The organism is Phreatobacter sp. (assembly GCF_016793595.1).
In the GTDB taxonomy this organism is placed as follows: domain Bacteria; phylum Pseudomonadota; class Alphaproteobacteria; order Rhizobiales; family Phreatobacteraceae; genus Phreatobacter.
Map to the genome: position 1 here is coordinate 167,287 of NZ_JAEULY010000003.1, position 54,679 is coordinate 221,965.

Here is a 54,679-nt window from a genome sequence, read left to right on the forward strand (position 1 = left end):
CGATCCGACGCTCTACCCGCTCTGGGGCGTGCCCTGCGCGGTGAAGGACAATATCGACGTCGCGGGCATGCCGACCACCGCGGCTTGCCCGGCTTTCGCCTACACGCCGGCCCGCTCCGCCTTCGCCGTCGAGAAACTCATCGCGGCCGGCGCGCTGGTCATCGGCAAGACCAATCTCGACCAGTTCGCCACCGGCCTCGTCGGCGTGCGCACGCCGCATCCCGTGCCGCGCAACGCCTTCGACGCCGCGCGGGTGCCGGGCGGCTCCTCGTCCGGTTCGGCCATCGCGGTGGCGCAGGGCATCGTCGCCTTCGCGCTCGGCACGGATACGGCAGGGTCCGGGCGAGTGCCGGCTGGCCTCAACGATCTCGTCGGGCTGAAGCCCTCGGTCGGCGCCATCTCCGCGCGCGGCATGGTGCCGGCCTGCCGCACGCTCGACTGCATCTCGGTCTTCGCCCGTACGGTCGATGACGCCTTCGCCGCCTATGCGGTCATGCGCGGTTTCGACGCCGCCGACGACTATTCGCGGCCCGTGCCTGCCGAGGCCGCCCTGCCCCGCCGTATCGGCGTGCCGGATGCCGCGAGCCTGATGTTCTTCGGCGATCACGCCATGCAGGCCGCCTACGGCGCCGCGATTGCGCTGCTGCGCGATCAGGCCGACGAGATCATCGAGATTGACCTGACGCCGTTCCTCGCCGTGGCGAAACTGCTCTACGACGGCCCATGGGTCGCCGAGCGCCATGCCGCGATGCGCGCCTTTCTCGCGACCAATGCGAACGATGTCCACCCGGTGACGCGCGCCATCGTCGGCAATGCCGGCAAGTTTTCGGCGACCGACGCCTTCGAGGGCCTCTATGAGCTCGCCGCCCTGCGCCGCGCGACCGAGCCGACATGGTCGCGCGTCGATGCGCTGGCTGTTCCGACCGCCCCGATCTTCCCGACGCTGGCCGAGCTCGCAGCCGATCCGATCGGTCCCAACAGCCGGCTCGGCACCTACACCAATTTCGTCAACCTCCTGGATCTCGCGGCCCTCGCCGTGCCCGGCCCGTTCCGTCCCGACGGCTTGCCGGCCGGCGTGACGTTCATCGGGCCGCGCGGCAGCGATGCCGCCCTCGCGCGCCTCGGCGCCGCTTTCGAAATGCCCGCCGCCAAGCGGCGCGGCGCAACCCGCCCGGCCGCCGCATGATGGAGACCCCTTTGACCGACCTCCAAGCAAGCGACCTGATCGAGATCGTCGTCGTCGGCGCGCACCTGTCGGGCATGCCGCTGAATGGCGAACTGACCAGCCTTGGCGCCAGCTTCCGCCGCGCGGTCACGACCACCGCCGACTACAGGCTCTATGCGCTTGCCGGCGGCCCGCCGAAGCGGCCGGGCCTGATCCGCGTCGCGGACGGCGCCGGCGCGCCGATCGCCTGCGAGGTCTGGGCTCTGCCGCCGGCCGGCTTTGGCACATTCGTCAACACCATTCCGAGCCCTTTGGGCATCGGCACGCTGCGCCTTGCCGACGGCACCACGCCAAAGGGCTTCCTCGTCGAGCCGCAGGGCCTTGCCGGCGCGGAAGAGATCACCGCCCACGGCGGCTGGCGCGCCTTCATCGCGCATCTCGCGGGCAAGGCCGCATGAGCGAGATCGCAGAAGCACAGACCGCAGAAGACAACGAGTGCCGGGGCCAGTCCGGCCGAAAGCAGAAACAGGCGGGCGCGTTCCGTTCCGCCGCTTCCACAGGAGCCACGCCATGATCCGCCGTCGTCACTTCCTCATCGGTGCGGGCCTTGCCGCCGGCACGCTCTCCGCCCCGCAAGTGCCGCGCGCGCAGGAGCGCGTGATCAAGATGGGCGCGCTACGCCTCATCCATTCCATGCCGCCGCACTTCTACGAGCGCTTCGCGCCCGCCGGCACCAGGATCGAGATCATCACCTTCGATTCACCGACCGACGGCAAGAACGCCGTCGTCACCAAATCGGTTGATTTCGGCACGTTCGGCATCGCCGCCGCCATCCTGGGCGGCGCGGCGGGCGAACCGGTCACGGTGGTCGGCGCGCTCTCCAACAAGGGCATGGGCGTCATCTCCAAGGCCGGCTCGGACGTGCGCACGGTCAAGGACCTCAAGGGCAAGCGCGTCGGCATCTGGCCGGGCTCGACGCAGGAGGTGTTCATCATGGAACGCCTGCGCATGGAGGGTCTCTCCATCCGCGACGTCACCGCCGTTCGCGTGCCCTTCGGCGAGATGCACGCCATGCTCTCGCGCGGCGACATCGACGCCTATGTCGGCGCCGAGCCGGGCCCGGCCCTGTCGATCACCTCGGGCGTTGGCCAGCTCGTGGAATACCCCTACGGCACCGCCATGGGCGGCCTGAACATGATCTTCGGCACCCATGAGGAGACGGTCGCGAAAAATCCCGACCTGATCGTCACCATGCTGAAAGTCCACCGCCAGGCGGTGGAATTCATGAATGCCAACAAGCCTGTCGTCGCCGAGACCACCGTGCAGCGCCTCGGCGCGAACCGTGCGGCGGTGGAGCAGGCGCTTGGCGCCAACAACATCGAATATGTCTGGAAGCTCGATGAGACCGTGCAGAAGCAGGCGAAGACCTATGCCGAGCAGATGCTGTCGCTGCGCCAGATCCGTGCCCTGCCGGACTTCGCCAAGTTCCTGAACCCGAAATTCTCCGACCAGATCGCCACGGCCTGATCCGGTCCCGACCCGCGCCGTCCACGACATCGGCGGGCGGCGCTCGCCTCATTGACAGGAACGACGGGAGAATTGGCCATGGCCATGGTGGAGACAGGCGCGCCGCCCGCCTCCGTGCCGGTTGCCCGGCCGGCCGGCAAAAGCCTGTGGGAGCGGCTGAAGCCAACGGCACTGGCGCTGATCGTGCCCGCTCTGCTGCTCGCTTTCTGGCAGGTCGCGACCAGCCAGCGCTGGACCCGCCTGATCCCGACCCCCTACGAGGTCGGCGAGTACATGATCGATTTCGCCTGGGGCGGCGTCTACGACGACGCCTTTTCCGGCACGCTGGTCACACATCTCCTCGCCTCGATGGGCCGCGTCTATGGCGGCTTCGCGCTGGCCGCGCTCTTCGCCCTGCCGCTCGGCCTGATGATCGGCCGCATCCCGACCGCGCGCATGGTGCTGGACCCGTTCCTGCAGGTGATGCGGCCCATTCCCGTCACCGCTTGGCTGCCGCTATCGATGATCCTGTTCGGCCTCGGCCCGCGCTCCGCCTTCGCCCTCGTATGCCTCGGCGCCTTCTATCCGATCCTGCTCAACACGATCTTCGGCGTGCGCTCGGTGGACCCGAAGCTGTTCGAGGCCGCCTCCATGCTCGGCTGTCAGGGCAATGCCCAGTTCTACAAGGTGGTGCTGCCCGCGGCCCTCCCCTCGATCTTCACCGGCCTCAGGCTCGGCCTCGGCCTCGCCTGGTTCGTCATCGTCGTCGGCGAGATGACCGGCGTCCCGCAGGGCCTCGGCGCGGTCATCATGGACGGCCGCACCCTGTCGCGCACCGAACTCGTCATCTGCGGCATGATCATCATCGGCATAGCCGGTTACATCTCCGACCGGATCGTCGTGATGATCGGCAACCGCCTGCTTGCCTGGAGTCCGACCCATCATGGCTGAATCCAAGACGCCGATCATCGAGATCAGGCAGGTCTCCAAGGTCTTCAAGCTGCAGGACCAGACGATCAACGCCCTCCACGACGCCAATATCACGATCCGCAAGGGCGAGTTCGTCTGCCTGATCGGCGCGTCCGGCTGCGGCAAGTCCACGCTGCTCAGGATCATCGCCGGATTCGAGCAGCCGACGTCCGGCGAGGCGCTGATGTGGGGCACGCCCATCGCCGGACCCGATCCGACGCGCGGCATGGTGTTCCAGGACTATGCGCTGTTCCCCTGGCTGTCGGTGCGCGACAATATCGGCTTCGGCCCCGCATCGCGCGGCCTCGCGCGGTCGGTGGTGAAGGAGACGGTCGACAAGTTCGTCGAACTGGTCGGCCTCTCCAAATTCGCCAATGCCTATCCGCACCAGCTCTCCGGCGGCATGAAACAGCGCGTGGCGATCGCCCGCGTGCTCGCCAACGACGCCGAGATCGTGCTGATGGATGAGCCCTTCGGCGCGCTCGACGCCATGACCCGCGAGCGCCTGCAGGACGAGCTCCTCGACATCTGGCAGCGCACGGGCCTGACCGTGGTCTTCGTCACCCATTCCATCGAGGAGGCGATCTTCCTCGCCGACCGCGTGGTGGTGATGACGCCGGGTCCCGGCCGCATCGAGAGCGACAATCCGCTGATCCTGCCGCGTCCGCGCGACGTCGCGAGCCCCGAGTTCAACGACATCCGCCGCGAGCTTGGCGCGAAGCTCCACAGTCACCATGCCAAGAGGGCGGCCTGAGACGCTCCTTCGCTTTTCATGGACGTGCATCGCATGACCGAGCCCCTCCGCCCCGAACAGCGCCTCGCCTACACGGCCTCCATCGACCGGCCGCGCATCGCATTGCCGGACGGCAAGCTGCTGGCGATCTGGCCGGTGGTGAATGTCGAGAACTGGCGGATCGACAACCCGATGCCCCGGCAGGTGCTGGTGGCGCCGACCGGCGCCAGCCTCCAGCCGGACATCGCCAACTGGGCCTGGCACGAATACGGCATGCGCGTCGGCTTCTGGCGTTTCGCGGAAGCCTTCGCCAAACACGGCATCCGCCCGACCCTGTCGATCAACGGCTCCGTCGCCGTCGATTATCCACGCATCGCGGGTGCGGCGCGCGATGCCGGTTGGGAATTCATGGGCCATGGCTGGCATCAGGTGCCAACCCATCGCATCGAGGATCAGGCGGCGATGATCCGCCGGACGGTGGAGACGCTCTCCGCCTTCTCCGGCGAGCCGGTGGTCGGCTGGCTGGGGCCGGGCCTCACAGAAACTCTGGAGACCGCCGACCACCTCGCTGCCGCCGGCATCCGCTACATCGCGGACTGGGTGGTCGATGACCTGCCGGCGCGGCTGAAGACGACAGCGGGCGAGGTGCTGACCATGCCCTACTCGGTCGAGCTCAACGACATCCCTGTCATCATGATCCAGCACCACGGGGCCGACGAATTCCTGAACCGGACTCTGGCGCAGGCCGACCGGCTGATCGCCGAGGCGCGGAGTGAAGGCCCGCTCGGCGGCGCGAAGGTGCTGTCCTTCGCCATCCACCCCTACATCATGGGCGTGCCGCACCGGATCGCGGTTCTCGAGACGTTGCTTGCCGAACTGGCCTCACGCCCGGAGATCGCCTTCATGCAGGGCCGCGAGATCATGGACTGGTATCTTGGCTCAGGCGATCCGACCTGATCAGGTGGCCGCCAGCGGCTGGGCCAGCACCAGCGCCCAGAATACCCGGTAGCGCGAACCCGGCCGATAGCCGGTGGCGATGCCGATGCGGGTGACGTCCGGATTCAGCATGTTGGCGCGGTGCGGCGGCGAATCCCGCCAGCCGGAAAAGGCTTCGGCGAGAGTCATATAACCGGCCGAATTGTTCTCCACCGCCGCGCCATGGCGGAAGCCGGCGCCGGCGAGCCGCGTCGCCAGCGGCCCCGACCGGACACCAACCTGATCGGCCCCGCTCATGGCATTGGCCTGCGCCTCCGCCACCCGCATCAGCACGGGATCGACCGCGACGAGGCCGCGGCCGTTGTTGCGGCGATAACCGGAGATCATCTCGGCGGCCATGGGGGCGTCGACGCGCGCGCCGGCCTGCGCGAGATTGCGGTAGAAGCTCGGCTGCGACGGCTGCACCGGCGGCGAGGAACAGCCCGCCAGCAGAAGCCACGACCCGCCACCGACGAGCAGCGCCCGTCGCGGCGGAAACATGGCGAAATCCTTCAGCGCGCGTTCAGCCATCGAACCGTTACCTCGTCCCGGGACACTCACCCACCAGACGCACAGATGCGCGTCAATGGTTAAGCAAAGCTGTCAACGTTCTTTCAACTCTATGGTGATTGAACCGGCGGCAAAGGATTGGGACTGGACGGGATCATGCCCTGGTATCGTTGTGAAGCGCGCGGTGAACCGGCTCTTGCCGCCGGCTCGGAATTTGCCGCCACGAGGTTCGTCGAGGCCGACGCGGCCGAGACGGCGGCGCTCACCGTCCGCAAGAGCCTCGGCCGCGAACTCGTCCGCCAGGGTATCTGCCCGCTGAAGGCCGAAGGTCTCGTCTCGGTCGCCGCCGTCCGCCGCATCGATGAAGAGGACGTGCCGGGCATCGTGGCGCCGGACATCGTCTGGATGGCGCGCGCCTGACCCATTGGCCAGGCGAAGCAGTTCCAACCTGCGCGGAAGATGCGAGAGCCGAAAAGCGGGACGCCTACTGCGCCTGCGCCATCGCGGCGCCGATGATCGCGCCGGGCCGGCGCATCGTTCCCGCCTGGATCAGCACGACCACGCGTTCGCATTCCGCACCGACGAGGTCGCGCTTGGAGACCGTGAAGGTCCGGGCCGCGCCGCTCCACTCGCCGAGGCTGGCATGGGCGCGCACGACATTGCGATAAGTCACCGTCTGGCCGCGATTCTCGCCGCGGCTGATATCCACCGGCTGACGCGATGAAACGCCCAGCAAGGTGACGGTCGCGGGATTGTCGGGACCGACGAAGGGATTGGTCTGCTCGGGCAGCCGGACCGTGACGCTGTCGCCGTTGACCGAAACATTGACCGGCACCGCCAGCACGCCGACATGGCCCGTCGTCTGGGTGACCGACCGCTCGACCGCGACGCGGTCGGAGCCGATGGCATGGCCCATGCCGTTGACGATCATCTGCGGCGTGTAGACCTGACGGTCGCCGCGGACATAGGCATAGGCTTTCTGCCGCTTGGCGTGGAACGGGTTGGCGAGCGTGTCGCGCCAGCCGAGATAGTCCCAGTAGTCGACCGCGAAGGTCAGCGCGATCACGTCGGGCCGGTCGGCAAGGTCGGCAAGATAGCGGTCGGCGGGCGGACAGGACGAGCAGCCCTGGCTGGTGAACAGTTCCAGCACGGCGCGCGGACGCTCCGTCGCGACCGCAGCCCCCGACGCGAGGGAGACGATCGCCAGAAGCAGACCGCCGCATGCCTTGCCGAAGACCATCGGATTCCGCCCCGATCTCAATTCCACCCAAGCTTATCTGCGGTCGTTCTAGTCTCGCGGCAACCGCCAAGGCTACTCACGGTTGGGTGAAAATCACGCAAGTCGGCGTGAAACTCAATCGATTGCAGAATGCGGTCCCGCATGTGCCTGCCCGCTGGCCGGGCGACTTCCGCGCGGCGAATGCAACGCCGCGCGGCAAGACCGGAACAGGGCCTCAGGCCGCGAGATCGCGCAGCACGTACTGCAGGATGCCGCCATTCTTGAAGTACTCGATCTCGTCCAGCGTATCGATGCGGCAGAGGATCGGCACCCTCTTGACGGTACCGTCGGCGAAGGTCACCTCGGCCTCCATCTTCTGGCGCGGCTTCACCGTCTCCAGACCCTGGATGACGACGGTCTCGTCACCCTTCAGGCCGAGCGAAGCCCAGGTCGTGCCTTCCTCCAGCGTGAAGGGAACGACGCCCATGCCGACCAGGTTCGAGCGATGGATGCGCTCGAAGGACTGGGCGATCACCGCGCGCACGCCGAGAAGGTTGGTGCCCTTGGCGGCCCAGTCGCGCGACGAGCCATTGCCGTATTCGACGCCGGCGAAGATCACCAGCGGCACCTTCTCGGCGCGGTACTTCATGGCGGCATCGTAGATCGGCATCTCCTCCTTGGAGGGATAGTGGATCGTGAAGCCGCCTTCCTTGCCGTTCGGGCCCATCATGTGGTTGCGGATGCGGATATTGGCGAAGGTGCCGCGCATCATCACCTCATGATTGCCGCGACGCGTGCCGTACTGGTTGAAGTCGGCGACCTCGACGTGGTTGTCGATGAGGTACTTGCCCGCCGGGCTCGCGGCCTTGATCGAACCGGCCGGCGAGATGTGGTCGGTGGTGATCTTGTCGCCGAGGAGGGCGAGGACACGCGCACCCTTGATGTCGGTGATCGCGCCCGGCTTCATGCCCATGCCGACGAAATAGGGCGGGTTCTGCACATAGGTCGAACCATCGTCCCAGGCATAGGTCTGGCCCGAGGGAGCCTGCACCGCGCCCCAGTTCTCGTCGCCCTTGAACACGTCGGCGTATTTGGACTGGAACAGCTTGTTGGTGACATGCTTGGCGATGAAGGCGTTGATCTCCTGCGACGACGGCCAGATGTCGCGCAGATAGACCGGCTTGCCGTCCGAGCCCGTGCCGAGCGGCTCCTTGGTGAGGTCGGTATTGACCGTGCCGGCCAGCGCATGGGCGACGACCAGCGGCGGCGAAGCGAGGTAGTTCGCCTGCACGTCGGGGGAAACGCGGCCCTCGAAATTGCGGTTGCCGGAGAGCACGGCGGCGGCGATCAGGCCGGAATCGTTGATCGCCTTGGAGATCTCCGCCGGCAGCGGACCGGAATTGCCGATGCAGGTGGTGCAGCCGAAGCCGACGAGATTGAAGCCGAGCTTGTCGAGATCGGACTGCAGGCCGGACTCGGCCAGATATTCGGCGACGACCTGCGAGCCGGGAGCGAGCGAGGTCTTCACCCAGGGCTTGGACTTCAGGCCCTTGGCCACCGCGTTGCGCGCCAGCAGGCCAGCGGCGAAGAGCACGGCCGGGTTCGACGTGTTGGTGCAGGAGGTGATGGCGGCGATGACGACGTCGCCATGACCGATGGTGAAGTCACGGCCCTCGACCGCGACGCGGCGCGAGATCTCGGCGGACTTCTTGTAGTCGGTCTCCATGGCGGAGACGAAGCCGGCGCCGACGGCCTCCAGCGCGACGCGGCCCTCGGGACGCTTCGGGCCGGCCATGGACGGCACGACCTGACCGAGGTCGAGCTCCAGCGTGTCGGTGAAGACCGGGTCGGCCATGCCTTCCAGGCGGAACATGCCCTGCGCCTTGGCATAGGCCTCCACCAGCGCGATGCGCTCGGGCTTGCGGCCGGACGTCGTCAGGTAGTTCAGCGTCTCGCCGTCGACGGGGAAGAAGCCGCAGGTGGCGCCGTATTCCGGGCCCATATTGGCGATGGTCGCGCGGTCGGCCAGCGTCATGTTGCCGAGACCCTCGCCGAAGAACTCGACGAACTTGCCGACGACGCCCTTCTTGCGGAGCATCTGGGTGACGGTCAGCACGAGGTCGGTAGCGGTGACGCCTTCCTTCAGCTTGCCGGTCAGGCGGAAGCCGATGACTTCGGGCAGCAGCATGGACTGCGGCTGGCCGAGCATGGCGGCCTCGGCCTCGATGCCGCCGACGCCCCAGCCAAGCACCGCGAGGCCGTTGACCATGGTCGTGTGGCTGTCGGTGCCGACCAGCGTGTCAGGATAGGCGATGGTCTCGCCGTCCTCTTCCTTGGTCCAGACCGTCTGGGAGAGATATTCGAGGTTCACCTGGTGGCAGATGCCGGTGCCGGGCGGCACCACCGAGAAGTTCTTGAACGCCTGCTGGCCCCACTTGAGGAAGCGGTAGCGCTCGCCGTTGCGGGCATATTCGAGGTCGACATTCTGCTTGAAGGCCTTCGGCGTGCCGAACTCGTCGACGATGACCGAGTGATCGATGACGAGATCGACCGGCACCAGCGGGTTGATCTTCTGGGGATCGCCGCCGAGCGCCTTCATCGCGTCGCGCATGGCCGCGAGGTCGACGACGGCGGGAACGCCGGTGAAGTCCTGCATCAGCACGCGGGCCGGACGGAAGGCGATTTCCTTGCCGGCCTTGCCCTTGTCGTTCAGCCAGGCGGCGACGCCCTCGATGTCGGCCTTGGTCACCGAGCGGCCGTCCTCGGCGCGCAGGAGGTTCTCAAGCAACACCTTCATGGAGAAGGGAAGCGCCGAAATGCCCTTCAGGCCGTTCTTTTCAGCCTCGATCAGGCTGAAATAGACGTAGGACTTGTCCCCGACCTGCAGTGTCTTCCGGGCTTTGAAACTGTCGACCGACATGTGGCGATGATCCCCTCGAAAAGCGGAGGCCGACATCGCGCCCAAGGCGGGCGAAGTCAAATGACGCAGAAGGCGCGGCGGCCGATCGCGCGCGTTATAGAGGGATTCCAATCAACCCGCCATATGGCTGAAACCCGTTATGGCCCCTTCGCAGATCACCCTTTCGTCGCGTAAGAAGCTCGCATGCTGCGCCTCGTCGCCACCGACCTGACCTGCCGGCGCGGTGGCCGCACCGTGTTCCATGGGCTGTCCTTCGCCGCCTCCGGGGGCGAGGCTGTTCAGGTCACGGGGCCGAACGGCTCGGGCAAATCGAGCCTTCTGCGTCTCGTCGCAGGGCTGGTGCCCGCCGATGAGGGGACTGTCGCGCTGGAGGGCGGCGATCCCGAAGCGACAATCGGCGAGCAGGCGCATTATTGCGGCCATCAGGACGCGTTCAAGCCGTCCCTGACGCTCGCCGAGAACCTCGATTTCTGGACCGCCTTCCTCGGCGGGGACGGCGAAGCGCGACCCGCGCTCGCCCGCCTCGGCCTCGACCATCTCGCCGACCTGCCGGCGGGCTATCTCTCCGCCGGCCAGCGGCGGCGGCTGGCTCTCGCGCGGCTGCTCACGGTGAAGCGCCCGCTCTGGCTGCTGGACGAGCCGACCGCGGCGCTCGACGCGGCAAGCCAGAAGCTGCTGGCCGTCATCATGGCGGAGCATGTCGGCGGCGGCGGCGTGCTGCTGGCCGCCACCCACATGCCCCTCGGCATTGCCGCGCGCGAGCTCGCGCTCGGGGACACCCCGTGAGCAGCCCGCTCGCGGCCCTGTTCCTGCGCGACATCAGGCTCGCCGTCCGCGTCGGCGGCGGAGCGATGACCGGCATCGTCTTTTTCCTCGCCGTCGTCACCATCGTTCCCTTCGGCGTCGGGCCGGACATGAATCTGCTGGCGCGCATCGGCCCCGCGATCCTGTGGGTCGGCGCGCTGCTCGCCACCCTGCTTGGCCTCGACCGGTTGTTCCAGGCCGATGCCGATGACGGCTCGCTCGACCTCCTGATGATGGGCCAGACGCCCTTGCCGCTGGTCGTGCTCGCCAAGGCCACGGCGCACTGGATCGCCACCGGCCTGCCGCTGGTGATCGCCGCTCCCGTGCTCGGCCTCCTCGTCAATGTGCCGCCCGAGGCGCTCGGCGTCGTGGCGCTGACCCTCGCCGTCGGCACGCCGGCGCTCAGCCTCATCGGCGCGGTCGGCGCGGCGCTGGCGGTCAGCCTGCGGCGCGGCGGGCTGCTCATGGCGATCCTGGTCTTGCCTCTGACCATTCCAGTGCTCATCTTCGGTGTCGCGGCGACGACCGCCGGCATGGTCGGGCCGCTGCCCTTCGGCCAGCCCTTCGTGGTCCTGCTCGCCCTGTCGCTGTTCGCCTGCGTGCTCGGGCCCATCGCCGCTGCGGCAGCCTTGCGCTTCGGTCTCGAATAGCGCCGCAGCGACCGTTTCGTCTTGTCCCGTTAACCGCGGGCCCCCATAATTGCCGACTCCATTCGAACCCGACCGATGAAGCCCCATTCGCCCTATTTCGATCGCATCCGCGTCAAGCCCGAGGACGACCGCCGCGCCGCCGCGCGCCCGGGCGTGCGCGTGTGCTCGCATGCGGGCTGCAAATGCGAGGCGACCCATCGCGCGCCGCTCGGCCGCGATCGGGAGGGCCAGTTCGTCTGGTTCTGCCTCGACCACGTGCGCGAATACAATGCGGGCTACAATTACTTCGCCGGCATGAACGACGCGGCGGTCGCGGCCTATCAGAAAGATGCGATCACCGGCCACCGTCCCACCTGGAACATGGGCGTCAACGCCTGGAACAAAGACGGCCGGCGCGAAGGCGCCGACTCCCACGCCGAAACCCGTTTCGACCCGCGCAAGGCGCGCGATCCCTTCGGCATGTTCGAGGGCGCCGAGTGGCGGCACGCGAGCGAGCGCGCGGCCGAGCCCGAGGGCCGGATGATCCGCAATGCCGAGCGCAAGGCGCTCGACACGCTGAATCTCGACATCCATGCAACCGCCGTCGAGATCAAGGCGCGGTTCAAGGAGCTCGCCAAGCGGCATCATCCCGACGCCAACGGCGGCGACCGCTCGCGCGAGGACAAGCTGCGCGAGATCATTCAGGCCTATAACTACCTGAAATCCGTCGGCTTCTGCTGAGACAACACGACCGTATCGCTGATCGCGCCCATCAGAAAAGCGAATGGCTTTCCCGCAAAGGGCACCCTTCCGGGCGCGCGCTGCGATCTGGTAAGGTTGCTTCGATCACATCAAGACGTGGCTCGCCGCGCCCGTCGCGGCATCGGAGGTTTCTTTCGTGACAGTGCAGGCTGAAAAAGTGTCCGGCCTCCCGGATACCACCCTTTCCGTGCGCAAGGTGTTCGGAATCGATTCGGACATGACCGTCCCGGCCTATTCCCAAGGCGGCGACCATGTGCCCGACCTCGATTCGGACTACCTGTTCGACAAGGCGACGACGCTGGCGATCCTCGCCGGCTTCGCCTTCAACCGTCGCGTGATGGTCTCCGGCTATCACGGCACCGGCAAGTCGACCCATATCGAGCAGGTCGCCGCGCGCCTCAACTGGCCGTGCATCCGCGTCAACCTCGACAGCCACGTCTCGCGTATCGATCTCGTCGGCAAGGACGCGATCGTGCTGAAGGACGGCAAGCAGGTCACCGAGTTCCGCGACGGCATCCTGCCCTGGGCCTATCAGCACAATGTCGCGCTCTGCTTCGACGAATATGACGCCGGCCGCCCGGACGTGATGTTCGTCATCCAGCGCGTACTGGAATCCTCCGGCCGCCTCACGCTGCTCGACCAGAGCCGCGTGATCCGCCCGCATGCCGCCTTCCGCCTGTTCGCGACCGCCAACACGGTCGGCCTCGGCGACACGACCGGCCTCTATCACGGCACGCAGCAGATCAACCAGGCGCAGATGGACCGCTGGTCCATCGTCACCACGCTGAACTATCTGCCGCACGACAACGAGGTCGGCATCATCCTCGCCAAGGCGAAGAACTTCGCCAAGACGGCCGAGGGCCGCGACCAGGTCAACAAGATGGTGCGCGTGGCGGACCTCACCCGCAACGCCTTCATGAACGGCGACCTGTCGACCGTCATGTCGCCGCGCACGGTGCTGACCTGGGCCGAGAACGCCGACATCTTCAAGGATATCGGCTTCGCCTTCCGCCTCACCTTCCTGAACAAGTGCGACGAACTGGAGCGGACGCTGGTCGCCGAGTTCTACCAGCGCTGCTTCGGGCAGGAACTGCCGGAGAGCGCCGTCAACGTGGCGCTGAGCTGATCGGGGCGCCATGGTTGAGGTTCGCGTCGAGCCAACCTACGGCGCCGCGAAGAAGTTCATCGCGGCGGGGCTCGAGGATTTCAACCGCAGGCATATGAACGCGGGCACACCGAAGTCCTTCGCCGTCACGGCGTTGGACGAGGGCGCTGCCCGTGGCGGCGTGATGGTCGAGGGCGTGGGTGCCTGGATGTACCTGACCCTCCTCTGGGTCGAGGAGGGTTTTCGCCGCCGAGGATTTGGCACCTCGCTGCTTCAGAAGGCGGAGCTGGAAGCAAAGGAGCGTGGCGCCATGGGGCTTCTGGTGGACACTTTCTCCTTTCAGGCGCCCGATTTTTACAGGAAGCACGGCTACTCGGCTTACGGGCAGATCGCGGATTTCCCTCAGGCCGGAATGGTCTGGCATCGGTTCAAGAAGACGCTATGACGACGTCAAATTCCAAGGCCAAGCCGAATACCAAGGAAAGCCCGACCGAACCCTTCAAGCGGTCGGTCGCCTCCTGCATGCGCGCCATCGCCCGGCGCGATCTCGAAGTCACCTATGCCGCGGACAAGCCGGGCCTTGCCGGCGACAAGGCGCGCCTGCCCGAGCCGCCGCGCAAACTGGCGCCGCGCGACGCCGCCATCGTGCGCGGCCATGGCGACGCCATGGCGCTCAGGCTCGCGGTCCACAACGCCAAGATCCACCGCTCCGTTCTGCCGGACGGCCAGCAGGCCCGCGCCGTGTTCGAGGCGGTCGAGAATGCCCGCATCGAGGCCATCGGCTCGAACCGCATGGCCGGCGTCGCCAAGAACCTCACCGCCCGGCTGGAAGACCACTACCACCGCATGGGCAAATACGAGGACATCACCGACAAGGCCGATGCGCCGATCGAGGACGCCCTCGCGCTGATGGTGCGCGAGCGCCTGACCGGCCAGAAGGCGCCGGCCGAGGCCGCCAGGATCGTCGATCTCTGGCGCGACACGATCGAGGCCAAGGCGGGGAAGAATCTCGAGAATCTCGTCGGACTCGAAAACGATCAGCGCGCCTTCGGCAAGGCCGTGCGCGATCTCCTGACCTCGCTCGACATGGGCGACGAGCAGGGCCGCTCGGACGATGAGGACAATCAGGACGACGCCGACAGCCAGGAGCAGGAAAGCCCAGAATCCGGCGAGAGCCCGGACAGCCAGGACGAGGAATCCTCCGAAGGCATGCAGATGGAGGACGCCGAGGAGATGGCCGACGAGTCGCCCGACGGCGCTCAGGAAGCCTCCGACGCGGAAACCGCCGAACTGCCCGACGAGAACGATCTCGGCGATGCCGAGGACGCCTCCGAACCGTGGCGGCCGAAATCGCAGGGCAACGAGCGCAAGGGTCCGGACTACAAGCCCTTCACGCCGAAGTTCGACGAGATCATCGACGCGCCCGACCTCTGCGACGCCGAGGAACTGGACCGGCTGCGCGCCTATCTCGACAAGCAGCTCGCCCATCTCGGCCCGGTGGTCGCGCGCCTCGCCAACCGGCTCCAGCGCCGCCTGATGGCGCAGCAGAACCGCTCGTGGAACTTCGACCTCGAGGAGGGCATCCTCGACCCCGCCCGCCTGCCGCGCGTCATCATGGACCCGATGGCGGCGCTCTCCTTCAAGCAGGAAAGCGACACCAAGTTCCGCGATACCGTGGTGACGCTGCTGCTCGACAATTCCGGCTCCATGCGCGGCCGGCCGATCACGGTCGCCGCCACCTGCGCCGACATTCTCGCACGCACGCTGGAGCGCTGCGGCGTCAAGGTCGAAATCCTCGGCTTCACGACGCGCGCCTGGAAGGGCGGGCAGGCCCGCGAATTCTGGCTGCAGAACGGCAAGCCGGCCAATCCCGGCCGCCTCAATGACCTCCGCCACATCATCTACAAGGCGGCGGACGCGCCCTGGCGGCGCGCGCGCAAGAATCTCGGCCTGATGATGCGCGAGGGCCTGCTCAAGGAGAACATCGACGGCGAGGCGCTCGACTGGGCGCACAAGCGCCTGCTCGGCCGCTCCGAGCAGCGCAAGATCCTGATGATGATCTCGGACGGCGCGCCGGTCGACGATTCCACCCTGTCGGTGAACCCCGGCAATTATCTGGAACGGCACCTGCGCTGGGTCATCGAGGAGATCGAGACCCGCTCGCCGGTCGAACTCATCGCCATCGGCATCGGCCACGACGTGACGCGCTACTACCGCCGCGCCGTGACCATCGTGGATGCCGAGGAACTCGGCGGAGCCATGACCGAGAAGCTCGCGGAACTGTTCGACGAGAACGCGCCGGAGGGTGGCCACGCGCCGCAGCCGGTCCGCCGCAAGGTCGCCTGATGGACCGACGCAGGGTGCTGGGCCTCGCGGGCGGCCTCGCCGCTGCGGGCGCTATGCCTCATCTGGCTGTCGCGCAGCAGCGCGGCGTGCCGGCGGCGGCCGACATCGTCGTCCGCTCGTTCCCGATCAATGCCTTCATGCCGTCCGACAACGGCAAGACACGCTTCGGCCAGCTCGAATTCCGCGGCGGGCTCGAACTGCAGTCGGATCACGCCGCTTTTGGCGGCTTTTCCTCGATCCGCATGGACGCGGCGGGCCAAAGGCTCACCGCGATCAGCGACAAGGGCCAGTGGCTCACCGCGCATGTCGACACGGAAGGAGCGAAGCTGTCCGGCCTGTCGCAGGCGCGCATGGCGCCGATCCTCGGCCCCAACGGCCGGCCGCTCGCGTCCACCGGCAACTGGGATACGGAATCGCTCTGGATCGAGGGCGGCACGGCCTGGATCGGCGTCGAGCGCACCCACCGTATCTTCCGTTTCGACACGTTCGGCCGCGACGGGCTCAATGCACGCGGCGCGCCGATCCCCGTGCCGATGGGCAATAACCGCCTGCCGTCGAACCGGGGCATCGAGGCACTCGGCATCCTGCCCCGCCCCTCGCCGCTGGCCGGAACGCTGCTCGCCGTCTCGGAGCGCGGCCTCAATGCCTCAGGCGACATCCGCGCCTTCCTGATCGGCCGGGGCGATCCCGCCGAGGTCTTCGTCAAGCGCACCAACGATTTTGACGTCACCGACCTCGCCTTCCTCCCGAATGGCGACCTTTTGCTGCTGGAGCGCTGGTTCTCCGCCTGGCGCGGCGTCGCCTTCCGCATCCGCCGCATCGATCTCGCGGCGATCCGGGCGGGCGCGACGGTGGACGGCCCGATCGTCATGTCGGCGGACATGACCGGCCAGATCGACAATATGGAAGGGCTCGCCACCCACCGGAACGCCGAGGGCGAGACGATCCTGACCGTCGTCTCCGACAACAACTTCTCCTTCCTCCAGCGCACGCTGCTGCTGCAATTCGCCTGGAAGGGCTGAGAAACCCGACGCCAGATTGCCTCTGGCATGGCCCGCCAAAAGCGTGTATAGGCCCGCGTCTCAGAGATTTCGCCGCCGTGCGGACCCCAGTCCCCGGCCACGCCAGAAGAGAGTTCCATGGCCGTTCCGAGAAGAAAGACCTCGCCCTCGCGCCAGGGCATGCGCCGCTCGCATGACGGCCTCAAGGCCCCGACCTATGTCGAGGACAAGGACTCCGGCAACCTGCGCCGCCCGCACCATGTCGACCTGAAGACCGGCATGTATCGCGGCAAGCAGATTCTGAAGCCCAAGACGTCGACCAACGACTGACGTCGATCAACGCCTGATTCCGCCTGCCTGGCCTTCGCGCCGGGGCAGACGAACGAAAGCCGGTCTCGCGACCGGCTTTTTTGTTGTCTGTTGCAAGGCCCCGCTCCGGCAGCGGCGCAGGAAGTGATCAGACACACCACGTCATGCCCGGCCATAGGCGGCCGTTGGCCGCCGTTCTTCCAGTTGAACGCCAAGGCCTTGCCTTGGCCATGCCGGGTATCCACGAATTTCCTTCATCGCCGCGTTCACGGCCTGGATGGCCGGGACAAGCCCGGCCATGACGAGGAAAGTTACATCGCGCGGCGACCTGTCAGGCCCCGGTATCGGCCTTCAGTCCGGCAGCCTCGATGCCCGCGACGGCGGCAAGCTCGTCATTGTCGGACGTATCGCCGGAAATGCCGACCGCGCCGAGCAGCGTGCCTGCGGCATCGCGGATCAGGACGCCGCCCGGCACCGGGGTCAGGCGGTCGCGCGTCAGGCCGCCGAGGGCCGTGATGAAATGCGGCCGGTCGACCGCCATCTTCTGGAGCGTCCGCCCGCCAACCCCGACGGCGACGCAGCCATAGGCCTTGCCGTGGGCGATATCGGCACGCAGCAGCGCGTTGCCGTCCTCGATAGCCGTCATCTTCACCGCGCCGCGCGCATCGACGACGACCACCCCTATCGGCTTGAAACCGTTGGCGCGTCCATGGGCGAGGGCCGCATCGGCAATGGTGCGGGCCTGGGCAAGGGTCAGTGCGGTCATGAAAACTCCGGGAGGGTCACCTTCGGCGGGGTAGCGATCATGGACCATGGTCCGGTATGGACCAAGCCCTGCGTCCGGTGCACGGAACGCTGTCCCGCCGCGTCGTGGCGAAGCCCGGCATCTTTGTGTTAGGTCTGCCACAATCGAGAAGCATGGCTGCCGGCCGGGCTGGCGGGCCAAGGTCCGGGAGGACATTGAATTGACGTTCCAGATGCGCGACTTCCATCGCCCCGGCCGTTCCCCCGCCTATGCCACGGAAGCGATGGCGGCGACCTCTCACCCGCTGGCGACCGCCGCGGCCATCGACATCCTGAAGGCCGGCGGCACGGCGGCGGACGCCGCGATCGCGGCCGTCGGCGTGATGGCGGTGGTCGAGCCGCACATGACCGGCATCGGCGGCGACTGCTTCACGCTGATCTCGAAGCCCGGCAAGCCGATCTGGGGCTATAACGGCTCCGGTCGCGCGGCCAAGGCCGCCACCGCCGCCCGCCTGCGCGACCAGGGCCTCACGTCGGTCGCTCCGGACAGCGTTCATGCCGTCACCGTGCCCGGCGCCATCGAGGCATGGGAAACCATCCTCAAGACCCATGGCCGCTTCGATCTCGGCCGCGTGCTGCAGGCGGCGATCCGCTACGCCAAGGAAGGCTGGCCCGTGACGCCGCGCGTCGCCTTCGACTGGGCGCCCGACGCCGCGGCGCTGGCGAAGGATGCGGGCGCTGCCCGCCACTACCTGCTCGATGGCCGTGCGCCGGCCGCCGGCGAGCGCATGACCAGCGCGGCGCTGGGCGCGACGCTGGAGGAGATCGGCAGGCACGGCGCCAAGGGCTTCTACGAAGGCCGCGTCGCCGAGGACATCGTCAGGACGGTGCAGGCCAAGGGCGGCCTTCTGACGCTGGACGATCTCGCCGCCCATCGCGGCACGGTCGAGACGCCCGTCATCGGCGATTACAAGGGCACCGGCGTCGCCGAGCTGCCGCCGAACGGCCAGGGCATCACGGCGCTGATCATTCTCAACATCCTCGAGCAGTTCGACATCGCCAGTCTCGACCCGACCTCGCCAGAGCGTTTGCATCTGACCATCGAGGCGTCGCGGCTCGCCTATTCGCTGCGCGACACGCATATCGCCGACCCCGCGCACATGAAGGTCACCGTCGACCAGCTGGTGTCCAAGAGCTTCGCCAGGACACTCGCGGCGATGATCGATCCCGGCAAGCGCACCCCTCGCCTCATGCCGCCGCCGCCCGGCACCAACACGATCTACTGCACCATCGTCGATCGCGACCGCATGGCGGTGTCGTTCATCAACTCGATCTTCCACCATTTCGGCTCGAAGATCTGCACACCGGAAACCGGCATCCTGCTGCAGAATCGCGGCTCCAGCTTCAACCTCGACGACAGCCATCCGAACTGCATCGGGCCGGGCAAGCGGCCGATGCACACGATCATCCCCGCGATGATGCTGGAGAAGGGCGAGGTGACCTGCTCGTTCGGCGTGATGGGCGGCAGCTACCAGTCGACCGGCCATGCCCACGTCACCTTGAACACGGTCGATTACGGCATGGATCCGCAGGCGGCCATCGACTCGCCGCGCGCCTTCTTCGAGGGCGAAAAGACCACCATCGAGCCGACCTGGCCGGCCGCGACCATCGACAAGGTCCGCGCCATGGGCCACGACGTCGAGGTCACCACCAAACCGATCGGTGGCGGCCAGATGATCCGCATCGAGAAGTCCGGTTTCCTCGTCGGCGGCTCGGATGCGCGCAAGGACGGCCTGGCGCTGGGCTACTGAGCCACGGCGGGGCTGGGTTTCGCGGCAGCGTCCTCAGATGTCGCGGCGCAGGATGGCGCCGCGGCGCGTGCCGCGCGCCGCCGGATCGGAAGCCTGATAGCTCGCATCGGCCTCGTCAGCACCGGCCCGCCGGTTCGCACGCGACTGGGGCATGTCCAGGCGAGCGGCGAGAAGCTGGGCGACGAAAGCGGCCTGCGGCCGGCGCCCGCGATCCTGCCGCGCGGGCGGCTCCTCCGTCGCGACGGCATCGATCACGGCCACGCGGGCATCCGCCGCCGGCCCCTGCCAGTCGGTAGCGGCGCGGCTCCGGCGGCTGCCGAGATGGTCGGCGAAGCGGCGCCTCCAGCGAACCGACGACGCCCTGCCTGCTCCGTTGACGGTCACCATTGCGGCCTCCGATCGTCCGGGCGGTACACATGATCCGCCCCCGACCGGTGAATGGCAAGTTACGGACCGGTTAATTCCCGTATCGAAATGGCACAAGAAGGGCGCCTCTTGCCCGGTTTTGCCGTTCTTCGCGCCGCATTCGGCGTGTTGCCTGCACGAAGCTTACGTAACGATACGTTTCCTTCACCGTTTTGCCGTCTGATGAATGCGGCGATCGGGGTGGCAATGGCATTGGGCAGCAGCGAGGCTTCGACGGGCGGCACGGCGGTGTCAGGCGCGGCGCCAGCGACGGACGGCGCGGCCGACGCCATTCTCTCTTCCGTCGGCACGGCGACATACGAATGGGCGGTGCCCTCGGACCGCCTGAGCTGGAGCCCGAACGCGGCGGCGCTGTTCGGCGTTGAGGATCTCGCCCGCTTCGGCACCGGCCGCGCCTATGCGCAGCTTCTGGCTGCGGAGTCCCCTTCCGGGCGCTATGAGGCGGTGGTCAACTCGCCGCATGTCGATCGCGGCGACGGCGTCGCCTACGAGATCGAATATGCCGTCTCCCCACGGCCTGACATCATCCACTGGATCGAGGATACCGGCCGCTGGTTCGCGTCCTCCGACGGGCGGCCCCTGCGCGCCCACGGCGCCGTGCGCATCATCACCGACCGCTACGAGACCCGCCGCCGCCTGATCGAGGCGAGCGAGATCGACCCGCTCACCGGCCAGCTCTCGCGCCATCGCTTCTGCGAGGTGCTGGAAGAAGCGCTGGACGACGCCCACAAGGTGCGCGGCTCCATCGGCTTCATCGTCGCCGCAGTCGACAATCTCGCCCATGTCAACGATGCCTACGGCTTCGACATCGCCGACGCGATCATCGCGGCGATCGGCCGGCGCATCCGCACGCGCATGCGCGGCGGCGATCTGCTCGGCCGGCTCTCCGGCAACAAGTTCGGCCTCCTGATGCGCAATTGCCAGCCGGAGGACATGGCGGTGGCCGCCGACCGGATCCTGGCGGTGGTTCGCGACGACGTGTTCATGACCGGGGCGGGGCCGATCGCGGTCAGCGTCACCATGGGCGGCGTCATCGCGCCGCGCCATGCCTCCTCTCTCGCCGCCATGATGGGCCGCGCGCAGGAAGCGCTGGACGGGGTCAAGGCGCGCCGCCGCGGCGCCTTCCAGGCCTATGTGCCGAACCTCGAACGCGACCGGCAGCGCCGGGAGAACCTCAGGGTCACCGACGAGATCGTCGCCGCGCTCAACGACCGGCGCGTCGGCCTCGCCTTCCAGCCGATCGTCTCGGCGGGAGCGGACCGCCGCGTCTCGTCCTATGAATGCCTGCTGCGCATCCGCCGGTCCGACGGTTCGCTGCTGCCAGCCTCGACCATCGTGCCGCTGGCGGAAAAGCTCGGCCTCGTCAGGCTGATCGACGCGCGCGTCCTCGAACTCGCCATTGCCGAACTGGCCGGGTCTCCCGCTCTGAGCCTGTCGATCAACGTCTCGCCCGCGACGACCATGGACCATGCCTGGATCAGGGCGCTGGAGGCGCAGCTGCGCGCCAATCCCGGCGCCGCCGGGCGGCTGACCGTCGAGATCACCGAAACCTCCGCCATCGCCGATGTCGACGAGACCCGCCGCTTCGTCGCCAAGGTGCAGGGGCTCGGCTGCCGGGTCGCCATCGACGATTTCGGCGCCGGCTACACCTCGTTCCGCAACCTGCGCAGGCTTGGCGTGGACTGCGTGAAGATCGACGGCCCCTTCGTCGAGAACTATCACCGCAGCGAGGACGACCGGCATTTCGTCCGGACGCTGCTCGGGCTTGCCCAGCACATGGGCCTGTCGACCGTCGCGGAATGGGTGCCGACCGAGGAGGTCGCGCGCGAACTGGCGGCGCTCGGCTGCGACTATCTTCAGGGCGACCACACCGGAGCGGCCCTCGAAGACCGCCCGTGGCTCGCGGCCGCGAACCCCGTCGCGCTCAGGGCCTGACGGTCACTTCCGCGACAGGCCTTCGATCTTCTTCTGCATCGCGGCGAGCTGGTTCTTCAGCTCGTCCAGGTCACTGGCTTCGGACGCCGGAGCAGCCGCGGGCGGCTCGGGGGCGGCTTCACCGGCGGGCGCCTCGGCCGGACTGCCGTCCTCGCGCTTGCCGAACGGCGAGAACATCGAGAAGGCCCGCTCGAACATCTCCATGTTGCGGCGGATATGCTGCTCGAAGGGCGCGGTGAGCGGATTGACGCCAAGGGTGGAGGCGAGCTGCTGGCGCAGCTTGTCCTGCTCCTTGGACAGGGAATCGATGGACATTTCCAGATAGCGCGGCACCAGCAGCTGCATCGAGTCGCCGTAGAACCGGATGAGCTGGCGCAGGAACGAGACCGGCAGCATCTTCTGCCCGTCCTTGTTCTCCTGCTCGAAGATGATCTGGGTCAGCACGGACCGCGTGATGTCCTCGCCGGTCTTCGCATCGTAAACGAGGAAGTCCTCGCCGGCTTTCACCATCGAGGCGAGGTCCTCAAGCGTCACGTAAGTCGAGGTTCCCGTATTGTAGAGACGCCTGTTGGCGTATTTCTTGATGGTGACCGGACCGCTCTTCGCCATCTTTCCCCCTGGCATTCGTTCTGCGGTGCCATGCCCGCTGACGCCATGATTTCGTCACGATAGGTTTTTTTTGCACGCGCTGCCACGGTTTTGTGCAGCGCCGCTGCCGCCCTGCCGCATCCCGCACGGCTCCTTGGCAATTAGGCGCGGTTGACAGGCCCGCCATGCCGTAGACATGGTCATCGGGACCCCTCGCTGCCGGGCCCGGCGGCCACTTACTGGAGGAAACGCATGTCCGAGGACATCGTCATCGTTGGTGCCGCCCGCACCCCCGTCGGTTCGTTCAACGGCGCGCTGTCGAGCCTGCCGGCTCACGAGCTCGGCGCCGTCGCCATCAAGGCCGCGCTGGAGCGCGCCAACGTGAAGCCCGACGAGGTGGACGAGGTCGTGTTCGGCCAGATCCTCACCGCCGGCGAGGGTCAGAACCCCGCCCGTCAGGCCGCCATGAAGGCCGGCATCCCCGCCGAGAAGACCGCCTGGGCGCTGAACCAGCTCTGCGGCTCGGGCCTGCGCACGGTCGCCATCGGCCTCCAGCAGATCGCCAACGGCGATGCCAAGATCATCGTCGCCGGCGGCCAGGAGAGCATGAGCCAGGCCCCCCACGTCGCGCATCTGCGCAACGGCACCAAGATGGGCGCGCTTGAAATGGTCGATTCCATGCTGAAGGACGGCCTGATCGACGCCTTCCACGGCTACCACATGGGCATCACCGCCGAGAACGTCGCCGAGAAGTGGCAGATCACCAAGGAAGAGCAGGACAAGTTCGCCGTCGCCTCCCAGAACAAGGCCGAGGCGGCGAAGAAGTCCGGCCGGTTCAAGGACGAGATCGTTCCCGTGACCATCGCCTCGCGCAAGGGCGACATCGTCGTCGATACCGATGAATACATCCGCGACGGCGCCACCATGGACGCCATGGCCAAGCTGAAGCCCGCCTTCAAGAAGGACGGCACGGTGACCGCCGCCAACGCCTCGGGCATCAATGACGGCGCGGCCGCCGTGGTGCTGATGACCAAGGCGGAAGCCGACAAGCGCGGCCTGAAGCCGCTCGCCACCATCAAGTCCTGGGCGACCGCCGGCGTCGACCCCGCCATCATGGGCTCGGGTCCGATCCCGGCCTCGCGCAAGGCGCTCGAAAAGGCCGGCTGGTCGGCGCGCGACCTCGACCTCGTCGAGGCCAACGAGGCCTTCGCGGCGCAGGCCATCGCGGTCAACAAGGACATGGGCTGGGACACCGACAAGGTGAACGTCAATGGCGGCGCCATCGCCATCGGCCACCCCATCGGCGCCTCGGGCGCGCGCGTTCTGGTGACCCTCATCCACGAAATGCAGAAGCGCGACGCCAAGAAGGGCCTCGCCACGCTGTGCATCGGCGGCGGCATGGGTGTCGCCATGTGCATCGAGCGCTGAACCGGCATCGAGCGCTGAACCGGCGCTGAGCGCAAACCGACACGCGGGGGGCGGCGGGCCGCCTCCCAGCACCCAGAACGACAGGCTGGAACAACTCGTCACACAAAAGATGACGGGGCCGGCGAATCGTCTATCCAGAGGAAACCCCAAGGGAGGAACTGCATGTCACGGGTCGCATTGGTCACGGGAGGCTCGCGCGGCATCGGCGCGGCGATCTCGAAGGCGCTGAAGGCAGCCGGCTACAAGGTTGCCGCCAATTATGCCGGCAATGACGAGGCCGCCGCCGCCTTCAAGGCCGAGACCGGCATCCCGGTCTTCAAGTGGTCGGTCGCCGACTACGAGGCCTGCGCCGCCGGCATCGCCAAGGTTGAAGCCGAGCTCGGCCCGGTCGACGTGCTGGTCAACAATGCCGGCATCACCCGCGACGCCATGTTCCACAAGATGACCCCTGCCCAGTGGAAGGAAGTCATCGACACCAATCTCTCCGGCGTCTTCAACATGACGCATCCGCTCTGGACCGGCATGCGCGACCGCAAGTTCGGCCGCGTCATCACGATCTCCTCGATCAACGGCCAGAAGGGCCAGATGGGCCAGGCGAACTATTCCGCCGCCAAGGCCGGCGACCTCGGTTTCACCAAGGCGCTGGCGCAGGAGGGCGCGAAGGCCGGCATCACGGTCAACGCCATCTGCCCCGGCTACATCGCCACCGACATGGTGATGGCGGTTCCCGAGAAAGTGCGCGAGGCGATCATCGGGCAGATCCCGGTCGGCCGGCTCGGCGAGGCCGGCGAGATCGCCCGCGCGGTGCTGTTCCTCGCCTCCGACGAGGGCGGCTTCATCACCGGCTCGACCCTGACGATCAATGGCGGCCAGTACCTCGCCTGAGCGAGAGACGGCGCTGACAAAGCGAAAGGCCGGGCTGACGCCCGGCCTTTTCGTTGCGCTCTGCTGGAAGCGGCGAACCTATTTCCAGTTACCGACAAGCTTGCCGTAGAAATTCGTCTCGACCGTCCCGCCCAGTGTGTAGACAGCAACCATCACCGCCCCTGCGACACCGGCGGCGAGCATCGAATATTCGACTGCCGTCGCCCCGCTCGCATCGGCGGCGAAACGGCATCCAATGGCCTTCATCCTGCGAAAGCTGAAAGCCATCCTGGCCTCTCCTGTCAGTCGCGCGCCTCGCCGAGCAGCTCGGTGAGGAAGGGAATGAGGGGCTCGTCGGCGGGCGGCATCGGGTAGTCCCTCAGCCGCCCGGGCTTCACCCAGGCGAGCCTTTGACCTTCGAGGCTCTGGACGCTTCCCTCCCACCTCCGGCAGACCCACAGCGGCATGAACAGCTGGAAGGTCTCGTAGGCGTGGCTGGCGAATGTCAGCGGGGCGAGGCAGGGTTCCTCGACCGCGATCCCGAGCTCCTCGCGAAGCTCACGGATCAGGGTCTCCTCCGGCCTCTCCCCCGGCTCGACCTTGCCGCCGGGAAACTCCCAAAGACCCGCGAGCGGCTTGCCGGCGGGGCGCTCGGCGAGGAGGATCCGGTTGTCCGGATCGACCAGCGCGCAAGCCGCCACGAAGACGAGCTTCACGGTCATGGCACCATCCTTGTAGCGGCCAGAAGTTAACGTTTATGGCGGGCGATAGTCACAACGCAGTCATGCGCCGTAACGATTGGGTTCAGGAGCGGTAGTCGCCATTGATGGCGACGTAGTCCTTCGTCAGGTCGCAGGTCATGACCTTGGCCGTGCCCTTGCCCAGGCCGAGATCGGCGGTGATGACAATGACATCCTTTTTCATAACCGCGCTGGCCGCCTTCTCGTCATAGGCGGGGTCGCGCTCGCCCTCGTGGGCGACGCGGACATCGCCGAAGGAGATCGACAACCGGTCGCGCTCGGCCGGCTCGCCAGCCTTGCCGACCGCCATGACGACACGGCCCCAATTGGCGTCCTCGCCGGCGACGGCGGTCTTCACCAGCGGGGAATCGGCAATGGACTTGGCGACCTTGAACGCCGAGGCGTTCGACACGGCGCCCTTGACCACGACATGGACGAGCTTGCGCGCGCCCTCGCCGTCGCGCGCGACCTGCTCGGCAAGGTCCGCCAGCACCGCGTCCAGCGCTTGTCTGAACCCGGCGAGCCGGCGGTCGGCCGCCTTCTCGATAACCGGCGCGCCGAGCTTCTCGGCCGTGCCGGTGGCGAACAGCATCAGCGTGTCGGAGGTCGAGGTATCGCTGTCGACCGTCACCGTGTTGAACGTCGTCTTGACGCCCTTCGACAGCAGCGCCTGCAACGCCTCGGCGGCGATCGGCGCATCGGTGAAGACGAAGGACAGCATGGTCGCCATATCCGGCGCGATCATGCCGGCGCCCTTGGCCATGCCGTTGATCGTGACGGTCGCCTCGCCGAGCTTCGCCGTGGCGGTCGCGACCTTCGGGAACGTGTCGGTGGTCATGATCGCCTTGGCGGCATCGAGCCAGCCGCTCGATTTTCCGGCGGAGAAGGTCGCGTCCAGCACGCCCTCGTATTTGGTGGCGTCCAGCGGCTCGCCGATCACGCCGGTCGAGGCGAGGAAGACTTCCGACTGTTTGCAGCCCGCCGCCTTGGCCGCGATCTTCGCGGTCAGCGCCACGGCGTCGCGGCCCTTCTTGCCTGTGAAGGCATTGGCATTGCCGGAATTGACCACCAGCGCGCGCGCCTTGCCGCCGGCGAGATTGGCCCGGCACCAGTCGACCGGCGCGGAGGGGCATTTCGAGCGGGTGAAGACGCCCGCGACCGTCGTGCCCTTGGCGAGGCCGATGGCCAGCACGTCGGTACGACCCTTGTAGCGGATGCCCGCCTCGGCGGTGGCCATGGTCACGCCGTCGATCGGCGGCAGGGTCGGCACCTTTTTCGGCGCGAGCGGGGAGACGGGCGGGACGAACTTGGCCATGGCTTTCTCGGCGTTCCTCGGGTCGGCTTTGCTAAGCCCTTAGCCGAACGCCCGTGTGACGGGAAGCGGCGGCGATGCATGGGGCGGCATTGCCCGGCCGATTACCAAGCTTTCATGCGCAACCGCGCCGGCAAATGCTATGATGCCACCATGAGCATGCTCGAAGCCATCCGCGAGGCCCTCTCGGCCTTACGCGCGCACAAGCTGCGCTCGGCGCTGACCATGCTCGGCATGGTGATCGGCGTCGCGGCGGTCATCGCCATGGTCGCCATCGGCGGCGGCGCGCGCGAGCGCGTGCTGAGCCAGGTCAAGTCGCTCGGCGCCAACCTGTTCATCGTCCTGCCGGGCAATGTCACGCAGGGCGGCGTGCGCCTCGGTCTCGGCGCCTCCTCCTCGCTGACCGAGGACGATGCCCGCGCCATCGAGGCGGAAGTCCCCTCGGTGCAGGTCACCGCGCCCAACAGCCGCACGCGCACCCAGCTGGTCGCCGGCGGCAACAACTGGTTCACCGAGGTCGTCGGCGTCGATCTCGGCTGGTTCGAGGCGCGCGAATGGACCAACGCCACCGGCCGCCTGTTCGAGCCGGAGGAGATCCAGCGCGGCTTGCAGGTCGTCATCCTCGGCCAGACCGTCGCCCGCAACCTGTTCGGCGAGGGCGTCGATCCCATCGGCGAGACGGTCCGCATCCGCGCCGTGCCGTTCCGCGTCATCGGCGTCATGGACGCCAAGGGCCAGTCGATGATCGGGCAGGATCAGGACGATACCAGCTTCGTGCCGCTGGCCGCCGCCCGCCAGCGCCTGCTCGGCGTCAACCGCGCCAATGCCCGCGCGGTCGGCGTCATTCACGTGAAGGTGCGCGAGGGCGAGAGCATGGCGCAGGCGGAGGACGAGATGCGCCAGTTGCTGCGCCAGCGCCACCGCCTCCAGCCGGGGCAGGAGGACGACTTCCAGATCCGCAACCTCACCGAGATCGCCAACACGGCGGCCGGCGCCGCCACCACCCTGTCGCTGCTGCTGGCGGCGGTCGCTGCCATCTCGCTGGCGGTCGGCGGCATCGGCATCATGAACATCATGCTGGTCAGCGTCACCGAGCGCACCCGCGAGATCGGCCTCCGGCTCGCGGTCGGCGCGCGCCGCCGCGATGTCATGCGCCAGTTCCTGATCGAGGCGACCTCGCTCGCGGCCATCGGCGGCATTGTCGGCATCGCCACCGGGCTCGGCGCGGCGCTGGCCATTTCCACCCGTCTCGGCTGGCCGCTGCTGGTGGAGCCTCAGGCGGTGATCGGCGCGGTGCTGTTCTCCGGCCTGATCGGTGTCTTCTTCGGCTGGTATCCGGCGAAGCGCGCCAGCCTGCTCGACCCGATCACCGCGCTCCGGACGGTGTAGGCAGGACGCGCCCCGCCAGGGTCAGTCCGCCAGATCGACCGTCGCTCCCGAACGGGCGCTCCTGGCGATAGCATCCAGCGTCAGGGCGATATCGACCGACTGTTCCGGCGTGGCGCCCGTCCAGCGCGAGGGGCCCTCCAAAATCATGTCCCGGAACGATTCGGCTTCGGCGAGGAAGCCGTTGCCTCCCGCCACCTCGATGGTCTCGACCGGGATGCCGAGCGTCGTGCCGCGCCGGATATTGAGGATCGGCGGGCCGCCCATCGGCGGATGATTGAGATAGGTTGTCTCGATCCAGCCGGCATCGCCAGCGATCAGCGCATGCCGATGAAACGCCGTCGCGAAGCTGCTCGACACCTGCGCCAGAATGCCGCTCGGAAAGGTGAGCGTCGCGGCCACGCTGAGATCGACGCCCGTCTCGCCCCACGCGGCCATGGCATGGACGCGCGCCGGCCGCTCGCCGGCGGCAAGCAGCGCGAGGCTCACCGCATAGCTGCCGGCATCGAGCAGGGAGCCGCCGCCGACATCCGGGATCAGGCGGATATTGGCGGGATCGGAAAAGGCGACGCCGAAGCTCGACCGGATCAGCCTGACCTTGCCGATGGCGCCCTCGGCCAGCAGCTCCCGCAGCTTCAGCGTCTGTGGCTGGGCGCGATAGGGATAGGCCTCGACCAGATGCCGGCCCGCCTTGGCCGCAGCGGCGAACATCGCCCTGACCTCGCCGACGTTCATCGCCAGCGGCTTCTCGCACAGCACGTGCTTGCCGGCTTCCAGCGCGCGGATCGACCATTCCGCGTGCAGCGAATTCGGCAGCGGATTGTAGATCGCGTCGATGTCGGGATCGGCGAGCAGGGCCTCGTAGGAACCGACCGAGCGGGGAATGCCGCACTCCCGCGCGAAGACCTCGCCCTTGCCGGCATCGCGGCTCGCCACCGCCGCGACGCTGACGATCTTCGAGGTCGCCACGCCGCTCGTGAAGGCGCGGGCAATATTGGCCGCGCCGAGAATGCCCAGGCGCAGCGGGCGGGATGCCAGATCGTTCATCGCATTGGTCCTTCCCTGCGCCGTGCCGGCCTAGATGATCTTGCCCTGCGCCCGCCAGATCGCGGCGTTAAGCTCACCGCCCCACACGAAGATGGCGGCCGTGTAGTAGAGGAAGACCAGCGCCACCATGACCGAGGCAAGGCCCGCATAGGTGTTGACGTAGTTCTGCGCGAAGCTCGCGAGATAGCTGCCGAACAGCGTGCCGCCGATCAGCCAGAGCAGCATGGTGACGACGATCCCCGGCAGCACGTCCTGAAACCGCCGCCGGCCCGCCGGCAGGAACAGATGGACGATGGTCAGCGCGATGGCGATCACCACCGAGGCGATGATCACGCGCGCGAACAGCACGACCCAGCCGAAGGGCGCGAGCCAGGGCACCAGCCTGACCGCCGTCGCCCAGATCAGCGGGCCGAACACCACCAGCACGGAAACGAGAAGCAGGGCGGCCGCGCCGATCACCACATAGGCGATGGATTCGATGCGGCAGACATACCACCAGCGCATCTCCTTCACCTCGTAGGCGCGGTTGAGCGCGGTGCGCAGCGCCTCGATCCCGTTGGAGGCGAAATAGACCGCCAGGAAGACGCCGACGGTCAAAAGGTCGGTGCGGAACGTGGTCAGCACCGTTTGGATTTCGTGCGCGATGGGGCGCGCCACCACCTCCGGCCAGGCCTCAAGCAGGATGCGCGTCACCTCGTCGGCATAGGATTTCGAGCCGAGAAACCCGCCGAGCGCGGTCACGACGATCAGGAAGGGAAACAGCGACATCAGCCCGTTGAGGGCGATATGGCTGGCGATCGCCCAGCCATCGTCGGCAAGGAACTGTTCGGTCGCCTCCCAGGCGACGCGCGCTGCCTTCAGCATGAAATCCCTTCCGATCTGCCCGCCGCGACTGTTGCGGGAAACGACGCAAGCCTGCAAGCGTTCCACGGAATGGCCGGTTTGACGCATGGGGCCGGAGCCGCCATATGCGGGCCATGACCGCGCCGCGCCATTTCGACCGGGAGCTGATGGGGCTGCGACGCCTGCGGGCGGCGCGCACCGAACCCGCCGACTTCCTGCTGCGCCACGTGGCGGAGGATCTCGCCGATCGGCTGGATCTCGTCCAGCGCGACTTCCGCGCCATTGTCGACCTCGGCTCGCCCACGGACGCCATCCGCGCGGCGCTCGCCGCACGCGGCCGGCCGATGGCCATCGGCACCGAAGTTGTGCCGGCCCTTGCCGCCAGGCGCGCCGCGCCTGTCGTCGCCGCCCATGCCGACATGCTGCCCTTCGCGGCCGGCAGCCTCGACCTCGTCGTCTCCGGCCTTGCGCTGCAACTGGTCGACGACCTGCCCGGCGTCTTCGTGCAGGTCCGCCGCGCCCTGAAGCCGGACGGCCTGTTCCTCGCCGCCATGCTCGGCGGCGACACGCTCACCGAGCTCCGCCAGTCCTTCGCCGAGGCCGAGAGCGAGGTGGACGGCGGCCTGTCGCCGCGCGTCGCCCCCTTCGCCGATGTCCGCGACATAGGCGGACTGTTGCAGCGCGCCGGCTTCGCCCTGCCGGTCACCGATTCCGACCGGCTCACCGTGCGCTATGCGGACGTCTTCGCGCTGATGCGCGACCTCCGCGCCATGGGCGCGACCAACCCGCTTGCCGACCGCATCCGCCGGCCGCTGAAGCGCGCGACGCTGCTGCGCATGGCGGCGATCTACCACGAGCGCTTCGCCGATCCTGACGGGCGCATCCGCGCGACGTTCCAGATCGTCACCCTGTCCGGCTGGGCGCCGCACGAAAGCCAGCAGCAGCCGCTGAAGCCAGGCTCCGCCAAGGCGCGCCTCGCCGATGCCCTGAAGGCCGTCGAACTCTCCACCGGCGAGAAGCCGTCGGGCTCGTGACCGGCTCGACAGGGCGCGGCGCGGACACAGGTCGGGCATCACGCCGAAAACCGGTTCCCAGTTTTCGGGATCATGCTCTAGTCTCTTTCCATTCCAATCTCCGCATTCTCGGGAAACGCTTCCATGGACATGACCGGCACGCAGCGCATCGAGGCCCCGCGCGAGGTGGTCTGGGCGGCCCTCAACGATCCCGACGTGCTGAAACAGTGCATTCCCGGCTGCCAGAGCATGGAGCGCGTCGGCGACAATGGCTTCGCCGCCAAGGCCGTGCTGAAGATCGGCCCGGTGAAGGCGAGCTTTTCCGGCAATGTCACGCTCTCCGATATCGACCCGCCGAACGGCTACACGATCTCGGGCGAGGGCAATGGCGGCGTCGCCGGCATGGCCAAGGGCGGCGCGACCGTGAAACTCACGTCCGAAAGCGACGACGTCACCATCCTCGCCTACGACGTGAAGAGCCAGATCTCCGGCAAGATCGCCCAGCTTGGCTCGCGCCTGATCGACGCCACGGCGAAGAAGCTCGCGGGCGAGTTCTTCGAGAGCTTCGGCAAGGTCGTCGCTCCGCCGCCTCCCGGCACCGAGATGCCGGAGGAAAAGAAGAAGTGGTGGAAGTTCGGCAAGAAGGGGTGATGGGGCTTTCGGCAACGCCGGAACGCTGGACGCCGGCCCGCTGCGGCGAATGCGCTACCTCCCCATCATGGCCGGGCCTGGCCCGGCCATCCACGACTTGAATACACCGCGACAAAGGCAAGTCGCGGCTGCCCGGCACAAGGCCGGGCATGACGAAGTGCAAACCTGCCACCGCCGTTGCTGGCCGGGGCGACGGAATGCCTTGCAGGCTACATCTTCTCGCCCGGCAGGCGGCTCGCCTGCCGCACCCAGTCGATGATCCGCGCCTCGTCCGGCGCGTCGCCCTCGTGGATGTGGAAGTAGCGCACATGGGCCTGTTTCGAGGCGACGGGCGGCGCCGGTTGCAGCTCCGCGCCCCGGAAGAACGCCACTTTCACATATTTGGTCAGGCAGTGGATGCCGAGGAACCAGCGCCCCTCCTCCACGCCATAGAGCGGCGAGTTCCATTTCACTGCCTTGCGCACGTCCGGCACCGCCTGCGTGATCAGCGTATCGAGGCGCTGCCCGATATCCCGCTTCCAACCCGGCATGGCCGCGATATAGGCCTGCACCGGCTCGTCGCCGTAGCCCTTGGCGATCTGCGGATTGCCGCCGGAGAGAAGCACCGGCCCCTCTCCCTGCGCAGCCTTGGTCTTCCCGGCCATGCTGGCTCCCTTGATGCCGATCGCCTTCCCGACGGATAGGCGGCCTTAGTCTGCCCGTCGCTCGATCGCTTCCATGTCATCATCCGACAGGCCGAAATGGTGGCCGATCTCATGGATGAGCACGTGGGCGATGACCGCGCCCAGCGTCTCGTCGTGCTCCGCCCAGTAGTCGAGGATCGGCCGGCGGTAGAGCCAGATCATGTTGGGCATGGTTCCCGACGACTGCACCGACTGGAACGGCATGCCGATGCCCTGGAACAGGCCGAGCAGATCGAAATCGGTCTCCGCCTCCATCTCCTTCAGCACCTCCTCCGTCGGAAAATCCTCGACCCGGATGACGAGGTCCTTGCAGAGCGCGCGGAAATCCGCCGGCAGACCCTCATAGGCCTTGTGCGCAATGGCCTCGAAGGCGTCGAGATCGGGCGCCTTGAGGGCGGCGAGGTCGTCGTTGGTGACGGGCATGGAGCACTCGGCGATCGCGCTTCAGCGCAGATAGGTGAGGTAGAGATAGATCAGGCAGCCGAGCCCAACCGCGACCGACAGGATGCGGCCGACGCGCTTGCCCCAGATCTCCGCCGGGTCCGTGCTCTCGCCGCGCGCCGCGAAGAAATCCGCGCCGCGGCGCATCGCGGAATCCAGAATCGGCGCGGAATCCTGATGCACACGGCGAAGCGCGCTTTCGGCCTCGTCCTGCCGCCGCCGGTCGTCCTCGGATCGGTTGTCACGTCCATTCATGGCGCGACCTTAGGCGATTTGCGTGCCCGGCGTCAGGCCCGCCGCCGTCGCAGCCGCGCGGGCCGCCGGCCGTCAACCGATTGGTCACCATAACCTGCAAGGATGGCGGCCTGTACCGGAGTATCGCGATGACCCGCACGCTGGCCGCCGCCGCCCTTCTGACGCTCGCGCTGCCCACGGGCGAGGCGGTCGCGACGCCGTTCTGGTTCGGCTGGTTCGGTCATGACCGCCCGGTCGTCTATCGCCCGGTCGTGACGCCCGAGACTTTCTACTTCCAGCCCGCGCCCCATGCCCGTTCCGCGCCTGCCGAGCGCCACCGCGCTCGCCATTGCCGGGTGGCCGAGCGCCGCTGTCGCTGACCGGTCTCAGGCTTCCTCAAGCCCGACGATGGCCCGCGCGAAGTCGCGCGCCGCGAAGGGCTCCAGATCGTCGACGCCTTCGCCCACCCCGATGAAGTGAACCGGCAGTCCGGTCTTGGCCGCCACCGCGACCAGGATGCCGCCGCGCGCGGTGCCGTCGAGCTTGGTCATGACGAGGCCCGTGACGCCGGCGGTCTTGCCGAAGGCCTCGACCTGCGTCAGCGCGTTCTGGCCGGTCGTGGCATCCAGCACCAGCAGCACCGCATGGGGCGCGGTCGCATCGACCTTGCGCATGACGCGCACGACCTTTTCGAGCTCGGCCATCAGTTCGCCCTTGTTCTGCAGCCGGCCGGCCGTGTCGAGGATGACGATGTCCCGCGCCTCCTCCTGCGCCTGTTTCACCGCATCGAAGGCAAGGCCCGATGAATCCGACCCCTGCGGCCGCGCGACGACCGGAGAGCCGGTGCGCTCGCCCCAGATCTTCAACTGATCGATGGCGGCGGCGCGGAACGTATCGCCGGCGGCGAGCAGCACGGAGCGGCCCTCGGCGCGGTATTTCTGCGCCAGCTTGCCGATGGTCGTGGTCTTGCCGGCGCCGTTGACGCCGACGACCATGATGACGAAGGGACTGGCGCCCTCGATCGCCAGCGGCCGTGCCACCGGCGACAGGATCGCCTCGATCTCGTCGGCGAGGATGGTGCGTACCTCCTCCGGCGAGATGTCCTTGCCGAAGCGCCCCTGCCCCAGCGCGCCGGCGATGCGCGCGGCCGTGTCGACGCCGAGATCGGCCTGGATCAGCAGATCCTCCAGCTCCTCCAGCGTGGAATGGTCGAGCTTGCGCTTGGTGAACAGGTCGGTGACGCCGGTGCCGAGCTTCGACGAGGTGCGGGAAAGCCCCTCCTTCAGGCGCTGCCACCACTTCTTCTTCGGCGCGGCGGGCGCGGCTTCGGCCGCAACGGGCGTCGCCTGTTCCTCATGCCCGAACAGCCGCTTGAAGAAACCGGGCCGTTTCGGCTCGTCGGGCTTCGGCTGGTCGGTCATGGGCAGGCGGTTCTCACGAGGGCGATGGGCTGACAATTGCGATTGTCGCAACATGCGCCATGTAGGCCGGATGGACCGGATTGGCTAGGCATCGCCGCGAGGGTGCCCGGTCGCGGGCAGGCTCCCGCCCGGGGACAAGCTGGCGTAGAAGGACGGCGATGACATCGCCAGACCATCCTCTCCCGCCCGATCCGCTCGGCCTCATCGTCAGGCTGATCCACCGCGACGCCAGCGTGCTGATCCTCAACAAGCCCGCCGGTCTGCCCGTCCACAAGGGGCCGGGCGGCGGCGAGAACCTGTCCGACCATCTCTCGGCGTTGCGCTTCGGCCTGCCGCGCGATCCCGAGCTCGCCCACCGGCTCGACAAGGATACGGCCGGCTGCCTCGTTCTCGGCCGCCATCGCCGCGCGCTGGAACGGCTCGGCAAGCTGTTCAAGGCCAATCAGGTGGACAAGACCTACTGGGCCGTGGTCGAGGGCGGCCCGGCGATTGACGAAGGCGAGATCGACCTCGCCATGAGCCCACGCGACCCGAAGCGCGGCTGGTGGATGAAGGTGGACCCGAAGGGCCAGCCGGCGCTGACGCGCTATCGGGTGCTGGGGCAGGCCGGGGGACGGACATGGCTGGCGCTCGAACCCGTGACCGGGCGCACCCATCAGCTCCGCCTGCATTGCCAGGCCTCGGGGTTTCCGATCCTCGGCGACACGATCTACGGCACGGCGCCGCGCCACGGCGGCCCCGGCCTGCATCTGATGGCGCGCGCGATCAGCCTGCCCTACGACCCGAAGCGACCACCCATCCGCGCCGAGGCGCCACCGCCCGATCACATGCGCGTCGCGCTCGCGGCCTGCGGTTGGACCGGCGGTGATCCGTCCTGAAACAGATTGCGGTATCGGGGTCGGGTGGGCGAAAAGTGCTTCCGCCCGCCTCCGTGTTCCTTCGGACCTAAGACGGGCTTGGAGTCTCACCTCGCGGATCGGATAATCGGCTCAGAGGGAGACAACCATGGCTGGGCATCACGACAAGCGCGAAACGCGCGAGCCTCAGGCGCGCGAGCGCGATCTGATGAAACGCCTGCCGCCGGTGCTGGCGGCGGTCATGAAAGTGCCGGCCTGGAAGCGGCACCTCGGCAAGATCGACCCGCGCGCGATCAACACGCGCGAGGCGTTGGCCAGCCTGCCCATCCAGCGCAAGTCCGACCTGCCCGCCCTGCAGAAGGCGAACCTGCCGTTCGGCGGCCTCATGCCCGGCAAGACCGGCTCGTTCGGCCGGCTGTTCATGTCGCCGGGTCCGATCTTCGAGCCGGAGCCGATCGGCCAGGATGTCTGGCGCGTCGCCCGCGCGATGACCGCCGCCGGCTTCCGGCGCGGCGATATCGTGCTGAACACCTTCTCCTACCATCTGACCCCCGGCGCCTGGTGTTTCGATTCCGGGGCGCGCTCGGTCGGCTGCGCGGTCATTCCCGCCGGCCCCGGCAATACCGACGCGCAGCTCGACCTGATCGAGGCCTACCGCCCGAACGCCTATTCCGGCGTGCCGGACTTCCTGAAGATCCTGCTCGACGCCGCCAAGGAGAAGGGTCGCGACGCCTCGTCGCTCCAGAAGGCGCTGGTCGGTGGCGCGGCCTTTCCCGCCTCGCTCCAGAAGGAGATCGCCGGCCGCGGCGTCGATGCCTACCAGACCTATGCCGTCGCCGAATGCGGCGTCATCGCCTACGAGACCGAGGCGCGCGAGGGTCTGGTGCTGAACGAGGACATCATCCTCGAAGTGGTGCGGCCGGGCACGGGTGATCCGGTGCCGGCCGGCGAGGTCGGCGAGGTGGTGATCACCGTGCTCGACACCCACCATCCGCTGATCCGTTTCGCGGTCGGCGACCTGACGGCGGTGATGGCCGGCCCCTCGCCTTGCGGGCGCACCAACACGCGCATCAAGGGCTGGATGGGCCGCGCCGACCAGACCGCCAAGGTCAAGGGCATGTTCGTCCGGCCCGAGCAGGTGGCCGAGGTGCTGAAGCGCCATCCCGAGATCGGCAAGGCGCGCCTCGTCGTCTCGCGCAACGGCGAGGCCGATACCATGGTGCTGAAGGCCGAGACGCGCTCGCGCGCCGGCGGCTTCACGCAGGAAGTGGGCGAAACCCTTCAGGCGATCATGAAACTGAAGGGTGCGGTCGAGGCCGTGAAGCCCGGCTCGCTGCCGAACGATGGCAAGGTCATCGAGGACACCCGGCCGGTCGGCTGAGGCGGCCGCGACGGGCCGCCTCGCGCCATCAGCGGAACATCGCGGCGTAGCGGTCGCGCCAGGCCCAGACCAGCATCAGCCCCAGCACCACGAGGATGCCGGCGACCGGCAGGCCCTGCGGATTGAGGAAGGCGTGGAACAGCACGATCGTCGCCATGACCGGCGCGATCAGGGCAAGGCCGAAGGCCGGCGCGATGTTGAAGAGAAGGCTCAGCGCGCCGGCGAGATTGATCGCCTTCAGGAACGGCCAGAAGAAGCCCGACGCCTGCAGCGCCAGTTCGAACTGCTTGCCCTTGTCCGAGGTCGGCGGGTGGATGAGGTGATTGCCGGTGAAGATGAACCAGAAGCCGTCCACGGCGCTGACCAGGAACAGCAGGCCGAGCAGCACGCGCGGCGCGTGGACGAGGATGAGATTTTTCATGTCGAATGCCAGTGATGAGACCGATGGTTGGGCGGGCAGCCCGTCTCGCCGCCCGCCATTTCCATAGGGACCCGCGCGGGCGCCGTCAGTATTTCGTCGCGGCGGGCTCTGCCATGGCTTCCGTGCTCGCGCCCACCGCATGGTCGATCAGGTAGAGCCACCTCCCGTCGGGCTGGCGGCGCACGATCTCGGCCGAACTGCCCGATGCGATCAGCCTGCCGCCGTCGCTCAGGTTCCAGTCGGCGCGCAGAAGCGCGATGTCGCCGTGGACGAGACAGAAGGCGTTAACCGATCGCATCGTGCCCGGCGCGGCGAGAAGCTGCGCCAGCGCATCGCGGATGGCGGCGCGGCCCGCCGCGACGCGATCACTGGCATCCGTTTTCAGGATCGCTTCGGGCTCGTAGAGCGCCAGAAGATTGTCGATGCTGCGGCTGTTGAAGGCCCGCGCGAATGTCTCGTTCATCGCATCGGGCATGGTGACTGCGAACATTGTCGTCTCCTTGCTGGGGCGACAGGCACAGACCACATGGATCAGCAGCTATCCAAACGGGAAGGACCGCCGATGGACGCACTGCTCGCACTGCGCGGCCTTGACGAGCCCTCGCCGCGCCGCGCCGCCGACTGCCCGGTGGAGGACTGGCTGGCCTTTCTCGGCCATCGCTGGAATGCGCTGGCGCTTTGGCACCTCAAGGCCGGCCCGAAGCGTCATGGCGCGTTGATGCGCGACCTGCCGGGCATCACGCCGAAAGTGCTGGCCGAACGGCTGACGGGGCTCGAAGGACGCGGCCTGATCGCGCGCAGGGACCTGCGCGGCTATCCGCGCGGCGTCTCGTATGAACTGACGGCGCGCGGACGAGACCTCGTCGCCATTCTCGATCGCCTGGAACTATGGGCGCGTGCGGGCGAGCCGCCCCACTGAAGCTCACACCCAGCCCTTCAGCTCCCGCTCCGCCACGGCGCGGATCACGCCCATGCCGAGGTCGCTGTCGTTGAGGCAGGGGATGTAGGTGAATTTCTCGCCGCCATTGCCCTCGAAAATGTGGCGGTTCTCGCCGTCGAGCTCTTCCAGCGTTTCGAGGCAGTCCGCCGAGAAGCCCGGCGCAATGATCGCCATGGACTTCACGCCCTTCTTGGCCAGCGCCTCCACCGTCTTGTCGGTATAGGGCTTGATCCACTCGTCCGGCCCGAAACGCGACTGGAAGGTCATCACGAGCTTCTCCTCGCTCATGCCGAGCTTCTCGCGCAGCAACCGCCAGGTCTTGTGGCAGTGGCAGTAATAGGGATCGCCGGCCTGCACGTATTTTTCCGGCACGCCGTGGAACGAGGCGAGGATCACCTCCGGCTCGTAGTCGAGACTCGCGAGGTGCTCGCGGATCTGGGTCGCCAGCGCGTCGATATAGGCCGGCTCGTCCTGATAGGGCGGCGCGATGCGGATGGTCGGCTGCCAGCGCATCTCCATCAGCGCGCGGAACAGGTGGTCGTTGGCGGTGGCCACCGTCGCGGCCGCATATTGCGGATAGAGCGAGAAGGCGAGGATGCGGTCGCAGCCCTGGTCCAGCAGGCGCTGCACCGCCGGCTTGATGGCGGGATTGCCGTAGCGCATCGCCCAGTCGACGACGATATCGCGGCTCACGGCCTTCATCGCCTCGGCGAGCTTCTCCGCCTGATTGCGGGTGATGGTCTTGAGGAAGCTCTCATCCTTCTCGCGGTTCCAGATGGTCGCGTAATCGCGGCCCTTCTTCTGCGGGCGGCGCTGCAGGATGATCAGGTTGAGCAGCGGCCACCAGATCGCGCGCGGCGTCTCGATGACGCGGCGGTCGGACAGGAACTCCTTGAGGTAGCGGCGCATCGACCAGTAGTCGGTGCCGTCGGGCGTGCCGAGGTTCATCAGCAGGATGCCGACCTTGCCGGATTTCACCGGGACGTGGCCGGGGGGGAGCCTCATTTCTCGCATCATTCACTCGCGCGATCGTCGTCGACCGGGGTGATACGCCCGAACTGGAACCTTTGAAAGGTGATAGACCGCCGCGGCAGGCCGGATTTGCCCTGAATCAGGCGCGCGCCCTCAGCGCCGCCGCCGCGACCAGAGCGAGGCCGGCGGTCGCGCCGATCGTGCCTGCGGCGTTCAACGCCAGCGGCGAGCCGAACAGGCCGGGGCCGGCGACCGCCGCGACATAGCCGACCAGCACCGAGCCGAGGGCGATGACGGCCGAAAGCGCGAATTGCTGCGACAGCCGCGTGGTCAAGAGGCGCGCGGTGGCCGGCGGGCAGACGATCATCGCCACCGCGAGGACCACGCCGACCGACTTGAAGGCAGCGGTGCAGGCGAGCGCCGTGGCGGTGAGAAGCGCCGCCTCCAGAAGCCCGACCGGCAGGCCGGTGGCCCGCGCGAAGACCGGGTCGAAGGCGAGCAGCGCCAGTTCCTTGCGGAAGGCGAACAGGATGGCCGAGACCAGCACCAGCACCAATGCCAGTTCCGACACCACCTGCGGCAGGGTGGCGAGCTTCTGGAAGAGCGACAGGTTCTCGGCCCCCTCGCCGGTCACCCAGATCAGCCCCTCGAGATAGCCGGTGACGACGTGGTGAATGTCGAAGCCGGTATGCGAGAGGCCCGTCCATTCCAGCATCAGGATGCCGAAGGCGAAGAACGAGGTGAAGACGATGCCGAGCGCCGCGCCCGGCTCGACCCGTCCGACGCGGGTCAGGAAGGCGACGAGCCCGCTTGCCGCGAAGGCCGCGATGAGGCCGCCGGCCAGCACCACGACGCTGCCGGTCAGTCCGGTCAGCGCCACCGCCACGACCACGCCCGGCACGACCGAATGGCTGAGAGCGTCGGCCGCCATGGCGCGGCGGGTGAGAATGAGAAGGTTGCCGACGAGCGCGCAGGCGAGCGCTGCAAGGCTCGCGGCGGTGAGCGGCACGAAATCGACGGTCCAGAACTCGCCCATCAGACGCGCCCCGCGACGAGGCCGCGCGCGCGGCCGAACAGCAGGCTCGCCGTGAAGATCGCCGCCGCCACGAGGACGATGGCTGGCCCGGTCGGCGTGTCCGAGAGAACCGCCGACAGCGCTGCGCCGGAGAAGGCGGAGGCAGCACCAATGGCCGCCGCGACACTCACGACCACGCCCGCCCGGTCGGACCAGAAGCGGGCGGCGGCCGGCGGGATCACCACCAGCGCGACGGCCAGCACGAAGCCGGCGATCGGCAGGGCCGCGACCACCACCACCGCGCAGACCAGCGCGACCAGCGCGTCGAGCCGCGCCACCGGCAGGCCGGTCGTGACAGCGAAATCGGGATCGAAGGCAACCGCCGAGAGCTCCTTCAGCACCATTCCGATCACCAGCAGAACCAGCACGGCGAGCGCCGCCATGGCATAGGCCTCGCCCGGCAGCATGCCGGCGGCCGAGCCGAACAGCAGCGTCTCCAGCCCCGCCTGCCGACCGACCGTCAGCGTCTGCACCAGCGACATCAGCGCGAGCCCAAGCCCGAAGCCGCAGGCGAGCACCGCCGCCGTCGCCGTATCGGGCCCGACCTTCGGTTTGCGTCCGAGCCATTCGATGGCGGCGAGCGACAGGAAGGCCGCGATACCAGCGCCGCCCATCAGCCAGCCGGCCTCGCGCGGCTGCCGGCCGATCAGCGCCGCGACGAGGAAGGCGGCCGCGATGCCGGGCAGCGTCGCATGCGCCACGGCGTCGGAGACCAGCGTGCGGCCGCGCAGCATGGCGAAGGTGCCGGCGGCGCCCGCCGCGCAGCCGAGCGCGGCCGAGCCCAGCATCACTACGGAGGTGTTGAAGCCGGCATCGAAGGCGAGAACGCGCAGGAGATCGGCGAGGAAACGGTCCATGATCAGAACGCCATGGCCTCAGACGGCCAGGGGCACGCCATAGGCGCGGGCGAGCACCTGCGGCGTGAAGGCTTCTCCGGTGGGGCCGGCGGCGATGACCTTCTTGTTCAGCACCAGCACGTCGCGGAAGCGCTCGGCCACCGTGCCGAGGTCGTGATGGACGCAGATGACCAGGCGGCCGTCGCGCTCCAGCGCATCGAAGACATCGAGAATGATGCGTTCGGAAGCGGCGTCGACGCCGGCCAGCGGCTCGTCGAGAAACAGGATGCGGGCGTCACGCGCCAGCCCGCGCGCCAGGAACACGCGCTGCTGCTGGCCGCCGGACATCTGGCCGATCTGGCGGCCGGAAAGGTCGGCAAGGCCCACCCGATCAAGGAGGGAGAGCGCCCGGTCGCGGCGGGCCTTGCCGTAGGCGCGAAACCAGCCGGTCTCGCGCACCATGCCCTGAAGCACCACGTCGAGCGCGGTGGCCGGAAAATCCCAATCGACCGAAGCGCGCTGCGGCACGTAGGCCGTGACGTCGCGCGCTTCGTCGAACGGCCGTCCGCCGACCGTGACGCGGCCGGTGGAGGGCACGAGGCCGAGGATCGCCTTGATCAGCGTCGACTTGCCCGCGCCGTTCGGGCCGACGATGGCCGTCAGTCCGGTCGCCGGCGCGGTCCAGGTCACGTCGACGAGCGCCGGAACGCCGCGGTAGGAAACCGACAGACCCTCCACCACCAGCCGGTCGCGCACATGCGCGCGGGGCGCTGCTGGCATGGCGTCGGGGGGCGTGCGCGCAAGCATGGTCATTCCGTCAGCCGGTATGGGCCAGCCGGCCCGACATGCCCTTTTCGGGCGCGCTGCCGCCCAGCGCCCGCGCGATGGCCGTGACATTGTGGTCGATCATGCCGACATAGGTGCCCTCGTAGCTGCCGGGCTTGCCCATGGCATCGGAGAACAGCTCGGCGCCGATCTTCACCTGATGGCCGCGACGCGCCGCGCCCTCGATCACCGCGCGGATGTTGCGGTCCGAGACGGAACTCTCGACGAAGACGGCGGGAATCTTGCGCGACACCACCAGCTCGACCGTCGCCTCGATGGCCTTGAGGCCGGCTTCGCTTTCGGTGGAAATGCCCTGGATGCCGTGCACCTCGAGATTATGGGCGCGCGCCATGTAGTTGAAGGCATCGTGCGCGGTCACCAGCACGCGCCGCTCGGCCGGCACGCTCGACAGCACCTCGCCGGCATAGACGCCGAGCGCCTCCACCTTGGCGAGCGTCGGCTCGAGATCGGGCGTCACCTTGCGCCGGTTCGGCACGTTGACCCCGACCAGCGCGAGCGCGACCGAGCGCACCACCACGGCCCACAGTTTCGGGTCCATCCAGACATGCGGGTCGGGCTTGTCGGGCACCTCGTCGTCCTTGAGCAGCTGCTCCTTCGGGATCGCCTCGGCGGCAAGCACGGCCGGCCGGCGGCGCGCGAGCTGGGTGAAGGTCTCGCGGAACTGCGCTTCGAGGTTGAGCCCGTGGGCGATGACCAGATCGGCCTGGGTCATCTTCACGATGTCGGCGCGGGTCGGGCGGTAGAGGTGCGGATCGACGCCTTCCCCCATCAGCGCTTCGACGCGCACCTGCGCCCCCGCGAGCATCTTCACGGTGTCGGCCAGCATCGAGGTTGTCGCGACGATATTGAGCGGCTGCGCGCCCTGCGCCAGCACGGGCACCGGCAGCGCCGCCACGGCGGCTGCGCCGAGAACCATTCGACGGGTCGGACCTTGGCTCATCGGGCGTGGTTTCCAGTCTGGGCTGAAGCGCTGTTGCAAGTCATTTGCAATAACGTGAGGCCAGTCCAGCGTCCTGTCAAGCCGCCTGTGGCATCGCGGCGCAGCTCCCCCGGAAACAGGTGCGCGCCCCGTGCGTCACGGCGGCGCAATCTCCATCTGTTGACCTGAGCATGCCGCATCGCGCCTGCCCGTCGGGCGCGGCACGCGCCTGCGCCTCATTGAGCCCCGGCCCCGGCCGGACTAGGCTCGCCGTCTCACCGGAGAGACTTCATGTTCCCGTTCATCGGCAGCGACATCGCCCTCATCGGCCTCGTGATCCTCGTCATCCTGTTCCTGTTCGCCGGCATCAAGACCGTGCCGCAGGGCTATCAGTGGACCGTCGAGCGGTTCGGCCGCTACGTGCGCACGCTCCCCCCCGGCCTGTCGCTGATCGTGCCGTTCATCGACCGGATCGGTCACAAGGTGAACGTCATGGAGCAGATGCTGGACGTCCCCAGCCAGGAGGTCATCACCAAGGACAATGCCAAGGTGACCGTCGACGGCGTGGTCTTCTTCCAGGTTCTCGATCCCGCCCGCGCCTCCTACGAGATCACCCGGCTCGACCAGTCGCTGATGAATCTCGCCATGACCAATATCCGCACCGTCATGGGCTCGATGGACCTCGACGCGCTGCTGTCCAACCGCGACCAGATCAACGAGAGCCTACTGCGCGTCGTCGATCACGCGGCCTCGCCCTGGGGCGTCAAGGTCAACCGCATCGAGATCAAGGACATCGCGCCGCCCAACGACCTCGTCGCCGCCATGGCGCGCCAGATGAAGGCCGAGCGCGAGAAGCGCGCGGTCATCCTCGAGGCCGAGGGCCAGCGCCAGTCGGAAATCCTGAAAGCAGAGGGCGAGAAGCAGTCGCAGATCCTGGAGGCCGAGGGTCGCAAGGAAGCCGCCTTCCGCGACGCCGAGGCGCGCGAGCGGCAGGCGCAGGCCGAGGCCAAGGCGACCGAAATGCTGTCCGTGGCGGTCGCCGGCGGCAACGCGCTGTCGATCAACTACTTCGTCGCCGAGAAATACCTGAAGGCGCTGGAGGCGCTGGCCCGCTCGCCCAACCAGAAGACGCTGATCCTGCCCGTCGAGACGACGCAGATCCTCGGCTCGCTCTCCGGTATCGGCGAGATCGCCAAGCAGGCATTCGGCAGCGATCCGCAGGCCCCGGCCCGGCCCGTCGGCCGGGGCGGCAGCGTGCCGACCTCGGGAGGCTGACATGATCGTCGCGACCATCGCCTCGTGGGGGGCGTGGGCCTGGATCGCACTGGCGGCCGTGCTGATGGCCGCCGAGATTCTGGCGCCCGGCTATTTCCTGATCTGGCTCGGCCTCGCCGCCGCGCTCACCGGCGTGATCTTCCTGATGGTCGATGCCGTCTGGCAGATCCAGCTCGCGGTCTTCGCCGCCTTCTCGCTGATCAGCCTTTACGGCTGGTTCAAGGTCATGAAGGCGAGCAACGGCTCGGCCAGCGACCGTCCCGATCTCAACCGCCGGCCCGAGGCCATGATCGGCCGCGAATTCGTGCTGGACGAGCCGATCCAGGCCGGGCGCGGACGTATCCGCGTCGCGGACAGCGTCTGGGCCGTCTCCGGCCCGGACCTGTCGTCCGGCACGCGCGTCAGGGTGCGTGGCCTCGACGGCGCGACGCTGGTGGTCGAGGCGGCTTAGGAGCGCCGCTCACCCCCGCGCCGGCCAGGGCGTCTCGGCGACGGGCGTCAGCGGCCCCTTGCCGTCCGCCCACGAGACGAGGTTGTCGACCACGAGCTGGGCCATGCCGTTGCGGGTATGGACCGAGGCCGAGCCGACATGCGGGAACAGCACGATGTGATCCATGGCGATCAGCTCGGCCGGCACTTTCGGTTCGTCCTCGAACACATCGAGGCCGGCTGACAGGATGGTCTTCGTCTTCAGCGCCTCGATCAGCGCCGCCTCGTCGATCACCGAGCCGCGGCCGACATTGATGACGACGCCATCGGCGCCGAGCGCGTCGAGCACTTCCCTGTTGACGATCTTGTTGGTCGAGGCTCCGCCCGGCGCGACGATCATCAGCACGTTGACGTCCTTCGCCATCTCCACCAGCGAGGGGTAGTAGCGGTAGGCCACGTCCTTCTGCTCGCTGCGGCCATGATAGACCACCGGCAGGCCGAAGGCTTCGAGGCGCTTGGCGATGGCCTTGCCGATGCGGCCGAGGCCGAGAATGCCGACCTTGCGGTCGCGCAGCGTCGTGGTCAGCGGATAGGGCTTTTCCAGCCACTTGCCGGCGCGCAGATAGCGGTCGGTCTGCGGGAACTGGCGCATCGTGCAGAGCAGCAGGCCGAGCGCGGTGTCGGCGACCTCCTCGTTCAGCACATCCGGCGTGTTGGTGACGACGATGCCGTTCTGGCCGGCCCAGGCGGCATCGACATGGTCGTAGCCGACGCCGAAGCTCGACACGATCTTGAGGCCCGGAAAACGACCCATCAGCGCGGGGTCGCAGGGCACGTGGCTGCCCGAGGCGAAGGCGACGACGCTCGGCGCGAGCTGGCGCAGGAAGGCTTCCTTGTCGGCGGCCTCCCACAGCTTGTGGACCGTGAAGCGCTGGGCGAGCTGCTCCTGGATCATCGCCATCATCGGCCCGGTCATCAGCAGGTCCGGCTTCACCATCTGTCGCTCCCCTCGCGCTCTGCCGCCTGCACCATCCCAAAATCAGCGGAATCGGGCAAACTTCAAACGATTAAATTTCTAAGCCGCCAAGCCCGAACGAGGCTTGATTTCGATTTTTCGCGTGGCCACACTGCCTGCGTCAAAGCGCGCCAGCCGTGTCCGGGCACACCGGATCGGATCGCAGAGCCCGGGTCAAGGGCCACTGGCGGGTTTCGGGTCTGCGGACCCACGGGAGGATCAGCATGGCATCGGTGGACATCCGCGACGTCCGGAAATCGTTTGGCTCGACCGCGATCATCCACGGTGTGTCGGTTCCCATCGCGGATGGCGAGTTCGTCGTGCTGGTCGGCCCGTCCGGCTGCGGCAAGTCGACGCTTCTGCGCATGATCGCGGGGCTCGAGAACATCACCGGCGGCGAGATCGCCATCGGCTCGCGCGTCGTCAACAACGTGCCGCCGAAGGAACGGGACATCGCCATGGTGTTCCAGAACTACGCGCTCTATCCGCACATGACGGTCGCCGACAACATGGGCTTCTCGCTGAAGCTCCGGAACGCGCCGAAGGCCGACATCGACGCCAAGGTCCGCCGCGCGGCCGAGATCCTCAATCTCGGCGCCCTGCTCGAGCGCTTCCCGCGCCAGCTGTCCGGCGGCCAGCGCCAGCGCGTCGCCATGGGCCGCGCCATCGTCCGCGACCCGCAGGTCTTCCTGTTCGACGAGCCGCTGTCCAACCTCGACGCCAAGCTGCGCGTCGCCATGCGCACCGAGATCAAGGAACTGCACCAGCGGCTGAAGACCACCACGGTCTATGTCACCCACGACCAGATCGAGGCCATGACCATGGCCGACAAGATCGTCGTCATGCACGACGGCGTCGTCGAGCAGATGGGCGCGCCGCTCGACCTCTACGACAACCCCGTCAACATGTTCGTCGCCGGTTTCATCGGCTCGCCCGCCATGAACTTCCTGCGCGGCAGGATCGACGGCCAGAGTTTCGTCATGGAGGGCGGCGCCCGCCTGCCGCTCGGCACGGCTCCCGCCGGCTCCGCCGACCGCCCGGCCGTCTACGGCATCCGTCCCGAGCACTTCCTCATCGACAACGAGGCCGGCGCCGAGGCCGAGGTGATCGTCGTCGAGCCGACAGGTTCCGAGATTCAGGTCGTCGCCCGACTCGGCGGCCAGGATGTCATCGCCGTGTTCCGCGAGCGCCACGATTTCAAGCCCGGCGACCGCATCCGCCTCGGCACCGACCGGCGCGTCACGCATCTGTTCGACGAGGCGTCCGGCCAGACCATCGCCCGGCACTGATCGCCGGCTGCCAACATAAACCGCGGGACGAAACCCGCCCTGTCCATTCCGGCAAGGCCCGCACGAGACGGGCTCCGGCGTCCATCGGGAGGAAACCGACCATGACTTCGATCACCCGCCGCTCGCTCGTCAAGAGCGCCGCCGCCGCCGGCGCCATCGCCGGTTCCGGCCTCACCGACTGGGCCCGCGCCTGGGCGCAGGCCTCGCCATTCCGCCCCGAGCAGGGCGCCCAGATCAGCCTCCTGCGCTGGCGCCGCTTCGTCGAGGCCGAGGACGCCCAGTTCAACAAGATGGTCGCCGCCTTCACCCAGGCGACCGGCGTGCGCGTCAACGTGTCGAGCGAGAGCTTCGACGACGTCCAGCCCAAGGCTTCCGTCGCCGCCAATACCGGCACCGGGCCTGACCTCATCTGGTCGCTCTATTCGGTGCCGCACCTCTTTCCCCAGAAGTGCCTCGATGTCTCCGACGTCGCCGACTATCTCGGCAAGAAGTATGGCGGCTGGGTGCCGCTCGCCGAGGCCTACGGCAAGACCGGCGGCAAGTGGATCTCGATCCCCGTCGCGGTCAATGGCGGCTACATCAACTACCGCATCTCCATGCTCAAGGCGGCCGGCTTCAACGAGGTTCCGACCGAGACCAAGGGCTTCCTCGAAATGGCCAAGGCGCTGAAGGCCAAGGGCACGCCGATCGGCTTCCCGCTCGGCCGCGCCACTGGCGACGGCAATGCCTTCGCCCACTGGCTGCTCTGGTCTCACGGCGCGGCCCAGGTCGACGAGCAGGAAAAGATCACCATCAACTCGGCCGAGACCCGCGCGGCGCTGACCTATGCCAAGCAGCTCTACGAAACCTTCATCCCGGGCACGGCGGCGTGGAACGACTCCAACAACAACCGCGCCTTCCTCTCGGGCGAAATCTCGCTGACGGCCAACGGCATCTCGATCTACGCCGCCGCGAAAATCTCGCAGGACGCCAAGCAGCGCGAGATCGCGGCCGACATGGATCACGCCTTCTGGCCGACCGGCCCGCTCGGCAGGCCGGCGGAAATCCAGCTCGCCTTCCCGATGTTCGGCATGACCTATTCGCGCTACCCGAACGCCTGCAAGGCTTTCATGGCCTTCATTCTGGAAGCCGAGCAGTACAACCCGTGGCTGGAGGCGGCCGAAGGCTACCTCACGCACATGCTGAACGCCTACGATTCCAACCCGGTCTGGACCCGCGATCCCAAGGCCCGCGTGTTCCGTGAATCGGCGAAGCGTTCCTTCCCGGCCGGCTACAAGGGACCGATCAACGAGAAGGCCGCGACAGCCATCGCCGACTTCATCGTGGTCGATCTCTTCGCCAACCACTGCACCGGCAAGGAAGACGTGGAAGGCGCGATCCGGCTGGCCGAGCGCCAGCTCCGGCGCATCTACCGCTGACGGACCGGGCGGCCCTGCCGCCCGCATCGACCGGACGGGGACGGCTTCTCGCCGTCCCCGTGCCCGCAGTCTTCCGGAGAATCCCATGGCCGACGCCGCGATCGCCCGCTCCGATGCCCCCCCCGCTCCGGGCGAGCCTTCGGCATGGCAACAGCTCAAGGTGAACCGCAACTGGCTCGGCTTCTGGTTCATGGTTCCGGCCATGGCCTTCCTGGTGCTCTTCCTGGTCTATCCGCTGGGCAAGGGCCTCTGGATGAGCTTCACCGACGCGCGCATCGGTCGCGAGGGGCGCTTCGTCGGGCTGGAGAATTTCGAGTGGCTGAGCGAGGACAGCGACTTCCTGCGCGCCCTCGTCTTCACCCTCGTCTTCACCTTCTTCGCCTCGGCGGTGAAGTTCGCCATCGGCCTCTATCTGGCGCTGCTGCTCAACAACAACCTGCCGTTCAAGGCCTTCATCCGCTCGGTGGTGCTGATCCCCTTCATCGTGCCGACGGTCCTCTCGGCCGTCGCCTTCTGGTGGATTTTCGACACCCAGTTCTCGGTCATCACCTGGGGCCTGGTGAAGCTCGGCATTCTCGACCGCGGCTCGCCCATCAACTGGCTCGGTGACCCCTTCCTCGCGCAGTGCGTGGTGATCTTCGCCAATATCTGGCGCGGTATCCCGTTCATCGCCATCACGCTGCTCGCCGGCCTGCAAACCGTGTCGCCCTCGCTCTACGAGGCCGCGACGCTGGACGGCGCGTCGAAATGGCAGAACTTCCGCTATGTGACCTATCCGCTGCTCACCCCGATCATCGCGGTGGTCATGACCTTCTCGGTGCTGTTCACCTTCACCGACTTCCAGCTCATCTGGGCGATGACCCGCGGCGGCCCGGTCAACGCCACGCACCTGATGGCGACGCTGTCCTACCAGCGCGGCATCCTCGGCGGAAACCTCGGCGAGGGCGCGGCCATCGCCATCTCCATGGTGCCCTTCCTGCTCGCCGCCATCATGTTCTCGTGGTTCGGCCTGCAGCGCCGCAAATGGCAGCAGGGAGAGAACAATGACTGACGTTTGCACCTCGCCCGCAAGCCGCATTCCCTCCGCCGACGGAGCCATGTCATGACCGCCACCGCCGGAACCGACCCGAAGACCGCGGCAGCCCTGGCAACGGCGGCGCGCCCCCCCGCCAAGGACGACCATTCCGAGGGCATGAGCTATCTGGAGAGCCTGCCGCGCAAGACGGTGACGGTCTACATGCCGCTCATCGTCATCATGGTGGTGCTGCTGTTCCCGTTCTACTGGATGGTCATCACGTCCATCAAACCGGACCAGGACCTGCTCGATCTCCACGGCGGCAACCCGCTCTGGGTCAGCGAGCCGACCTTCCGGCACGTCTACAAGCTGCTGTTCGAATCCAATTATCCGACCTGGCTCTGGAACACGATGTTCGTGGCGGTCTGCGCCACCTTCCTGTCGATCATCGCCTCGGTCCTCGCCGCCTACGCGATCACCCGCATCCGCTACAAGGGCGCGCAGACCGTCGGCGGCCTGATCTTCCTCGCCTATCTGGTGCCGCCCTCCATCCTGTTCATCCCGCTATCGACCATCATCCACTTCTACGGCCTGTTCGACACGCCCTTCGCGCTGATCCTGACCTATCCGACCATCCTGATCCCGTTCTGCACCTGGCTGCTGATGGGCTACTTCAAGACCATCCCCTACGAGCTGGAGGAATGCGCCCTGATCGACGGCGCCAGCCGCTGGCAGATCATGGTCAAGATCATCATCCCGCTGGCGATCCCCGGCCTGATCTCGGCCTTCATCTTCGCTTTCACGCTCTGCTGGAACGAGTTCATCTACGCGCTGACCTTCATCTCCTCGAACCCCAACAAGACGGTGCCCACCGCCATCGTCTCCGAATTCGTCGACGGCGACGTGTTCCGCTGGGGCTCGCTGATGGCCGGCGCGCTGGTCGGCTCGCTGCCGCTCGTCATCCTCTACGCCTTCTTCGTCGAGCACTACGTCTCGGCCATGACCGGCGCGGTGAAAGAGTAACAGGCAGCGGACAGGCGTTTTCCGATGGCAACCATCTGCTTCGCCGGCCTCGGCGCCATGGGTCGCCCCATGGCGGCGAACCTCGCCAGGGCCGGCCATGCCGTCCATGGTACCGACGTCAATCCGGCCGCGCTCGACTGGCTGAAGGCCAATGGCGGCACGCCCTTCGCCACCGCGCGGGAGGCAGCCGCCGGGGCCGACACGCTCGTCCTCATGGTGGTCAATGCCGATCAGGCGGAGGCCGTGCTGTTCGAGGCGGGCGCGCTCGATGCCCTTGCCCCCAACGCCATCGTCATCCTCTGCGCCACCTGCGCCCCGGCGCGCGCCGCCGCCATCGGCGCGAAGGTGGAGGCGACGCAGCGCCGCTTCGTCGACGCCCCTGTCTCCGGCGGCGTGGTCGGCGCGGAAGCCGGTTCGCTCACCATCATGGCCTCGGCCTCGCAAGGCGTCTTCGCCGCCGCGGAGCCGATCCTGAAAACCATGGGCTCGCGCCTGTTCCATGTCGGCGAGAAGGCCGGCGACGGCGCCATGGTGAAGACCATCAACCAGCTTCTCTGCGGCGTCCATATCGCCGCCGCCGCCGAGGCGCTGGCGCTGGGCGAGCGCGCCGGGCTCGACACGAAGGTTCTGCTCGACATCTACGGGTCGAGCGCGGCCAGCAGCTGGATGCTCAACAATCGCGGCCCGCGCATGCTGATGGACGATCCGCCCGTGACCTCGGCCGTGGACATTTTCGTCAAGGATCTCGGCATCGTCCTGGATGCCGGCCATTCCACCCGCGCGCCGCTGTTCCTCGCGGCGGCGGCGCACCAGCTTTTCCTCGCCGCCTCCGGCATGGGGCTGGGCAAGCAGGACGATTCGCTGGTGATCGAGGCTTATCGGGCCATGGGTCCGAAGGACTGACGGGGTGTCCGGACGGCACCGGCGCAATTGCCGAACGTGCCGGAAACCTACCCGACCAGCGTCACGCTGTCAAGGATAAAAATCTTAGATAAGAATTTTTGCCCGAAGATGGAAGCCGAGGCTCACGCCTCTTCCAGCTCGTCTTCCTCCTCGGCCTGGTCGTCGGCCGTATGCGGCAGCAGCGTCTTCTCGATCCGGCGCAGCAGCTTGCGCAACCGCTTGACGTCCTTGCCGTCGAGATCGGCGAGCATCTCGTCTTCCGCCGCGAACCAGAGATCATCCAGCGCCGCCGCCTTCTCGCGCCCCGCCTCGGTCAGGCCGACGCGCACCAGCCGGCCATCGCCCGAGCCCGGATTCTTGCGTTCGACCAGTCCCTGCGCGGCGAGCCGACCGACCGTCTTCGAGGCGGTCGGCGGACGCACCCTCAGCGCCGATGCCAGATCGCCCATGGTCATGTCGCCGCCATCGGCGAGGATTTTCAGAACCTGTTCCTGACCCGGATAAAGGCCGAGGATGGTCAGCTTGCGCGCCACCAGCGCCCGGTGCAGCCGGGCCGCATGCTGGACATGGGCGCCGATCGACTTGCGGTAAGGTTCCCGACCAGCGTCGGCTGCGTCCTTGGTGCGACTCATCGCAATCCCCCCAGGGCCGGGACGGCGCGGCCGCTCCCGCATCGGCCGCAGGTTTGCAGCCGGCGCATGTTTCTCCGGGAAAGGTGACAGGAGCGTGACAGTGTCAGCCGGCTCATCAACCCGACCCTAGAACCGCGCGAAATGGCGCGTGACCTTGCCAAGGAAGGCCGCCCGCGTCTCCGGCGTCGAGCGGTTCATGTCGTAATGGGCGAGATAGTCGACCGAGGCCCTGAACCGCGTCACCGCGCGCAGCGAGCGCGTGCAGAACTTGCGCGGCGGATTGCCGAGCAGCGTCGCCTTCATCCAGGTCGCGCCGTAGCTGGTGACGACGCCGATCTTGCCGATATTGGTCAGCATGCCCTGCGTCGTCCCGTCGACCAGACCGAACGACACGCCCGGCAGGAAGACCCGGTCGAGATAGCCTTTCAGCAGCGCCGGGAAACCGAAATTCCAGACCGGGAAAACCAGCACCAGCGCCTCGGCGGCGCGCACGCGGTCGACATGGGCCTGAACCGGCCAGGTATTGGTGGCGAGGTCGTGATAGCCGGCGCGCTCCGCCCGCGACAGCACCGCGTCGAAGCCCTCGGCATAGAGGTCGCAGTCATCGACCTGATGGCCGGCGGCGGTCAGCGCTTCGACCACCGCGCCGTGCAGCGCCGCGCCGAAACTCTCCGGGTTCGGATGGCAGTAGAGGACGAGAACGCGCATCAGGACGCGACGCCCGCGTCGGCAAGGCTCTTGAACAGGAAGGTCTTGCCCGACTTGTAGTCATAGCTCGGATCTTCCCAGGCGATCATCTTGCCGGGATTGAGCAGCCCCTGCGGATCGGCCTCCTTCTTGAAGGCAAGCTGCACCTCGTCGGTCTGCTTCATGCCGCCTTCTTCCAGCGTGTAGCGGTGCGGATTGAAGATCGGCGCGCCCATGTCCTCGTGGATCGCCATGATCTCCTCCAGCCGCTCCTCCGTGGTGAAGCGCACCAGCGGCAGGCCGAAGCAGGTTACTTTGCCGTCGAAGCGAACGAATTCGAGATGGCCGACCACCTCGTCGCCGAACTTCTCATGGATGGCCGTCGCCAGCTTCACCTGATCGGGGAAGGGGTAGAGCACCTGCAGATAGGTGATCGCCGGATCGACGCGCAGCGCCCTCAGCGTCGTGTGGTTCCAGGTCAGCTCGAAGCCGGGTGGCATCTTGCGCCGCTCGTCCTCGTCCAGCTTGTCGGTGCGCAGCAGCAGTTCCGCGCCCTGGCGCCTGGCGAAGTTCAGCGCCGCATCCACGGCGAAATCGGCGATGATCGCGATCACCACGTGCTTGCCCGGCACCATGTAGTCCTGATGGCGCAGAAAGTAAGTCTGCGGCGCGGGGGCGGCCACCACGGCGATGTTCTTCTTGGCGATGCCGTCCTGCTCGCCGAGCGCGCCGGCAAAGGCGGCGGCGCGCTCGAACGTGTCGAAGCCGAGGAACAGGTCCACCCACCTGTACGAGGGGCCGAGCGGCATCTCGACCTCGGTGATGATGCCGTTGGTGCCATAGGCGTGGGCGACCTTGGCGAGGTCGTCGCCGGTCAGTTCCAGCACGCGCGGGCTCGCCTCCATGGTGACGACCTTGAGCCGGATGACATTGCCGGCATCGCGCAGGCCGCCCCAGGTGATCGACCCGACGCCGCCCGATCCGCCGGCGATGAAGCCGCCGACCGAGGCCGTCGCATAGGTGGAGGGGTGCATGCGGATTTCCTGCGCCTGCGGCCGCGCCACCTTGTCGATCTCGGCGATGACGGCGCCGGCTTCGGCGACGAACCGGCCGGGCTGCACCGCCAGCACCTTGTTCATGCCGGAGAGGTCGAGAACGATGCCGCCGGACAGCGGCATGGCCTGCCCGTAATTGCCCGTGCCGGTGCCGCGCGGCGTCACGGGAATGCCGAGCTCGAAGGCGGCCGCCAGCACGCGCACCACCTCCTGCTCGTTGGCCGGCGAGACGATGATGTCGCCGGCCACGTGGTCGAGCTGGCGCTTCAGCGTCGGCGAATACCAGTAGAAGTCGCGGCTCTTCTGGCGGACGAGGGCCGGATTGTCCTCGGTCTTGATGCCGGCGAGCTTCGCCTTCAGCCGGTCAATGTCATAGCGCGGCCTCGGGGTCTCCGGCGTGTCGGTCTCGGACGGCATGGGCTCAGCTCCAGAGATGATCGAGTTCGCGGTAATCGGGCAGGCTGGTGTCGATGGCGCGGCCGGCGCGGATGACCGTGCGATCGGTCTCCGGACGCGACAGGAGCTCGGTCCATGTCCGGCCGCGGAACACGACGAGGTCGGCCGGCGCGCCGGCCCTGATCGCCCCCCGACCCTCAAACCCGCAGACCGCGGCCGGCGTTCCCGTCACCGTCATCGGCCAGTCGGCGACCGGATGGTCGAAATGCAGGATGCGCGTCGCCTCGCGGTAGACCTCCAGCATGTCGAGATCGCCATAGGCGTAGAACGGATCGCGCGTATTGTCGGACGAGACCATGACGGGAATGCCGCGCGCCTTCATTTCGTGCAGCAGCGTCACGCCGCGCCGGCGCGGCGTGCGGCCGGCCTGCCGATCCTGCAGGTACATGTTGCACATGGGCAGCGAGACGACGGCAAGGCCCGCCTCCGCGACCAGATCGAGCGTGCGCGCCGCCTCCTCCTCCGGCTGGACCGCGACGGAGCAGCAATGCCCCACGACGATCCGGCCGTTGCCATTCTGCTGCCAGCCGAAGCGGATCGCCGCCTCCGCGATGAGCCGCAGCGAATGCGCGGTGGGGTCCATCGTCTCGTCGACGTGGAAGTCGAGCGGCAGGCCGTTGTCGAGCGCGGTACGGAAGACCGCCTCCAGCCCCCCGGGCAGGTTCGGCGACATGTAGGTGACGCAGCCGAGGCCCCCGCCATGGCGCGTCAGCAC

58 protein-coding genes and 1 pseudogene (2 of these 59 running past the window's edge) are annotated in these 54,679 nt (G+C 67.7%); 32 read left to right on the top strand and 27 right to left on the bottom strand.

Going from position 1 to position 54,679, the window contains the following annotated elements; all coding sequences use genetic code 11:
* The 5 genes and pseudogenes from atzF to JNK84_RS03680 form a co-directional block, all read left to right on the top strand.
* Positions 1–1,623 (top strand): annotated as a pseudogene (gene atzF, locus JNK84_RS03660) (allophanate hydrolase); it begins 179 nt to the left of the window's first position.
* A gap of 112 nt (positions 1,624–1,735) precedes the next feature.
* On the top strand, positions 1,736–2,692 hold the full coding sequence (locus JNK84_RS03665) for an ABC transporter substrate-binding protein (protein ID WP_293420673.1): 957 nt from the start codon (positions 1,736–1,738) through the stop codon (positions 2,690–2,692).
* 78 nt (positions 2,693–2,770) lie between these two features.
* On the top strand, positions 2,771–3,622 hold the full coding sequence (locus tag JNK84_RS03670; RefSeq protein WP_441343199.1) for an ABC transporter permease: 852 nt from the start codon (positions 2,771–2,773) through the stop codon (positions 3,620–3,622).
* Positions 3,615–4,394 (top strand): ABC transporter ATP-binding protein, encoded by a 780-nt coding sequence (locus JNK84_RS03675; protein WP_293420675.1) that lies wholly within the window; start codon positions 3,615–3,617, stop codon positions 4,392–4,394. The genes JNK84_RS03670 and JNK84_RS03675 overlap by 8 nt, the downstream gene beginning before the upstream one ends.
* Positions 4,395–4,427: 33 nt before the next feature.
* Positions 4,428–5,330, top strand: a complete 903-nt coding sequence (locus tag JNK84_RS03680) for a polysaccharide deacetylase family protein (protein WP_293420677.1) — start codon at positions 4,428–4,430, stop codon at positions 5,328–5,330.
* Here the strand turns inward: JNK84_RS03680 and JNK84_RS03685 are convergent, their stop codons facing one another.
* A complete protein-coding gene (locus JNK84_RS03685) occupies positions 5,331–5,879 on the bottom strand; it encodes a CAP domain-containing protein (protein WP_367272217.1) in 549 nt (182 codons plus the stop codon). It lies immediately after the preceding gene.
* Between the two features lie 135 nt (positions 5,880–6,014).
* Here JNK84_RS03685 and JNK84_RS03690 point away from each other — a divergent pair, with 135 nt between their 5' ends.
* Positions 6,015–6,278, top strand: a complete 264-nt coding sequence (locus tag JNK84_RS03690; RefSeq protein ID WP_293420679.1) for a hypothetical protein — start codon at positions 6,015–6,017, stop codon at positions 6,276–6,278.
* Positions 6,279–6,342: 64 nt separating this feature from the next.
* Here the strand turns inward: JNK84_RS03690 and JNK84_RS03695 are convergent, their stop codons facing one another.
* Together JNK84_RS03695 and acnA are read right to left on the bottom strand one after the other, a co-directional pair.
* The gene (locus JNK84_RS03695) at positions 6,343–7,098 is read right to left on the bottom strand and encodes a DUF1223 domain-containing protein (RefSeq protein ID WP_293420681.1); all 756 of its coding nucleotides are present in this window, start codon (positions 7,096–7,098) and stop codon (positions 6,343–6,345) included.
* Positions 7,099–7,312: 214 nt separating this feature from the next.
* The gene (acnA, locus tag JNK84_RS03700; RefSeq protein ID WP_293420683.1) at positions 7,313–9,997 is read right to left on the bottom strand and encodes an aconitate hydratase AcnA; all 2,685 of its coding nucleotides are present in this window, start codon (positions 9,995–9,997) and stop codon (positions 7,313–7,315) included.
* A 186-nt stretch (positions 9,998–10,183) separates the two neighbouring features.
* Between acnA and ccmA the strand changes: the two genes are divergently transcribed.
* The 8 genes from ccmA (at position 10,184) to rpmF (ending at position 16,974) form a co-directional block, all read left to right on the top strand.
* Positions 10,184–10,783, top strand: a complete 600-nt coding sequence (ccmA, locus tag JNK84_RS03705) for a heme ABC exporter ATP-binding protein CcmA (protein WP_441343201.1) — start codon at positions 10,184–10,186, stop codon at positions 10,781–10,783.
* Positions 10,780–11,451, top strand: a complete 672-nt coding sequence (gene ccmB / locus JNK84_RS03710) for a heme exporter protein CcmB (protein ID WP_293420687.1) — start codon at positions 10,780–10,782, stop codon at positions 11,449–11,451. The genes ccmA and ccmB overlap by 4 nt, the downstream gene beginning before the upstream one ends.
* A gap of 75 nt (positions 11,452–11,526) precedes the next feature.
* Positions 11,527–12,171 (top strand): J domain-containing protein, encoded by a 645-nt coding sequence (locus JNK84_RS03715; protein ID WP_293420689.1) that lies wholly within the window; start codon positions 11,527–11,529, stop codon positions 12,169–12,171.
* 157 nt (positions 12,172–12,328) lie between these two features.
* On the top strand, positions 12,329–13,318 hold the full coding sequence (cobS, locus tag JNK84_RS03720) for a cobaltochelatase subunit CobS (protein WP_293420691.1): 990 nt from the start codon (positions 12,329–12,331) through the stop codon (positions 13,316–13,318).
* 10 nt (positions 13,319–13,328) lie between these two features.
* Positions 13,329–13,742: a GNAT family N-acetyltransferase gene (locus JNK84_RS03725; protein ID WP_293420693.1), complete on the top strand. Its 414-nt coding sequence runs from the start codon at positions 13,329–13,331 to the stop codon at positions 13,740–13,742.
* Complete coding sequence (cobT, locus tag JNK84_RS03730; protein WP_293420695.1) at positions 13,739–15,643, top strand: cobaltochelatase subunit CobT; 1,905 nt, start codon at positions 13,739–13,741, stop codon at positions 15,641–15,643. Before JNK84_RS03725 ends, cobT begins: the two co-directional genes overlap by 4 nt.
* Positions 15,643–16,665 carry an esterase-like activity of phytase family protein gene (locus tag JNK84_RS03735; RefSeq protein ID WP_293420697.1) on the top strand — a complete coding sequence of 341 codons (1,023 nt, stop codon included), beginning with the start codon at positions 15,643–15,645 and terminating at the stop codon, positions 16,663–16,665. The genes cobT and JNK84_RS03735 overlap by 1 nt, the downstream gene beginning before the upstream one ends.
* A 117-nt stretch (positions 16,666–16,782) precedes the next feature.
* Complete coding sequence (gene rpmF, locus JNK84_RS03740) at positions 16,783–16,974, top strand: 50S ribosomal protein L32 (RefSeq protein ID WP_293420699.1); 192 nt, start codon at positions 16,783–16,785, stop codon at positions 16,972–16,974.
* Positions 16,975–17,284: 310 nt separating this feature from the next.
* On the opposite strand, the gene JNK84_RS03745 is transcribed toward rpmF, so the two are convergent.
* Complete coding sequence (locus JNK84_RS03745) at positions 17,285–17,719, bottom strand: GlcG/HbpS family heme-binding protein (protein ID WP_293420701.1); 435 nt, start codon at positions 17,717–17,719, stop codon at positions 17,285–17,287.
* A 211-nt stretch (positions 17,720–17,930) separates the two neighbouring features.
* Between JNK84_RS03745 and ggt the strand changes: the two genes are divergently transcribed.
* Entirely contained in the window at positions 17,931–19,508 is a 1,578-nt protein-coding gene (ggt, locus tag JNK84_RS03750; RefSeq protein ID WP_293420801.1) for a gamma-glutamyltransferase, read from the top strand.
* A gap of 33 nt (positions 19,509–19,541) precedes the next feature.
* Here ggt and JNK84_RS03755 read toward each other — a convergent pair whose 3' ends face one another.
* Positions 19,542–19,895, bottom strand: a complete 354-nt coding sequence (locus JNK84_RS03755) for a hypothetical protein (protein ID WP_293420703.1) — start codon at positions 19,893–19,895, stop codon at positions 19,542–19,544.
* Between the two features lie 225 nt (positions 19,896–20,120).
* Here JNK84_RS03755 and JNK84_RS03760 point away from each other — a divergent pair, with 225 nt between their 5' ends.
* The gene (locus JNK84_RS03760; RefSeq protein WP_293420705.1) at positions 20,121–21,869 is read left to right on the top strand and encodes a phosphodiesterase; all 1,749 of its coding nucleotides are present in this window, start codon (positions 20,121–20,123) and stop codon (positions 21,867–21,869) included.
* 3 nt (positions 21,870–21,872) lie between these two features.
* Here JNK84_RS03760 and phaR read toward each other — a convergent pair whose 3' ends face one another.
* Positions 21,873–22,478 (bottom strand): polyhydroxyalkanoate synthesis repressor PhaR, encoded by a 606-nt coding sequence (gene phaR / locus JNK84_RS03765; protein WP_293420707.1) that lies wholly within the window; start codon positions 22,476–22,478, stop codon positions 21,873–21,875.
* Between the two features lie 231 nt (positions 22,479–22,709).
* On the opposite strand from phaR, the gene JNK84_RS03770 reads away from it, so the two are divergent.
* Positions 22,710–23,885 carry an acetyl-CoA C-acetyltransferase gene (locus JNK84_RS03770; protein ID WP_293420709.1) on the top strand — a complete coding sequence of 392 codons (1,176 nt, stop codon included), beginning with the start codon at positions 22,710–22,712 and terminating at the stop codon, positions 23,883–23,885.
* 162 nt (positions 23,886–24,047) lie between these two features.
* Positions 24,048–24,770, top strand: coding sequence for a beta-ketoacyl-ACP reductase (locus JNK84_RS03775; protein WP_293420711.1), 723 nt, complete (start codon positions 24,048–24,050; stop codon positions 24,768–24,770).
* Positions 24,771–24,848: 78 nt separating this feature from the next.
* Here the strand turns inward: JNK84_RS03775 and JNK84_RS03780 are convergent, their stop codons facing one another.
* From JNK84_RS03780 to argJ, 3 genes are all read right to left on the bottom strand, one after another.
* Positions 24,849–25,037: a Flp family type IVb pilin gene (locus tag JNK84_RS03780; protein WP_367272222.1), complete on the bottom strand. Its 189-nt coding sequence runs from the start codon at positions 25,035–25,037 to the stop codon at positions 24,849–24,851.
* A 14-nt stretch (positions 25,038–25,051) separates the two neighbouring features.
* Complete coding sequence (locus JNK84_RS03785; RefSeq protein WP_293420713.1) at positions 25,052–25,471, bottom strand: (deoxy)nucleoside triphosphate pyrophosphohydrolase; 420 nt, start codon at positions 25,469–25,471, stop codon at positions 25,052–25,054.
* A gap of 82 nt (positions 25,472–25,553) precedes the next feature.
* Complete coding sequence (gene argJ, locus JNK84_RS03790; RefSeq protein WP_293420715.1) at positions 25,554–26,804, bottom strand: bifunctional glutamate N-acetyltransferase/amino-acid acetyltransferase ArgJ; 1,251 nt, start codon at positions 26,802–26,804, stop codon at positions 25,554–25,556.
* A 150-nt stretch (positions 26,805–26,954) separates the two neighbouring features.
* Between argJ and JNK84_RS03795 the strand changes: the two genes are divergently transcribed.
* Entirely contained in the window at positions 26,955–28,190 is a 1,236-nt protein-coding gene (locus tag JNK84_RS03795) for an ABC transporter permease (RefSeq protein ID WP_293420717.1), read from the top strand.
* 21 nt (positions 28,191–28,211) lie between these two features.
* Here JNK84_RS03795 and JNK84_RS03800 read toward each other — a convergent pair whose 3' ends face one another.
* On the bottom strand, positions 28,212–29,234 hold the full coding sequence (locus JNK84_RS03800) for a Gfo/Idh/MocA family protein (RefSeq protein ID WP_293420719.1): 1,023 nt from the start codon (positions 29,232–29,234) through the stop codon (positions 28,212–28,214).
* 30 nt (positions 29,235–29,264) lie between these two features.
* The gene (locus JNK84_RS03805) at positions 29,265–30,098 is read right to left on the bottom strand and encodes a YihY/virulence factor BrkB family protein (protein ID WP_293420721.1); all 834 of its coding nucleotides are present in this window, start codon (positions 30,096–30,098) and stop codon (positions 29,265–29,267) included.
* A gap of 104 nt (positions 30,099–30,202) precedes the next feature.
* Between JNK84_RS03805 and JNK84_RS03810 the strand changes: the two genes are divergently transcribed.
* Both JNK84_RS03810 and JNK84_RS03815 read left to right on the top strand, forming a co-directional pair.
* A complete protein-coding gene (locus JNK84_RS03810; RefSeq protein WP_293420723.1) occupies positions 30,203–31,111 on the top strand; it encodes a methyltransferase domain-containing protein in 909 nt (302 codons plus the stop codon).
* A 123-nt stretch (positions 31,112–31,234) separates the two neighbouring features.
* Positions 31,235–31,741: a CoxG family protein gene (locus JNK84_RS03815; protein WP_293420725.1), complete on the top strand. Its 507-nt coding sequence runs from the start codon at positions 31,235–31,237 to the stop codon at positions 31,739–31,741.
* 209 nt (positions 31,742–31,950) lie between these two features.
* Here JNK84_RS03815 and JNK84_RS03820 read toward each other — a convergent pair whose 3' ends face one another.
* Genes JNK84_RS03820 through JNK84_RS03830 form a run of 3 tightly spaced genes read right to left on the bottom strand, consistent with a single transcriptional unit; the run spans position 31,951 to position 33,120 of the window.
* On the bottom strand, positions 31,951–32,385 hold the full coding sequence (locus JNK84_RS03820; protein WP_293420727.1) for a DUF1801 domain-containing protein: 435 nt from the start codon (positions 32,383–32,385) through the stop codon (positions 31,951–31,953).
* A gap of 45 nt (positions 32,386–32,430) precedes the next feature.
* Entirely contained in the window at positions 32,431–32,847 is a 417-nt protein-coding gene (locus JNK84_RS03825) for a metallopeptidase family protein (RefSeq protein WP_293420729.1), read from the bottom strand.
* 21 nt (positions 32,848–32,868) lie between these two features.
* Positions 32,869–33,120, bottom strand: coding sequence for a hypothetical protein (locus JNK84_RS03830; RefSeq protein ID WP_293420731.1), 252 nt, complete (start codon positions 33,118–33,120; stop codon positions 32,869–32,871).
* A 128-nt stretch (positions 33,121–33,248) separates the two neighbouring features.
* Here JNK84_RS03830 and JNK84_RS03835 point away from each other — a divergent pair, with 128 nt between their 5' ends.
* Positions 33,249–33,479 carry a hypothetical protein gene (locus JNK84_RS03835; RefSeq protein WP_293420733.1) on the top strand — a complete coding sequence of 77 codons (231 nt, stop codon included), beginning with the start codon at positions 33,249–33,251 and terminating at the stop codon, positions 33,477–33,479.
* A 6-nt stretch (positions 33,480–33,485) separates the two neighbouring features.
* Here the strand turns inward: JNK84_RS03835 and ftsY are convergent, their stop codons facing one another.
* A complete protein-coding gene (gene ftsY, locus JNK84_RS03840) occupies positions 33,486–34,520 on the bottom strand; it encodes a signal recognition particle-docking protein FtsY (protein WP_367272225.1) in 1,035 nt (344 codons plus the stop codon).
* A 158-nt stretch (positions 34,521–34,678) separates the two neighbouring features.
* Between ftsY and JNK84_RS03845 the strand changes: the two genes are divergently transcribed.
* Entirely contained in the window at positions 34,679–35,398 is a 720-nt protein-coding gene (locus tag JNK84_RS03845; protein ID WP_293420737.1) for an RluA family pseudouridine synthase, read from the top strand.
* A 127-nt stretch (positions 35,399–35,525) separates the two neighbouring features.
* Positions 35,526–36,758, top strand: a complete 1,233-nt coding sequence (locus JNK84_RS03850; protein WP_293420739.1) for a phenylacetate--CoA ligase family protein — start codon at positions 35,526–35,528, stop codon at positions 36,756–36,758.
* Between the two features lie 28 nt (positions 36,759–36,786).
* Here JNK84_RS03850 and JNK84_RS03855 read toward each other — a convergent pair whose 3' ends face one another.
* A complete protein-coding gene (locus JNK84_RS03855) occupies positions 36,787–37,179 on the bottom strand; it encodes a hypothetical protein (protein ID WP_293420741.1) in 393 nt (130 codons plus the stop codon).
* 85 nt (positions 37,180–37,264) lie between these two features.
* Positions 37,265–37,669 (bottom strand): YybH family protein, encoded by a 405-nt coding sequence (locus JNK84_RS03860; protein WP_293420743.1) that lies wholly within the window; start codon positions 37,667–37,669, stop codon positions 37,265–37,267.
* 72 nt (positions 37,670–37,741) lie between these two features.
* Between JNK84_RS03860 and JNK84_RS03865 the strand changes: the two genes are divergently transcribed.
* Positions 37,742–38,098, top strand: a complete 357-nt coding sequence (locus JNK84_RS03865) for a winged helix-turn-helix transcriptional regulator (protein ID WP_293420745.1) — start codon at positions 37,742–37,744, stop codon at positions 38,096–38,098.
* 3 nt (positions 38,099–38,101) lie between these two features.
* Here the strand turns inward: JNK84_RS03865 and hemH are convergent, their stop codons facing one another.
* The 5 genes from hemH to JNK84_RS03890 all read right to left on the bottom strand — a co-directional run bounded on the left by hemH (position 38,102) and on the right by JNK84_RS03890 (position 42,788).
* Positions 38,102–39,133 (bottom strand): ferrochelatase, encoded by a 1,032-nt coding sequence (gene hemH / locus JNK84_RS03870; protein ID WP_293420805.1) that lies wholly within the window; start codon positions 39,131–39,133, stop codon positions 38,102–38,104.
* Between the two features lie 97 nt (positions 39,134–39,230).
* Positions 39,231–40,127 (bottom strand): metal ABC transporter permease, encoded by an 897-nt coding sequence (locus JNK84_RS03875; protein ID WP_293420747.1) that lies wholly within the window; start codon positions 40,125–40,127, stop codon positions 39,231–39,233.
* Positions 40,127–41,023 carry a metal ABC transporter permease gene (locus tag JNK84_RS03880; protein WP_293420749.1) on the bottom strand — a complete coding sequence of 299 codons (897 nt, stop codon included), beginning with the start codon at positions 41,021–41,023 and terminating at the stop codon, positions 40,127–40,129. The genes JNK84_RS03875 and JNK84_RS03880 overlap by 1 nt, the downstream gene beginning before the upstream one ends.
* 18 nt (positions 41,024–41,041) lie before the next feature.
* Positions 41,042–41,815 (bottom strand): metal ABC transporter ATP-binding protein, encoded by a 774-nt coding sequence (locus JNK84_RS03885; protein ID WP_293420751.1) that lies wholly within the window; start codon positions 41,813–41,815, stop codon positions 41,042–41,044.
* Between the two features lie 4 nt (positions 41,816–41,819).
* Complete coding sequence (locus JNK84_RS03890) at positions 41,820–42,788, bottom strand: metal ABC transporter solute-binding protein, Zn/Mn family (protein ID WP_293420753.1); 969 nt, start codon at positions 42,786–42,788, stop codon at positions 41,820–41,822.
* A gap of 270 nt (positions 42,789–43,058) precedes the next feature.
* On the opposite strand from JNK84_RS03890, the gene JNK84_RS03895 reads away from it, so the two are divergent.
* Both JNK84_RS03895 and JNK84_RS03900 read left to right on the top strand, forming a co-directional pair.
* Positions 43,059–44,042 carry an SPFH domain-containing protein gene (locus JNK84_RS03895; protein WP_293420755.1) on the top strand — a complete coding sequence of 328 codons (984 nt, stop codon included), beginning with the start codon at positions 43,059–43,061 and terminating at the stop codon, positions 44,040–44,042.
* Position 44,043: 1 nt separating this feature from the next.
* The gene (locus JNK84_RS03900) at positions 44,044–44,493 is read left to right on the top strand and encodes an NfeD family protein (protein ID WP_293420757.1); all 450 of its coding nucleotides are present in this window, start codon (positions 44,044–44,046) and stop codon (positions 44,491–44,493) included.
* A gap of 9 nt (positions 44,494–44,502) precedes the next feature.
* Here JNK84_RS03900 and JNK84_RS03905 read toward each other — a convergent pair whose 3' ends face one another.
* The gene (locus tag JNK84_RS03905; protein WP_293420759.1) at positions 44,503–45,468 is read right to left on the bottom strand and encodes a 2-hydroxyacid dehydrogenase; all 966 of its coding nucleotides are present in this window, start codon (positions 45,466–45,468) and stop codon (positions 44,503–44,505) included.
* Between the two features lie 242 nt (positions 45,469–45,710).
* Between JNK84_RS03905 and JNK84_RS03910 the strand changes: the two genes are divergently transcribed.
* From JNK84_RS03910 to JNK84_RS03930, 5 genes are all read left to right on the top strand, one after another.
* Positions 45,711–46,775 carry an ABC transporter ATP-binding protein gene (locus JNK84_RS03910; protein ID WP_293420761.1) on the top strand — a complete coding sequence of 355 codons (1,065 nt, stop codon included), beginning with the start codon at positions 45,711–45,713 and terminating at the stop codon, positions 46,773–46,775.
* Positions 46,776–46,876: 101 nt separating this feature from the next.
* Positions 46,877–48,193 (top strand): ABC transporter substrate-binding protein, encoded by a 1,317-nt coding sequence (locus JNK84_RS03915; RefSeq protein WP_293420763.1) that lies wholly within the window; start codon positions 46,877–46,879, stop codon positions 48,191–48,193.
* Between the two features lie 85 nt (positions 48,194–48,278).
* Entirely contained in the window at positions 48,279–49,244 is a 966-nt protein-coding gene (locus JNK84_RS03920) for a carbohydrate ABC transporter permease (protein ID WP_293420765.1), read from the top strand.
* A gap of 51 nt (positions 49,245–49,295) precedes the next feature.
* Entirely contained in the window at positions 49,296–50,231 is a 936-nt protein-coding gene (locus tag JNK84_RS03925; protein WP_293420767.1) for a carbohydrate ABC transporter permease, read from the top strand.
* A gap of 24 nt (positions 50,232–50,255) precedes the next feature.
* Complete coding sequence (locus JNK84_RS03930; protein WP_293420769.1) at positions 50,256–51,134, top strand: NAD(P)-dependent oxidoreductase; 879 nt, start codon at positions 50,256–50,258, stop codon at positions 51,132–51,134.
* Positions 51,135–51,256: 122 nt separating this feature from the next.
* Here the strand turns inward: JNK84_RS03930 and JNK84_RS03935 are convergent, their stop codons facing one another.
* The 4 genes from JNK84_RS03935 to JNK84_RS03950 form a co-directional block, all read right to left on the bottom strand.
* On the bottom strand, positions 51,257–51,766 hold the full coding sequence (locus JNK84_RS03935) for a MarR family winged helix-turn-helix transcriptional regulator (protein WP_293420771.1): 510 nt from the start codon (positions 51,764–51,766) through the stop codon (positions 51,257–51,259).
* A 126-nt stretch (positions 51,767–51,892) separates the two neighbouring features.
* A complete protein-coding gene (locus JNK84_RS03940; protein ID WP_293420773.1) occupies positions 51,893–52,474 on the bottom strand; it encodes an NAD(P)H-dependent oxidoreductase in 582 nt (193 codons plus the stop codon).
* Positions 52,474–53,925 (bottom strand): FAD-binding oxidoreductase, encoded by a 1,452-nt coding sequence (locus tag JNK84_RS03945; RefSeq protein ID WP_293420775.1) that lies wholly within the window; start codon positions 53,923–53,925, stop codon positions 52,474–52,476. Before JNK84_RS03945 ends, JNK84_RS03940 begins: the two co-directional genes overlap by 1 nt.
* A gap of 4 nt (positions 53,926–53,929) precedes the next feature.
* Positions 53,930–54,679 carry the 3' portion of a cytosine deaminase gene (locus JNK84_RS03950; RefSeq protein WP_293420777.1) on the bottom strand. The gene runs 573 nt beyond the window's last position, so only the last 750 of its 1,323 coding nucleotides appear in the window; its start codon lies off the right edge, out of view; it ends in the stop codon at positions 53,930–53,932.

Bases quoted from the DNA above. Each gene is read 5' to 3' on its own strand.
- JNK84_RS03775 (WP_293420711.1), top strand. From the start codon at position 24,048: ATGTCACGGGTCGCATTGGTCACGGGAGGCTCGCGCGGCATCGGCGCG.
- JNK84_RS03690 (WP_293420679.1), top strand. From the start codon at position 6,015: ATGCCCTGGTATCGTTGTGAAGCGCGCGGTGAACCGGCTCTTGCCGCC.
- JNK84_RS03800 (WP_293420719.1), bottom strand. From the start codon at position 29,234: ATGAACGATCTGGCATCCCGCCCGCTGCGCCTGGGCATTCTCGGCGCG.
- JNK84_RS03760 (WP_293420705.1), top strand. From the start codon at position 20,121: ATGGCATTGGGCAGCAGCGAGGCTTCGACGGGCGGCACGGCGGTGTCA.
- JNK84_RS03855 (WP_293420741.1), bottom strand. From the start codon at position 37,179: ATGAAAAATCTCATCCTCGTCCACGCGCCGCGCGTGCTGCTCGGCCTG.
- cobT (WP_293420695.1), top strand. From the start codon at position 13,739: ATGACGACGTCAAATTCCAAGGCCAAGCCGAATACCAAGGAAAGCCCG.
- JNK84_RS03670 (WP_441343199.1), top strand. From the start codon at position 2,771: ATGGCCATGGTGGAGACAGGCGCGCCGCCCGCCTCCGTGCCGGTTGCC.
- JNK84_RS03735 (WP_293420697.1), top strand. From the start codon at position 15,643: ATGGACCGACGCAGGGTGCTGGGCCTCGCGGGCGGCCTCGCCGCTGCG.
- JNK84_RS03810 (WP_293420723.1), top strand. From the start codon at position 30,203: ATGCGGGCCATGACCGCGCCGCGCCATTTCGACCGGGAGCTGATGGGG.
- JNK84_RS03675 (WP_293420675.1), top strand. From the start codon at position 3,615: ATGGCTGAATCCAAGACGCCGATCATCGAGATCAGGCAGGTCTCCAAG.
- JNK84_RS03785 (WP_293420713.1), bottom strand. From the start codon at position 25,471: ATGACCGTGAAGCTCGTCTTCGTGGCGGCTTGCGCGCTGGTCGATCCG.
- JNK84_RS03920 (WP_293420765.1), top strand. From the start codon at position 48,279: ATGGCCGACGCCGCGATCGCCCGCTCCGATGCCCCCCCCGCTCCGGGC.
- JNK84_RS03940 (WP_293420773.1), bottom strand. From the start codon at position 52,474: ATGCGCGTTCTCGTCCTCTACTGCCATCCGAACCCGGAGAGTTTCGGC.
- JNK84_RS03725 (WP_293420693.1), top strand. From the start codon at position 13,329: ATGGTTGAGGTTCGCGTCGAGCCAACCTACGGCGCCGCGAAGAAGTTC.
- JNK84_RS03895 (WP_293420755.1), top strand. From the start codon at position 43,059: ATGTTCCCGTTCATCGGCAGCGACATCGCCCTCATCGGCCTCGTGATC.
- JNK84_RS03685 (WP_367272217.1), bottom strand. From the start codon at position 5,879: ATGGCTGAACGCGCGCTGAAGGATTTCGCCATGTTTCCGCCGCGACGG.
- JNK84_RS03925 (WP_293420767.1), top strand. From the start codon at position 49,296: ATGACCGCCACCGCCGGAACCGACCCGAAGACCGCGGCAGCCCTGGCA.
- JNK84_RS03915 (WP_293420763.1), top strand. From the start codon at position 46,877: ATGACTTCGATCACCCGCCGCTCGCTCGTCAAGAGCGCCGCCGCCGCC.
- hemH (WP_293420805.1), bottom strand. From the start codon at position 39,133: ATGCGAGAAATGAGGCTCCCCCCCGGCCACGTCCCGGTGAAATCCGGC.
- acnA (WP_293420683.1), bottom strand. From the start codon at position 9,997: ATGTCGGTCGACAGTTTCAAAGCCCGGAAGACACTGCAGGTCGGGGAC.
- JNK84_RS03890 (WP_293420753.1), bottom strand. From the start codon at position 42,788: ATGAGCCAAGGTCCGACCCGTCGAATGGTTCTCGGCGCAGCCGCCGTG.
- JNK84_RS03805 (WP_293420721.1), bottom strand. From the start codon at position 30,098: ATGCTGAAGGCAGCGCGCGTCGCCTGGGAGGCGACCGAACAGTTCCTT.
- JNK84_RS03795 (WP_293420717.1), top strand. From the start codon at position 26,955: ATGAGCATGCTCGAAGCCATCCGCGAGGCCCTCTCGGCCTTACGCGCG.
- JNK84_RS03825 (WP_293420729.1), bottom strand. From the start codon at position 32,847: ATGCCCGTCACCAACGACGACCTCGCCGCCCTCAAGGCGCCCGATCTC.
- JNK84_RS03695 (WP_293420681.1), bottom strand. From the start codon at position 7,098: ATGGTCTTCGGCAAGGCATGCGGCGGTCTGCTTCTGGCGATCGTCTCC.
- JNK84_RS03845 (WP_293420737.1), top strand. From the start codon at position 34,679: ATGACATCGCCAGACCATCCTCTCCCGCCCGATCCGCTCGGCCTCATC.
- JNK84_RS03830 (WP_293420731.1), bottom strand. From the start codon at position 33,120: ATGAATGGACGTGACAACCGATCCGAGGACGACCGGCGGCGGCAGGAC.
- JNK84_RS03715 (WP_293420689.1), top strand. From the start codon at position 11,527: ATGAAGCCCCATTCGCCCTATTTCGATCGCATCCGCGTCAAGCCCGAG.
- JNK84_RS03815 (WP_293420725.1), top strand. From the start codon at position 31,235: ATGGACATGACCGGCACGCAGCGCATCGAGGCCCCGCGCGAGGTGGTC.
- JNK84_RS03780 (WP_367272222.1), bottom strand. From the start codon at position 25,037: ATGGCTTTCAGCTTTCGCAGGATGAAGGCCATTGGATGCCGTTTCGCC.
- phaR (WP_293420707.1), bottom strand. From the start codon at position 22,478: ATGGCGAAGAGCGGTCCGGTCACCATCAAGAAATACGCCAACAGGCGT.
- JNK84_RS03680 (WP_293420677.1), top strand. From the start codon at position 4,428: ATGACCGAGCCCCTCCGCCCCGAACAGCGCCTCGCCTACACGGCCTCC.
- JNK84_RS03945 (WP_293420775.1), bottom strand. From the start codon at position 53,925: ATGCCGTCCGAGACCGACACGCCGGAGACCCCGAGGCCGCGCTATGAC.
- JNK84_RS03835 (WP_293420733.1), top strand. From the start codon at position 33,249: ATGACCCGCACGCTGGCCGCCGCCGCCCTTCTGACGCTCGCGCTGCCC.
- JNK84_RS03930 (WP_293420769.1), top strand. From the start codon at position 50,256: ATGGCAACCATCTGCTTCGCCGGCCTCGGCGCCATGGGTCGCCCCATG.
- argJ (WP_293420715.1), bottom strand. From the start codon at position 26,804: ATGGCCAAGTTCGTCCCGCCCGTCTCCCCGCTCGCGCCGAAAAAGGTG.
- JNK84_RS03910 (WP_293420761.1), top strand. From the start codon at position 45,711: ATGGCATCGGTGGACATCCGCGACGTCCGGAAATCGTTTGGCTCGACC.
- JNK84_RS03820 (WP_293420727.1), bottom strand. From the start codon at position 32,385: ATGGCCGGGAAGACCAAGGCTGCGCAGGGAGAGGGGCCGGTGCTTCTC.
- JNK84_RS03905 (WP_293420759.1), bottom strand. From the start codon at position 45,468: ATGGTGAAGCCGGACCTGCTGATGACCGGGCCGATGATGGCGATGATC.
- JNK84_RS03935 (WP_293420771.1), bottom strand. From the start codon at position 51,766: ATGAGTCGCACCAAGGACGCAGCCGACGCTGGTCGGGAACCTTACCGC.
- JNK84_RS03665 (WP_293420673.1), top strand. From the start codon at position 1,736: ATGATCCGCCGTCGTCACTTCCTCATCGGTGCGGGCCTTGCCGCCGGC.
- JNK84_RS03875 (WP_293420747.1), bottom strand. From the start codon at position 40,127: ATGGGCGAGTTCTGGACCGTCGATTTCGTGCCGCTCACCGCCGCGAGC.
- JNK84_RS03770 (WP_293420709.1), top strand. From the start codon at position 22,710: ATGTCCGAGGACATCGTCATCGTTGGTGCCGCCCGCACCCCCGTCGGT.
- rpmF (WP_293420699.1), top strand. From the start codon at position 16,783: ATGGCCGTTCCGAGAAGAAAGACCTCGCCCTCGCGCCAGGGCATGCGC.
- JNK84_RS03860 (WP_293420743.1), bottom strand. From the start codon at position 37,669: ATGTTCGCAGTCACCATGCCCGATGCGATGAACGAGACATTCGCGCGG.
- JNK84_RS03865 (WP_293420745.1), top strand. From the start codon at position 37,742: ATGGACGCACTGCTCGCACTGCGCGGCCTTGACGAGCCCTCGCCGCGC.
- JNK84_RS03885 (WP_293420751.1), bottom strand. From the start codon at position 41,815: ATGACCATGCTTGCGCGCACGCCCCCCGACGCCATGCCAGCAGCGCCC.
- JNK84_RS03850 (WP_293420739.1), top strand. From the start codon at position 35,526: ATGGCTGGGCATCACGACAAGCGCGAAACGCGCGAGCCTCAGGCGCGC.
- JNK84_RS03745 (WP_293420701.1), bottom strand. From the start codon at position 17,719: ATGACCGCACTGACCCTTGCCCAGGCCCGCACCATTGCCGATGCGGCC.
- ggt (WP_293420801.1), top strand. From the start codon at position 17,931: ATGCGCGACTTCCATCGCCCCGGCCGTTCCCCCGCCTATGCCACGGAA.
- JNK84_RS03900 (WP_293420757.1), top strand. From the start codon at position 44,044: ATGATCGTCGCGACCATCGCCTCGTGGGGGGCGTGGGCCTGGATCGCA.
- ftsY (WP_367272225.1), bottom strand. From the start codon at position 34,520: ATGACCGACCAGCCGAAGCCCGACGAGCCGAAACGGCCCGGTTTCTTC.
- JNK84_RS03880 (WP_293420749.1), bottom strand. From the start codon at position 41,023: ATGGACCGTTTCCTCGCCGATCTCCTGCGCGTTCTCGCCTTCGATGCC.
- JNK84_RS03755 (WP_293420703.1), bottom strand. From the start codon at position 19,895: ATGGTGACCGTCAACGGAGCAGGCAGGGCGTCGTCGGTTCGCTGGAGG.